A 57,671-nucleotide genomic window follows, 5' to 3' on the forward strand; every position below is an offset into this window, starting at 1 on the left:
GGCATTTTACCTTCAACCAGCCACAACCAGCCCAGCGACGCGGCGATATAAATCCCGCCATAGGCCGCATAGGCCCGACCGGCAAAATCGCTTTCAACCCTGGTCAAAAGCCACGCGAACACAATCAGCGACAAAATACCCGGCACGATCCAAAATGCGGATTTGCCAAGCCGAAGCCACGCCCAGAACGCAAAGCATCCGGCGATTTCGGCAATTGCTGCACCGGCATAGGCCGCAATGCTGTGCATCTTTCCCCCAAATCAGAATGCGGGGCGCAAATCCCCGGCATATTTGCCCGCCCAGTTGGTCAGAACCGGCGTCAGATACTTTTTAAGTGTCTCGGCACGGGCATCGTCAATCACGCCATGCTGGCGCAATATCGACCCCATCGCGACCTCGGCCCCGCGCTGGGTGCCATCATCGATCTTAAGAGCAACGCCAAGACCCTGTTTGGGGAATGCTGCGCAATAAACGCCTTCCGCCCCAACCTTGACCAGCGCATCCTCTCCGCACACCTCCATGATTCCGGTGCAGAAACGCCCGGTGCCCGCCACCATGAACGGGGCGGCCGCACATCCCTCTCGGATGCGTTTGATCGCCTCGATACGCTTCGGTGCCAATCCGCTTGGATCAGCCATGCGCGCCATGGCAAGGCCAAGGTCACGCAACCGCATCCCGATCACCGGAATGCCGCATCCATCAATGCCGCGTGGCGTGGACGACAGATCGCAATCGCCCATTTCTTCCAGAATTCTGATCAGGCGCTGCTGAACCGGGTGGGCTTCCTCGATATAACCTTCGGGATCATCACCCAGATGCTGTGCGGTTGTCAGGAACCCGCAATGCTTGCCCGAACAATTGTTATGCGCCTTGGAAAGTTTCACATGATCCGACGCCTGCTTGATCGCCGCATTCAGGCTCAATGAATAATGCGGCGCACAGGCCAGCGTATCGACGGACAACCCGATTTTCTCAAGCCATGCGGCAACGGTCTTGGCATGTTCTTCCTCGCCATTATGGGACGAACAGGCCAGCGCGATATGTTTGTCCTCAAGCCCGAAGGCATCCGCCGCCCCGCTTTCAAGCAGCGGGATCGCCAGCAACGGCTTGATCGCGGATCGCGGATACATCAACGCGTCAATATCGCCCCCTTCGGCAACCACAGTGCCATCGGCCTTCATCACGACATACCGCCCGCGATGGAAACTTTCGACCATCCCGCCACGCGTGGCTTCGACAAGGATCGGATTGGCAGCAATCTGGTTGGCAGAATTGGCAGACATCTTGGGGCTCTCCATGACTGGGCGCATTCAGAACAGGATCAAACCTATGCCCGAAGTCGCCCCAAAAAAGCAAGCATCACCCGTGATGCGGTGCAGCGCGATCACAACCCACAAAGCGTAACGTCAACTTTGGGCTTCCTTCCTTTCGAATACGATCAACGAAACAAGGACCCCAAAGATGAAACGGACTTATCTCTCGATTGTCGGTCTGATGCTGCCTTTTATCGCGACCGGACCCGCTCTTGCCGATTGGCAGGATCAGCAAGACGCAATCCATCAATTGTGGGATGCCCGGGCACCGGTTGGACACACCCAGAATTTCCCCGCCAATCAATGTGATAACTGGGCTGCATTACCGCAAAATGTGCAGGCTGTCTCGACCCAGACCGGATCTGGACTGGTCGTCCCCTCAGTCAGCGCCGCAAATAACGCCCTGACCGATGGCCTGCGGCAGATGGCTCAATCTCTGCACGCGTACAACACCGCTCTCACCAATGTGGGAACTTTCTATCCCGCCGAAGTCGATGGCCCGTTTTTAATGAATGCGGCCTATTGGCAGGGGGCCGGTCGCTCGCCGCATGGCAATGCTCTTGACCATCTGCCTCAAATCAATCTGGCAGGACTGGACAACAATACGTGCCCTGCGGGTTTGGCAAACATGAACCGGCAACAGGTCATGGATGCGCTCAACCAAACCAGCAACATCTCCAACAGTCAGCGCTGGCATTGCTATTCAAACCGGTTTTCAACCGTCGGGCAGGATCATATCCCCCTCACCGGCTATGTTGAATTCACCCAGCAGGAATATAACGGATACGCCTATGCGGCAGCAGATGGCCGGATTGTCTACGACTACGTAAACAACCTCGTCTATTTCACCCCGGCCCATTATCGCCAATGGAAAAAGGCCGATTTTGCGCAGGACATGACCGGCAATTATGGATGCACCCCGGGTGGCACCTGCTGCGATCCATTCTTCAAGATTGTGCCGTGATTTTGCGCAGCAGTCCCGAGGAACTTCTCGGTAATTGCAATCACGCTTCAGGACGCTGTCGGCCAGGTGGAAAGCGCCTGGTCGATAACGCGTTCCAGCCTTTCACGGCTGAAACCGGCCTTGGCCTGTACGGCCATGCCATGCAGGATCGCCAGAACGAATAACGCAAGCCCTTCGGGGTCGGCTGTTTCGGGTAAATCGCCCTCGGCCTTTGCTCTTTCAAACCGCTGGCGAAGCTGCGCCTCGCCCGCCGCACGGGCATCAATCAATGCCTGTCGCACCGGTTCCGCATCATCCGATCCGGCCAGAACTCCGTGAATGCCAAGGCAGCCGGTATGATCAGGGTACCGCGTATTCAGATCCGCCGCCTGATACAGGATATGTGCTGCAACTTCGCGGGCCGTCGGCAGGTCGAGTGCCACCGGAATATAATCAAGATAATGCGTGTAATAACGGTCCAGCGCCTTGCGAAACAGGGCTTCCTTGTTGCCAAACGCGGAATAAAGGGCGGGCCGTTCGACACCGGTTGCTTCTGTCAGATCGGCATAGGACGCGCCTTCGTATCCCTTGCGCCAGAAAACACAAAGTGCCGCGTCGAGTGCCTTTTCCACATCAAATTCGCGATGACGTCCCATCAGTCCAATCCTGCCTTTTCATAATGACCGTTACTAAACCACTTGACAGCACATGTCCAGTTTTCATAATGATCGTTATAGTAACAATCGTTATGAAATGTGCTGCCGCCATCTTGGCCGACCAGCACGGATCACACACAGAAAGGATTAATCATGACCGCAACTCTTAGCAGCAAAGTCGCCCTCATCACGGGCGGGTCGCGTGGCCTTGGGGCTGTCACTGCCGAAAAGCTTGCCGATCTTGGCGCAAACATCGCCATCAGCTACGCCTCTTCTGCTGACAAGGCACATGCCGTCGTCGAAAAACTCAAATCCAAGGGTGTTCGTGCTATTGCAATCAAAAGCGATCAGTCGGATCTGGCCTCTGCCAAACCATTGATCGATGCGGTGATTGCCGAATTCGGCAGGCTCGACATTCTTGTGAATAATGCCGGAATCGCCATTCAGGGGCAGCTGGTGGATGATCCCGAACTTGATGGCGAAAGATATAATAGCCAATGGCAGGTCAATGTCATGGGCACGATCGCCAATACCCGTGCGGCTGCACCCAAACTTTCTGACGGTGGCCGGATCATCTTTATCGGCTCCCTGCTTGGCAGCTACGTTCCCTTCGCCGGTGCCGCCGACTATGCCGGGACCAAAGCCGCTCTTGTCGGCTATGCCAAGGGCGTTGCCCGTGATCTTGGCGGTCGCAACATCACGGTCAATGTCATTCAGCCCGGCGTGATGCCAACCGACATGGCCACCGAAGTCCTTGGCGACAGCGTGCCCGATGCGCTTCTTGACATGCACCCGATCCGCCGGATCGCGACACTCGACGAAGTCGCCGAAACCATCGCCTTCTTTGCCGGACCGCATGCCGGTTACATCACCGGCGAAACCATCAATGTCGCCGGTGGCATCGGAACCTGACGATCACCCGATGCGGGCGGGCAAATGCCCCCCCAGCAGCCGCTATCCATCGCCTGCCCGCATCACCTTTAAGTCAAATTCAAAGATAAATCTCCATGACAACCATCGGCATCATTGGCGCTGGCGAAGTCGGCAGCCATATCGCACGCGCCGCCATTGCAAACGGCTATGACGTCGTGATTGCCAATTCACGTGGTCCGGAAACATTAAACGATCTCGTGGCGGAACTCGGCCCCTCGGCACGTGCGGCAACCGCCGCCGATGCGGCCAGGGCCGGGGATTTCGTTGTCATTGCCGTGCCACTGAAACCCGTCAATGACATGCCGGTTAACGAACTTGCCGGGAAGGTCGTGATCGACACGAACAATTACATGATCTGGCGTGACGGCAACTTCCCGGTCGTTGATCGGGGTGAAAAAACCGTTCATGAACTTCGGCAGGAACATCTGCCCACCTCGAAGGTGGTCAAGGCTTTTACCCATATTCAGGCCCCCCGGATTCTATCCTTTGCCAGACCGGCCGGGGCGCCTGACAGAATTGGCCTGTCGGCTTCAAGCAACTATCCCGAAGCCGTTGAAATCGTCACCCGGCTTTATGATCAGTTCGGCTTCGATACCGTTAATAACAGCCCGCTTTGCGAATCATGGCGCACCGCCCCCGGTCAACCGGCATGGAAAAACAGTGATTATCAGACCCGCGACGAACTGATCGCCAACCTTGCCCGGGCAAAACGCATTACGCCGCAATAAACCCGCCGCAACGCAAGGAAATCCGCCTAGCTACTTGCGCCCTTAAACCGACGCCAATATCGGAATGGCCGTCTGGTTCTTGTATTCCTTAAGCACAAGGCTTGACTGCACATCACGCACATTGGGCATGGATAACAGCTTGTGCGTGACGAAATCCCCAAAACTTTCAATATCGCGTGCCAGCGCCACCAGAAGGAAATCCTGCCGCCCGGTCATCGCCCAGCAGGACATGATCTGCGGCAGGTCGTTCATCGCCTTGGCGAAATCCTCTGCCCCTTCTTCGGTGTGGCGTTGCAGTCGGACCTGAATGGTTGCCAGCACGCCAAGCCCTGCCTTCTTGCGATCCAGCAACGCCACCGTCTGGCGGATGATGCCCGATGCCTCAAGCTGCTTGACCCGGCGCAGGCAGGGCGATGGCGACATGCCAACCTTTTCGGCCAGTTGCACATTGCTGATCGATGCGTCGCGCTGAAGGATTTGCAGGATTTTGATGTCGGTCGGGCTTAGCAGCAGATCGGTCATTTTTCGCCCCAAAACTGGTTTATACGGTCACATCTGATCAACCATAACGCATTTTTACCGCGACATCGCGCGAAAATGACATTTGAATTGATGTAAAATGGCGCATGCAGAAAGTCTCATCAGGGAGCAAACGAGGACCGTCATGGACCAGAACAAAAATCTGCGCGGCGATTACAGCCACATCAATGATGACTACACCGTGGCCCAGGACTGGGCATCCTATTCCGGGGCAGAACACGACCTCTGGCGCAAACTTTACGCCCGCCAGAAGGCGATCCTGCCGGGTTATGCCGCCCCCGATTACATCCGCAATCTTGAAAAACTTGATGCTGCCGATGGCATTCCGCATTTCGGCCGGGTCAGTGAGAAACTGCATGCTGCCACCGGCTGGCACCTTGTTGCCGTGCCGGGGCTGGTGCCCGATGATGTGTTTTTCGATCATCTCGCCAACCGGCGCTTTCCGGTGACCGTCTGGCTGCGCAAGCCCGAAGAAATCGACTATCTGGTCGAGCCCGACATCTTCCATGACTTCTTTGGTCATGTGCCGATGCTTTATGATCCGGTCTTTGCCGATTATCTGGCGGCTTATGGTGCCAAGGGGCCTGAAGCCATTGCCAAAGGCGGGCTCAAGAAACTCGCACGGATGTATTGGTACATGGTCGAGTTCGGCCTGATCATGACCGACCATGGATTGCGCGCCTATGGGGCGGGCATGCTGTCATCGCAAACGGAAACCATCTATTCCGTGTCTGATCCAACCCCCAACCGGGTGGCATTTGACCTCGAACGGGTGATGGCAACCGACTATGCGATTGATGATTTCCAGAAAACCTATTTCGTGCTGACCGACTATCAGCAGCTTTTCGATGCGATGGATGCGGATTTTTCGGAAATCTATGACCGCCTCGCCCAGCGTCCGACCATCGATCCGTCGACCACGCTTGCCAGTGATCGGCTTTATCATGTCCACGGGGACGAGGATCACACGATCGCCATGCCATCGGGTGATCCGGCGCAACGTCGTCACGCCTGAGAAGGCGTTTGATATTATGATATGAGCAATATGAAAAATCGGGTCCAACGGCATTTTTTGCCAAAAGACCCGATTTTTTGATTATTCACTAAAAATGAAAAATGCAGGCGATTGCCAAAAATAGCTCAGCAATGGCTCATGGATTTATCGAGCGCCCGGTTAAGCTGCTCGATCACCACCATCGGGCTTGCATCCTTGCTGATAAAATCTGCCGCGCCAAGGGCATCGGCCTGGGCCCGCGTATCGGCATCATAATGGGCCGAGAAGAACAGAACCGGCACCTCGACCGCGTTCGGGAAGCGGCGACGAATCTCGCAAAAGGCTTCAAACCCGCTCATGCCGGGCATTTCAAGATCCAGAATAATCGCGCGCGGATAAAGACCGTCCAGCTGGTCGATCAGATCGTCGGCACAGTCAAACCCTGCCACGTCATACCCGGCACGGCGCAAAACGGTTTCAAGGGCCGCTTTGGCGCTGGGGCTGTCGTCGGCAAACGCAACCAGACCGTCATGTATCGGTCGGGGCGGCACGGCGCTGAGCGCATTCATGGATGGCAATACTCCGAGATTTGGGACAGCCCCAATCTGGCAGATGAAAATGTCAAATTGGTTAAACCCCGCATTTTTTCCCAGAAACCATCACAATCCGGCCAAAGTATAATGGCAGCGACACGCCATAATTATCCGTCCAGCAATCCCACCCTTGGCAGAAAATAACCATTTTTCAGGACGATAACCTTACGGAATACTGATCGATGGTCGGAATATTGACCTAAATAGGTATTTCCATGCCTATTTACGTAATTATGGGCGGGTGCTATAAACACCGCCATGTCGCAGATGCGATATGGAAACATTCTTTCGGGAATTCGGTACGATCCGGCGTAAGCCCACGATCAAGGCCGAAGCTGCCCTCGCAACTGTAAATGCGCCGTTTTGGCGGTGCACAAGCCAGATACCGAAAGATGGCTCTGTTTCTGCCGGACCGGGCGGGGTGTACCGGGCGGAGGGAATCCGTTGTAAAATAGAATCGGCCCAGATCCGAAAAGATCGGACCGCGACCGGGAGAGAGCATGACAGACCCGTTAAAGCTGGCCTCAGAGTTTCCAGCCGCAGATTATGCGAGCTGGCGTCAACTGGCGGAAGCCGGGCTGAAAGGCGCATCCTTTGACAGGAAACTGGTCACAAGGATGCTTGACGGCTTCAACATCCAGCCGCTTTACACCAACGATGATCAGGATGATGCCACCCGCCTGATCCATCAGGTGCTGTGTGCCACGGTCGATGCCGAAGACGCCGCCAGCGGCTGGGATATTCGACAGCTTCATGCCCATCCCGATCCCAAGTCGGTCAATACAGCGATTCTCGACGATCTGGAAAATGGCGCAACGTCGGTTCTGTTGCGTCTGGATGCCGCCGCGCGCGCAGGCGCGGATGTCACATCCGGCGACGCTGGCATTGATGGCATTGCCATTCACTGCCTTGCCGATCTCGATGCCACACTTGACGATGTCTATACCAACCTTGCCACCGTCGCACTTGATGCCGGTGCCACCGCCATCCCGGCCGCCGCCATTCTGGCCGCGCGCCTTGAAAAGGATGCGGAAAACAGCGCCGACGCGGATGACGATTTTGCAAGCGACGCCGCACCGGCCTTTAACATCGATCCGATTGGCACATTGGCCGCAACAGGCAGCCTTCCGGTTTCCGCCGATGATGCCATCAAACAGGCCGCCGATATTGCCGCCGATCTGATCGACCGTTTCCCGCATGCCACCGCCATCACGGTCAATGGCGCGCCGTTCTATAATGCCGGCGCAACCGACGGGCAGGAACTTGCCTGCCTGCTGGCCGGTGGTGTCACCTATCTGCGCGCCCTGACCGATACCGGCATGGTGATTGACCAGGCCGCGGGCGCGATTGCGTTTAATGTTGCGGTCGGCACCGATTTCTTTGCCGGGATTGCCAAACTGCGCGCGCTTCGCCTGATGTGGAGCCGCGTTCTTTCGGCATCGGGTGTGGATGATGCCACCATCACGATCAATGCGGTATCGGCCGAAATGACCCTGTCGAAGGTTGATCCGTGGGTCAATATGCTGCGCACCACCGTCACCAGCTTGAGCGCCGGTCTGGGCGGTGCTGATAGCGTTATCTGCCTGCCCTATGATCATCTGATTGGCCTGCCCGATGGCTTTGCGCGCCGCATTGCGCGCAATACCCAACTGATCCTGCAGGAAGAAAGCAACGTTCACCGTGTGATCGACCCGGCAGGCGGGTCATGGTTTATCGAAAATCTGACCCGCGAACTGGCATCCAATGCCTGGGGCCGGTTCCAGTCACTTGAAGCCAAGGGCGGCATTATCAAGGCCCTTGCCGACGGGTCCCTGCAAAAGGAGATTTCGGAAATCTGGCAGGCCCGCGAAAGCCGCGTTGCCACTCGTCGCGATCCGCTGACCGGGGTGTCGGAATTCCCCAATATCACCGAGGCCAAAGTCACCTGCGATACGCCGGACCTGTCGACGATCCGCAAGGAAGCCAAAGCCCGCCAGACCGGGTTTAAGGGTGCAATCGGCATCAGCCTTGAGGGTCTGATCACGGCCGCCAAATCGGGGGCGACCATCGCACAGATGTATGAAGCCCTTTATGGCAAGGCAGCAGGCACAACCATCGATCCGCTGCCAACCCATCGTCTTTCGGAAAGCTTCGAAACCCTGCGGGATCGTGCTGATGCCCACAAGGCATCAAAGGGCCACTTCCCGCAAATCTTTCTGGCCAATCTGGGCCCGGTTGCCAAGCACACCGCGCGCGCCATGTTTGCCCGAAACTTTTTCGAAGCTGGCGGGATTGAGGCGATCACCAATAACGGCTTTGCCGATGCCAGTGATGCCGCCAAGGCATTTGGCGAAAGTGGTGCCAGGATCGCGGTGATTTGCGGATCGGACCCGCAATATGCCGACATGGCCGCCGATGTCGCCCAAAGCCTTAAACAGGCCGGAGCAACCCGCATTTACCTTGCCGGGCATCCCGGCGATGCCAGGGCCGATTACGAGGCGGCCGGTATCGATGATTTCATTTTTATCGGGGCGGATGTTCTTGCGATCTGCGAAACAGCCCTTTCACATCTGGGGGTAAAATAACCATGACCCGGATTCCGGACTTTTCCGATCTGCCGCTGTTTGATCGTGCTACTTCCGGCCCGACCAGCCCGGTAAACACCGCCCCCTGGACCACCCCCGAAGGCATCGATGTCAAAGCCGTCTTTGGCGCGGATGATCTGGCGGGACTGGATCATTTAAACACCATGCCGGGCATGCCGCCCTTCCTGCGCGGCCCCTATCCGACCATGTATGTCCAGCAACCCTGGACCATCCGGCAATATGCCGGTTTTTCGACCGCCGAGGAATCCAACGCGTTTTATCGCCGCAACTTGGCGGCCGGGCAAAAGGGCCTGTCGATTGCCTTCGACCTTGCCACCCATCGCGGTTATGACAGCGACCATCCACGCGTAACCGGTGATGTCGGCATGGCCGGTGTGGCAATTGACAGCATCTATGACATGCGGACCCTTTTTGATGGCATTCCGCTCGATCAGATGTCGGTCTCCATGACCATGAATGGCGCGGTTCTGCCGGTGATGGCGCTTTATATCGCAGCTGCCGAAGAACAGGGTGTGAAGCATGAACAGCTTTCAGGCACCATTCAGAATGACATTCTGAAGGAATTCATGGTCCGCAATACCTATATCTATCCGCCGAAACCCTCGATGCGGATCATTTCGGATATCTTTGCCTTTACCTCGCAAAACATGCCGAAATTCAACTCGATCTCGATTTCCGGCTATCACATGCAGGAAGCCGGGGCGACGGCGGATCTTGAACTGGCCTATACCTTGGCCGATGGCATCGAATATGCCCGTGCCGGGCAGGCCGCCGGACTTCCGATTGATAAATTCGCGCCGCGTCTGTCGTTCTTCTGGGCGATTGGCATGAATTTCTTTATGGAAATCGCCAAAATGCGGGCTGCGCGCATGATCTGGGCCAAGCTGATCAAACAGTTCGATCCGCAGAGCCCCAAATCGCTGTCATTGCGGACACACAGCCAGACATCGGGCTGGTCACTGACTGCCCAGGATGTGTTTAACAACGTCATCCGCACCTGTGTCGAGGCGATGGCATCAACACAGGGCCACACCCAGTCGCTTCACACCAACGCCCTTGACGAGGCATTGGCCCTGCCGACCGATTTTTCGGCGCGCATTGCGCGTAACACGCAGCTTTTCCTGCAACAGGAAAGTGGTACGACCAAGGTCATCGATCCGTGGGGCGGGTCCTATTATGTCGAACGCCTGACCCGTGATCTGGCGGAAAAGGCATGGGCCCATATCCTTGAGGTCGAAGAACAGGGCGGCATGGCCAAGGCAATTGAAGCCGGCATTCCGAAAATGCGCATCGAAGAAGCCGCTGCCCGCACACAGGCCCGCATCGATAGCGGCCGACAGACACTGGTGGGCGTGAACAAATACCGTGCGACGGATGATCGCCCGGTCGATGTTTTGCAGGTCGATAACGCCGAGGTCCGCCGTCAGCAGATCGCCAAGCTGGAACGTCTGCGTGCCGAACGCAACAATGCGGATGTTGAAGCCGCCCTTACCGCCCTGACCAATGCCGCCGATCAGGGCAGTGGCAATCTGCTTGAACTTGCCGTGCAGGCCGCCCGGTCGAAATGCACGGTGGGTGAGATTTCCGACGCGCTTGAAAAGGTCTATGGCCGTCATCAGGCGGTGATCCGGTCGATTTCGGGGGTCTATAAAACCGAAGTCGGTGCCGGTAACGAGGCACTGGACAAAGTCGATCGGCTGGTAAACGAGTTCGAACAATCTGAGGGCCGCCGCCCGCGCATCCTGATTGCCAAGATGGGGCAGGACGGGCATGACCGCGGCCAGAAAGTCATTGCGACGGCCTTTGCCGATCTTGGCTTTGACGTCGATATCGGCCCGCTGTTCCAGACACCCGAAGAAGCCGCCCGACAGGCGGTTGAAAACGATGTCCATATCGTCGGTGCCAGTTCGCTTGCGGCCGGTCACCTGACCCTTGTGCCGCAGCTTCGTGCCGAACTGGACAAACTAGGCCGCGAAGACATCATGATCGTCGCCGGTGGTGTTATCCCGCCGCAGGACTTTGACAAACTTTACGAAGCCGGGGCAGAGGCAATTTTCCCGCCCGGAACCGTGATTGCCGAAGCTGCCTGTGACCTGTTAGAAAAGCTGAAGGAATCAACGTCCGAGGAAGCGGCCTGATTGTGAAGGCAAGATCGTGACAGAAACCGCGCCAAAGAGTGCACCCCCAAATGCACCGGAAACACTGCGCACCATATCGGGCGGCCCCAAGGGCCAGCCCCGCAAAACGGTGCGCAGGCGGGTTCTTTCAACCGACCAGATTGTCGATGGCATTCTGGCTGGTGACCGCACCATCCTGTCACGCGCGATCACACTGGTCGAAAGCCGCAATGCCAGACATTTTGATCAGGCGCAGGATGTTCTTTCGCGCCTGATGCCCCATACCGGCGGGTCACAGCGGATCGGCATTACCGGCGTACCCGGTGTCGGAAAATCCACCTTTATCGAGGCTTTTGGAAAAAACCTGACCAAGGCCGGTAAAAAGGTCGCCGTGCTGGCGGTTGACCCGACAAGTGCGCGGTCAGGTGGTTCGATCCTGGGTGACAAGACCCGGATGAACGAACTTTCCATCGATCCCAATGCCTATATCCGCCCATCGCCCAGCAGCGGCTATCTTGGCGGGGTCAATCGCATGACCCGCGAAACCATTTTGCTGTGCGAGGCAGTCGGTTTTGATGTGGTGCTGGTCGAAACCGTCGGGGCCGGTCAAAGCGAAACCATGGTCGCCCAGATGACCGATTTCTTTCTGGTCCTGATGCTGCCCGGTGCCGGGGACGAATTGCAGGGCATCAAGAAAGGCGTCCTTGAAATCGCCGATCTGATCGCGGTCAACAAGGCCGATGCCGACCCGGCCAAGGCCCGCGAAGCCAAACGCGAATATTCATCCGCCCTTCGTATCCTCCAACCCAGCAGCCATCATTGGCGGCCGCAATCGATCATGGTTTCGGCCCTGATCAATGATGGGCTTGATCAGGTCTGGGATCTGATCAACCAGCACCGCACCATCATGGAAAACGAAGGCGAGTTCACTGCCAAACGGGCGCGTCAGCAACGCGACTGGATGTGGACCATGTTGCGTGACCGGTTGCTTGAAACATTTACCGCCCGCCAAGATGTTGCCGGACGCCTCAAAGCCCTTGAAGCCGATGTGCTGGCCGGTTCAACCAACCCGACCGCCGCGGTCGAGGAAATGCTTGGGCTGATCAAATCCCCGCAAAAATAAAGGCCGCACAGAAGTGCGACCTTTGATCGGATAGCTCATCGCAGCAGGTCTTATTTCTTTTCGCCAGCCGCTTCGAGTTTTGCCTTGAGAACCTTAAGCTTTTCGACAGCTTCGTTGATTTCAGTATCAAGATGCGCAAGGTCTTCACGTTTGTCACGCGGCATGGCTTCGATCTCGTTCAAAGCTTTTTCGATGATATAAAGCAAATTCTGTCCTCCGTTATTGGCTGCCGGTTATATGACAGCTCGAAATTTCTTTGTCTTAAGCAGGCCGTAATTCGGCCTGTCATAATCGCCGCTGTCATAGCCCGGTTTGCAATCAGTCCCCATGATCCTGATCAACAATCCGGTCAAGCCGGGTCAACGGCTTATTGGTGGCGCACCCGTTTTAGTGCGCACCAATGAGCCGCCCGGATCGTATGCCGGACCCGCACGTTATTCTACCCAAAACAGGGGTAAAGAAACAGGGATACAAGACAATGTCTGGTGAAAAAAGACCGGCAGGCTTAACCGTTGGTGGCAGGCTGTTCGAGTTTGTCTTTGAGGATTTTCAGATTTTGCGCCGTTGATTTCATCACGGTTTCAAGACGTGACAGTTTTTCACGGGCATCGCGCGATACGGCTTCGACTTCGTCCAGCGCACTTTCGATGACATACAGCATTTCCACACTCTCCTGCCCGAACCATTCGTTCGGGTCGTTTTATTGTGATTGGACCTTATGAAGGTGGGCGGGAAATTCGCTGAAACATTGTCGGAATTAAGCCAAATTGGCCTTAATTCGCCGATCCTGCTGTTGGCAGGGCAAACCTGATCTGTGATTTTTGACCGGCATGATGTTGCGGTTTGTGTTAAAAGCCGCGCACTTGATTTCATGAAACGGGATAATCGGCAAATGACGCATCTGGTGCTTGCACCAATGGAAGGACTGGTCGACTGGCGCGTTCGGCAATTGCTGAGTGCGACAGGCGGGTTTGACCTATGCGTGACCGAGTTTATCCGTGTGTCGCAAAACCTGTTTCCGGCCCATGTGTTTTACCGTTATTGCCCCGAATTGCTTCAGGGCGGCAAAACCGCATCGGGCACGCCGGTTCTGGTGCAGTTGATGGGACATGATCCCGAATTGATGGGCGAAAATGCCGCCTTTGCCGCGTCCCTTGGCGCACCGGGGATCGATATCAATTTCGGCTGCCCGTCAAAGACCGTGAATAAACGCGAAGCCGGTGCATCGCTTTTGAAATGCCCAGACAATCTTTTTAACATTGTTTCGGCCGTTCGCCGTGCGGTTCCCGACCATATTCCGGTCAGTGCGAAAATCCGTCTTGGTTATGCCGACAAGGAACTGTTTCTGGACAATTCGCGCGCGGTCGAGGCCGCCGGTGCCCAGCACCTGACCGTGCATGCGCGCACCAAACTGGAAGGATACAAACCGCCCGCACATTGGGAATATCTGGCGCGCATCCGCGACGCCATTTCAATCCCGATGACAGCCAATGGTGAAATCTGGACGGTCGCGGATTACGCGAAATGCCGGGATATTTCCGGTTGCACGTCCTTCATGCTGGGCCGCGGCGCCATTGCCGCCCCCGACATCGCCAATCGCATCAAGGCGTTTGAAGCCGGTGAGATCCTTGAAAAGCAAAGCTGGTCCGATGTCCTGACGATGCTTTTGACCTATATCGATCTGATGAATGCCGATGACACCACCGAAAACCATCAGGCCGGGCGCATCAAGCAATGGGTGGCGATGATCCGCAAGGGGCATGAACAGGCCGCCGACTGCTTTGACGAGGTCAAACGCATTCGCGACATTCACGAGCTTCGCGCCAAACTGACCGCTGATCGCGACAACCCGGAAAATCAGCGGCCAAATGTTCCAATTGCCGCCGAATAGCCGGCAAAGACAGACAATCAAAAGAAAAGGCAGCCAAACGGGCTGCCTTTGTCATTTCTGGGTCAGGTGATCCAGACGATCTGCTATCAGGTGCCAAACCCGAAATCATCGGCATCAAGATCATCGGTATCATGGACGCCCATCAGGGTGACAGATGCATCATTGCCAAGTTCAATCACGACATTGCCATCGGTATCAAGATGCATGTCGTTCTTGATCTGGTTGAAGTTGCTGTAATTCCATTCCGACAGATTGATGATGTCCTCGCCCGGGGTGAAGTCGGTGATGATGTCGTGACCGTTGGTTTTGCCGATCTCGAATTCATCCCAGCCCGAACCACCGGTCAGGGTGTCGTCACCGGCACTGCCATACAGGCGATCATTGCCCGCCCCGCCCAGAAGCACATCGTCGCCCGAATTGCTCCAGAGGATGTCATTGCCGTTGCCACCATCAAGCGTGACATTGCCATAGGTTTCATAGGAGCTGGTCAGATCGATGATGTCATCGCCATCACCGGCTTCGATCACTTCGATATTGCGGATGCGCGGAGAAATGCCCGGGTCACTGACCGTATCGGCAAGGAATAGCGCGTCATTACCGCTGGTCAGTTTCAGGGTATCGGTGCCATCGCCACCTTCGAAGATGTCATTCGACTGGTTATAGCCGTTCAGATTGACATATTCGCCAGTCCCGGAATCGCCAGTGTAATCATGGCCCCAACCGTTACCGTGATGGCCGGTATGGCCCCAGCCGGTATTGTTATCGTGGCCATCTTCACCCGGCGCGCCATCATTAAGCGCATGCCAGTTCGAGCTCCAGGTGTCGTCGGCATTGTATTGCAGGACGTCATCACCGGCACCACCATTCAGGATGTCGATCCCAGCACCACCGGCAAGAGTATCATTGCCCGCACCACCCCAAAGCGTGTCGTTGCCTTCGCCACCATCAAGGACGTCGTCACCAGCGTTGCTCCAGATGATGTCGTTGCCGGTTCCACCAAGAACTGTCACATCGCCATAAGACTGGGTTTCGCTGGTCAGGTCGACAATATCGTCGCCATTACCGGCATCGATGACTTCGATATTCGAAATGCGCGGCGAAACGCCCGGATCGGTGATCTTGTCGTCAAGGAACAGGGCATCATTGCCGCTGGTCAGGGACAGGGTATCGGTACCATCGCCACCGTCGAAGATATCCTGCGAACGGGTATAACCTTGCAGATTGACCTGTTCGTTGGTGCCGTCCATGTCCGGATCGCCGACATTCTTCGCGGCATAGCTGCCCGACCAGGTCGCGTCTTTCTGATATTCGATGATGTCGTCACCGGCACCGGCATCAATCAGATCGCTGCCCGATCCGCCATTGATGACGTCATTGCCATCGCCCCCCCAGATGGTGTCATTACCGCCATCGCCGCCCAGAACGTCATCGCCCGACAGGCCCGACAGCAGGTTCGCACCATCGTCGCCAAACAGGTAATCATTGAAGTTCGACCCGATCAGATCTTCGATCGAAGACAGGACGTCATATCCGTCACCGCCAACGGCGGTACCGTTTTTCAGGCTGACACCAACCGCGGATGTTGCATTGGCATAGCTTGCGGTATCGCGGCCCGATCCACCCGAAAGGGTATCATTGCCCTGACCACCCATCAGGGTGTCATTACCGCCATCACCATAAAGCTTGTCATCGCCCGATCCGCCAAACAGGGTATCGTTGCCATCGCCGCCCCAAAGACGGTCGTTGTTTTCACCGCCATCCAGAACGTCGTTGCCGTCACCGCCAAGGATCGAATCATCGCCGGTGCCGCCATTGATCACGTCATTGCCGGCTTCGCCATAAAGCTTGTCCTGACCCTGACCACCCAGCAGCGTATCGGCCCCGTTTCCACCCCAGACGCGGTCATCGCCCGACCCGCCATCCAGCGTATCGTCACCTTCGCCGCCGATGATGCTGTCCTGCCCGCTGCCGCCGTCGATAAGGTCATTACCGCCGTCACCATACAGCTTGTCGTCGCCATCACCGCCATAAAGGCTGTCATTGCCATCCATGCCCGACAGCGTGTCCTGACCATTCAGGCCAAAGACGGTATCGTCACCCGCAAGGGCGGCAATCGTGTCATTGTTGCTGATGCCATACAGGACATCGTCATAAGGCGTCGGCCCGGTCGAGGCTTCGACACCGACAAACATGTTTGCATTAAGATCGCTAATCGCGACACCCAGCAGGGTAAGCGTACCCTGACCATTCAGGTTGATAACGGTGTTGCCATTGACCTCGGACATCAAGCTGCGCAACTCGGCCCAGTTATCAACATCAAGGGCAGACAGATTGATCTGGTCACTTGCCCGATTGAAATCGGTGACAACCTTGTCGCCGGAATTATCCGATACGATGATCTGATCCGAACCGGCACCACCGGTATAGGTATCGTTGCCAGCCCCGCCATCAAGCGTATCGTTGCCGTCACCACCCAGCAGCGTGTCATTCCCGGCATCACCCGACAGGGTGTCGCTACCAATACCGCCTTCGAGCAGGTCATTGTCATTGCCGCCCGACAGGACATCATTGCCGCTACCACCCGAAAGGGTGTCATTGCCCGCATCGCCCGAAAGCAAGTCATTACCAAGACCGCCATTGATGGTATCGGCACCATCGCCGCCAGAAATGACATCATCACCCGCTTCGCCCGAAAGCTGGTCATCTCCGGCCGCGCCATAGATCGTATCGGTATCATCACCGCCGGTGACAACATCGTCGCCATCCATCGCATCGATGAAGTCAGAACCGCCACCGCCGGAAATCACATCGTTGCCCGATCCACCGATCAGGGTGTCATTGCCCGCACCACCCGCGATCACGTCATGGCCGTCATTGCCATTAAGGCTGTCGTCGCCGTCGCCACCGTCAATCACGTCATTGCCGTTGCCGCCCGAAATCGTATCGTTCCCGGCACCGCCCGACAGGTTATCGTCGCCGTCATTGCCAAGGATGGTGTCATTGCCATCCCCGCCATCGACCACATCATTCCCGGCCAGCGCATCGATGTAATCATCTTCGCTGGTGCCCAGCAGGACATCATCAAACGGCGTCGCGCCAACCGGACCTTCGATCCCGACAAACATATCGGAAGTGACTTCGTTCAGGCGCACACCCAGCAGCGTCACCGAGCCATCCGGCCCCAGATCGATAACGGTATTGCCATTGACCTCGCTCAGACGCGGGGCGAGCTCCGACCATTCGGAAATGCCAAGGGCATCAAGGGAAATCTGATCAACGCTTGTGTTGAAATCGGTAACGACCTTGTCGCCGACAAGGCTTGTGACCTTGACCAGATCGGCACCCGACCCGGTCGAGATCCGGTCATTCCCCGATCCGCCATCCAGCGTATCGTTGCCATCACCACCCACAAGGCTGTCATTACCAGCCCCACCGTCAAGCGTGTCGTCGCCTTTTTCACCGTTCAGATAGTCGTTGCCATTGCCACCGATCAGGGTATCGGCGCCATCGCCGGTCCAGATCGTGTCATTGCCCTCGCCACCATCAATCGTATCGGCACTGACATCGGCTTCGACATTGTCAAACGTATCGTTGCCATCACCCAGATCGACAACATTGTTCTGGCTGTTGCCATAGACATAGTCATCATGGGCCGACGCAATGACGCGTTCGAAATTGGCAAGAATATCGCCTGCGGCATCACCACCAAATGCACGGCCGCCTTCGCCCGGTGTTCTGGCATTGGCATCGGTATCGCCAAGATAAATCTCGACCCCGGCGCTTGAACCCTCATAGCTGATGGTATCGATGCCCTCGCCACCATCAAGCGTATCGGCACCCGCACCGCCTTCGATGGTGTCATCCCCGGCACCGCCCGAAAGGACGTTATCGCCATCCGATCCGGTAATGTCGTCATTGCCCGCCGACCCGATGACATTTTCAAATCCGGAAATAGTGTCATTGCCGGTTTCGGCACTGCTTGCGGTACCGGCCGACAGATCGACCGTGGCACCACTTGCCGCCTGGCTCAGATCAAGGGTATCGGTGCCCGCACCACCCGAAAGCGTATCATTCCCGGCACCGGCGATAATGGTGTCGTTACCGGCCCCGCCATAAACGGAGTCATCACCCGCACCACCGTCCAGAACGTCATCACCATCCGCACCAGACAGGACGTTTGCCCCGCTCGATCCGATAAGCGTATCCGAACCCGCCGTGCCCAGAACATTCTCGAAGCCGGAAATGGTGTCTGTACCGGTGGCATCGCTGCTTGCAGTGCCAGTCGACAGATTAACCGTCACACCATTGGCAGCAGCGAAATCAAGGGTGTCACTGCCATCACCACCGGCAAGGATATCGTTGCCCGCACCGGCAACAACCGTGTCATCGCCCGTACCCGCATCAACCGTATCGGCACCTGCACCCGCGGTGATAACATCATTACCATCGCCCGCCAGAATAACGTCGTCACCCGCCCCAGCATCAAGGGTATCGTTACCGGCACCCCCATCAAGCGTATCATTGCCTGCCCCGCCATAAAGACGATCAGCACCGTCGTCGCCAGTCAGGGTGTCGTCACCATCCCCACCGTCGAGTATGTCGTTGCCATAACCACCATCAAGATAATCGTCACCCGCGCCGCCATAAAGATTGTCGTCGCCAAGTTCGCCATTGATGCGGTCATTGCCTTCGTTGGCCCAAAGCGTATCGTTGCCGCCGCCACCATTGATGGTGACATCGCCATAGGCAATCGTATCGCTGGTCAGATCGACAACGTCGTTGCCTTCGCCCGCGTTGATAACCTCGACCCCGTCAAGGCGCGCGCCATCGGTAACGGTTTCTTCAACCACCGCATCAAAGGTGATGGAACGTACGAAATAGTCGCTGCTGTCACCGCCCGATGAACCATCGGCGTAAGGTTCGCTTTCAAAGGCGAGGTAACGGAATTCAACCGGATTGCCGAGACTGTCGGTGACACTGATCGTTGCCGTACCGACACCGCCACTGGTGTAATTGATCGTGCTTTCGTCAAGCACACCCGATGCCACCAAATTGCCATCGGCATCAAAGGCCTGCCACGAACCGACTTCACCGCCATGTTCGGCCGCAATCAGGTTGGAAACCTGAACCGTGGCATTCCGCGCATTGGCACCAAGATCGACAACAACGGCTTCGCTTTCGCCGGTATTGCCATTGTGGTTGATCTGGCTTCCGGCCGGTGAACCGCCGTTATTGCCGATACCATTGCCATCAAAGGTCACGGTGTCATCCGCCGCGGCAAGGTTCAGTTTGCCGTCTTCGCCGACATAGGATGTGCCAAAATCAAAGGCGTAAAGATTTGCATCCGACCATGCGGCCTGCACGGCACCCGATGATGCCGAATCCGTCAGGCCGAATGTCCGGGTTTCGATCGTGCTACCCGTCGTCTGGCCATCGCCCAGTTTGCTGCCATCAAGGATCAGCGCATCACTGCCACCGGTCAGGTTCAGGGTATCGGTACCGTCACCACCGATAAAGGTATCGTCCGAGATATTCTTGCCACCGATATTGGCAAGCTCACCGGTGCCATCGACGCCCGGGCTGCCGGTATTTTCGGTGGTGTCACCGCTTGCGGCCGTGCCATCGGCGTCGAAATTCAGGACATCGTCGCCGGATCCGCCATCAAGGGTATCGTCACCCGCACCGCCCGAAAGCGTGTCGGCACCATCGCCGCCACTGAGTTCATCATTGCCGGTGCCGCCGCCAAGCGTATCCGAACCGGCTCCACCATCGACCGTGTCATCGCCCGAACCACCCATCAGGGTATCGTTGCCCGCACCGCCATCAATTGTATCGTTACCGGCACCACCATCGACAATATCGTCACCGGCAAGCGCATCAATGACATCATCGCCATCGCCACCGGTCAGGCTGTCGTCATAAGGCGTCCCGCCATCGGTCACACCGGTGAAATCATCGGCTGAAAGATCAAGCGGATTGACACCCTGCAGCGTTATCGTGCCGCCGGACGGCAGATTGATTACGGCATCACCAAGCGAATTGCCGGTGATCAGATCACGAAGCTGGGTCCAGGTTTCAATGCCCGTGCCATCAAGGGTCAGTTTGTCGGTCCCGACTTCGAAGTCGGTGACAACATCATCATCGGTGCCGTCGGCAAAGATAAAGCTGTCATTGCCAGCCCCGCCCGAAAGCGTATCGTCGCCAGCCCCGCCATCAAGGGTGTCGTTACCCGCCCCTGCGGCCATGACGTTATTGGCATCCGATCCGGTCAGTTCATCATCGCCCGAACCGGTTGTGACATTTTCAAAGTTCGAAATGCTGTCCGAACCGGTTTCTGCCGATTGCGCCGAACCTGCCGCCAGATTGACCGTGGCTCCACTGGTTGCGTTGCGCATATCAATGGTGTCATTGCCCTGGCCACCATCAAGACTGTCATCACCGGCACCCGCGATAACCGTGTCATCGCCGGTACCGGCATCGACATGGTCACTGCCCGCACCATCGGATACGACGTCATTACCATCACCGGCCACGATCCGGTCATTGCCATCGGCACCGTCAATCGTGTCATTCCCTGCGCCGGACGATATTGTGTCATCGGCGGAACTTCCGGAAATCGTATCGTCACCAGCCCCTGTAACGACCTGTTCGAAGCCCGAAATGGTGTCAGACCCGGTTTCCGTGCTGCTTGCCGTGCCATTTTCAAGATCAATGACGGCCCCGCCATCGGCATTGGTCAGATCAAGCGTATCGGTGCCATCGCCACCGGCAAGGGTATCGTTACCGGCATCACCGATAATTGTATCGTCACCCGCCCCGGCATCCACCGTATCATTGCCGTCACCTGATGAAATCACATCATCGCCGGAACCCGCCGCGATATCGTCATCACCCGCCCCGGCATCAATCACGTCACTGCCGGCACCCGTATTGATATGGTCATTGCCATCACCGGCAAGGACGCTGTCATCCCCGGCACTGGTCCAGATGGTATCGTTGCCAGCCCCGCCATCAACCGTGACATCGCCATAGGAATGAACCTGGCTGGTCAGATCGACAACGTCATCACCGTCGCCGGTTTCAATGATTTCAACGCCACTGATTGACGGATTGGCAGAACCATTTTCATGATCGCGATCCAGAATGATCGCATCACCACCCGACGTGCCCACCAGCGTATCGATGCCGTCGCCGCCATCATACTGATCATCACTGATACCAAGACCGTCAAGATCGGCAATTTCGCCAGTGCCATCGACACCCGGGCTACCCGCATGATCGGTGGCATCCCCCGATTGACCGGTGCGATCCGCGCCAAATTCCAGAACGTCATCACCCGCACCACCGTCAAGCGTATCCGTGCCCGGGCCGCCGATCAGGGTGTCGTTGCCATCACCACCGTCAAGCGTGTCATCACCTTCGCCGCCATCAACCGTATCGTCGCCGGCACCACCACCAACAGTGTCGTTACCCGCACCGCCACCGACGGAATCATTACCATCACCACCGTCGACCGTGTCATCACCTTCGCCGCCATCAACCGTATCGTCGCCGGCACCACCACCAACAGTGTCGTTACCCGCACCGCCACCGACGGAATCATTACCATCACCACCGTCGACCGTGTCATCACCTTCGCCGCCATCAACCGTATCGTCGCCGGCACCACCACCAACAGTGTCGTTACCCGCACCGCCACCGACGGAATCATTACCATCACCACCGTCGACCGTGTCATCACCTTCGCCGCCATCAACCGTATCGTCGCCGGCACCACCACCAACAGTGTCGTTACCCGCACCGCCACCGACGGAATCATTACCATCACCACCGTCGACCGTGTCATCACCTTCGCCGCCATCAACCGTATCGTCGCCGGCACCACCACCAACAGTGTCGTTACCCGCACCGCCACCGACGGAATCATTACCATCACCACCGTCGACCGTGTCATCGCCATCGCCGCCGTCGACCGTGTCATCACCATCGCCACCGTCGACCGTGTCGTTGCCATCACCGGCGCCAACCGTATCGTCACCGCTGCCACCGCCAAGTGTATCATCACCCGGCGTTCCGACATTTTCGATCCCGGCAAAGTGATCCGGTGTCAGGTCGCCAACAGCAACGCCCGAAAGCGTTACCGTGCCGCCGGACGGCAACGTGATCACCGCACCATCCGGTCCATCGGACAGTAGCGGCTGCAATTCGGTCCAGCTTGAAACACCGATATCGGGCAGGGAAATCACGTCGCTGGCGATGTCAAAGTCGCTGACCAGATCGGCGTCGCTGCCATCTTCAAAAACAAAGACATCCGCGCCATCGCCACCGGTCAGGGTGTCGTTGCCGTCGCCCGCGGCCAGTGTGTCATTCCCTGCACCACCCGAAAGGACGTCGTCGCCAGCCCCGCCATCAATCACGTCATCACCGGCACCGCCGTCAATCGTGTTGGCCGCATCACTGCCGGTAATGGTATCGGCGTCTGCCGAACCCGTGACATTTTCGAAATTGGCAATCGTATCGGAACCGATCTGTGCGCCGTTCGCGGTTCCGGTGGCAAGATCAACCGTTACCCCGCCGCTGGTGCCCGACAGGTCAAGCGTATCAATGCCGTCGCCGCCATCAAGGTGGTCGTTACCGGCATCAATCGAAACCGTATCGTTGCCCGCACCGGCATCAATCACATTGTTCGCAGCATTACCGATGATGATGTCATCACCATCCGTCGCGATCACATTTTCAAAGCCGGAAATGCTGTCCGAACCGGTGGCATCGCTGCTTGCCGTGCCATTGGCCAGATCAATTTCCGCGCCATTGGCCGCAGACATATCAAGCGTATCGAAACCGTCCCCACCCGAAAGCGTGTCATCACCGAGACCGGCCATGATGGTATCGTCGCCAGCACCGCCCGCGATGATGTCATTGCCGGTTCCGCCATCAAGGATGTCGTTATCCGCACCCCCATTGATATTATCGGCACCCGCACCGCCAAGAATATTGTCAGAACCGGCACCCCCAAGGATGACGTCATCACCATCATTGGCCCACAGGGTATCGTCACCGGCACCGCCATCAATCGTGACGTCGCCATAGGAATGCGTTTCACTGGTCAGGTCGACAACATCGTTACCCGCCCCGGCATTGATGTTTTCAATATCCACAATTGACGGGTTGGCGGCACCGCCACCGGCGTGATCGCGATCGAGGATGATGGCATCATCACCGTCGCCTGCCTGCAGGGTATCGTTGCCTTCGCCACCGACGAAACTGTCATCAGAAAGGTTTTTGCCACTGATATCGGCAACGTCACCAGTGCCATCCGTCGTCGGGCTGCCGACATGATCGGTGGTTTCACCCGACGCCGCGACATGGTCCCCTTCGAAGGCCAGGACATCATCACCAGCCCCACCATCAAGCAGATCGGCCCCGGCACCACCGGCAAGGGTGTCGTTCCCTGCACCGCCCGAAAGGGTGTCATCACCGGCACCACCCGAAAGGATGTTATCGCCATCCGCCCCCAGAAGGGTATCGTTGCCCGAACCACCGGTCGCCCCTTCGATATCGATCAGCGTATCGTTGCCGTCGGCGGTCGTGCCGGTACCCGCGGCCAGATCGACCACAACCGGATCGGTCCGATCCGAATAATCGGCGATATCGGTGCCATCGCCACCGACAAGGGTATCACTGCCGGTGCCCGCCTGCAGGGTATCGTTACCCGCCCCGCCCAGAATGGTGTCATCGCCACCACCACCGGCCAGCACATCGTCACCCGCACCGCCTTCGATCACGTTGCTGGCATCATCGCCCGAAATGGTATCGGCATGGTCGGAACCGATCACGGTTTCAAAACCGTCAATCACATCATTTCCGGCACCACCGGTTGCGGTACCATTGGCAAGGTCGACGGAAACGCCGTCTTCGGCCCCTTCGTAGGACAGCGTATCATCGCCTTCGCCACCAATCAGGGTATCGTCGCCGCCATTGCCATAAACGGTATCATTGCCTGCGCCGCCATCCAGGATATTGGCGTTTTCATCGCCGATCAGGATATCGTCGCCATCCCCGCCGGTAACATTTTCGATGCTATCAAGGGTATCGTTTCCGGCATCCCCGGTTGCCGTACCTTCACCAAGGTCAACGGTAACACCTTCGGATGTGTCGGAATAATCGGCGGTATCGTTACCGTCACCACCATTGAGTTCGTCATCACCGGCACCACCGATCAGGGTATCGTTGCCTGCATCGCCATTGATGACATCATCACCGGCACCACCATCAACAATATCGTCACCGTCCAGCGCATTGATTTCATCGCCAAGCTGGCTGCCCTGCAGGACATCGTCAAATTCGGTGCCGTTGATCGCGACATAACCAAAGAAGTTTTCAGGACCAAGGTCCTCGACCGAAATACCTTCAAGCGTGATGGTTTCACCGGGTGCCAGATTTATAACGGCATTCCCATCAGTATCATTAAACATGCGATCTTCAAGATCGCTGTAGGTTTCGATACCATATGCAGACAGATCGACAACGTCTTTGGACGGATCAAAATCGGTAACGGTGTCACTGCCCCCCCCCGGAGCAACAACAACCACATCCTCGCCTGCACCCGTGATGACGATGTCATCGCCCGCACCGCCGGACAATGTATCGTTACCCGAACCGCCATCAAGCGTATTGACGCCATCCGAGCCAATCAGCGTATCGGCAAAGTCAGTTCCGACAACATCTTCGATGTTCAAGATGACATCGTTGCCCGCCGCACCGCTGGCATATTTATTCATCAGATCGACGACAACCGGACCATTCACATTCGAATAATCAACCGTGTCGTGATAACCGCTTTCGCCATCGATGATATCGTCCCCGGAATCCCCCATGATCCGGTCGTCGCCAGTACCGCCAAGAAGAATATCATCACCATCACCACCAGATAGCGTGTCATCATCAGCACCAGCGACGATGACGTCGCCACCGTCTCCACCTGACAGCGTATCCTGCCCCGTGCCACCATCAATCTTATCGTTACCAGCACCACCTTCGACAACGTCATTACCATCGCCGGCAACAATGGTGTCATCCCCGCCACCGGCGATGATGGTGTTTGCGTCTGCATTGCCAACGATATTGTCGGAGAAATCCGTCCCGACGACGTTTTCGATACTTTCAAGAAAATCATTGCCCGCGCCTGAACCGGAACGGTTTGCCAGATTGACATCAACACCCTGATTTGTGGCGCTGTAATCTATCGTATCGCTGCCTGCACCACCGACGATGTGGTCATCACCCAGTCCGGCAAAAATGGTATCATCCCCGTCAAGCCCGAGAATGGTATTGTTTCCGGCATCATCGTAGAACACATCGTCAAACAGCGTGCCGGTAACATTCTCGATGCTTTCAAGTCTATCATTGCCATCCGCACCGGCAACGCTACCCGCACCGATATCGGCAACAATTGCCCCACTACTTGTGGAGTAGTCAGCCGTATCCGACCCGTCACCGCCGACAAGCGTATCGTCGCCCGCTTCGCCAGCCAGAACATCGTCACCGGTATCGCCATAAAGCGTATCGTTACCATCACCACCGATAAGACGATCATCGCCGTCACCGCCATGGACAACATCATCGCCGCCAAGCGCATTGATAACATCGTCGTTCTCGGAGCCCGACATATCATCATTTTCGCCCGTACCAAGACGAACGTCGACACCGCTGAAATTACCACTTGCCAGCATTTCAGGACGAACATCATTCAATGTGATGCTGTCGCCGGTGTCGAAACGAATGACGACATCACCCACGTCGTTGATATCAAACAACAGCTTCAGGGCATCAAACCCGGCAATGTTGAAGCCGGTTAGATCCAGAACATCGGTAACCGGATCAAAATCCGTGACAACATCATCGCCGCTACCAGGGCCAAAAACGATCTGGTCATTACCCTTCCCAGTCGAAAGGGTATCGTCGCCTTCGCCCCCGCGGAACGTATCGTTGCCTTGACCGCCAAGGAAAATATCGTTGCCTTCGCCACCGACGAAGGTGTCATTGAAATCAGAACCCTCGACGATTTCAATACCGTCAAGGCTATCTGTCCCCTCGTTCGCAGATGCGACGGTTCCCGCACTCATATCCACAATGACCGCGCCGGTTGCATCGGCGTAGGATGCCGTATCCTGACCAGATCCGCCTATCAGGACATCATTACCCGCACCGCCGACAAGCGTATCATTGCCAGCACCGCCATCAAGCGTATCGTCGCCGTCACCACCAAAGACGGTATCATCCCCCGCACCGGAATTGACCGTATCATTCCCCGCGCCGGTTTTGATCACATTGTCATTTTCATCACCGGTAACGCTGTCTTTACCGGCACCGGTCAGGATGTTTTCAATATTTGTGAAACTATCGATTTCATTGCCGCTGGTGACCTGCCCCGCCACCATATCGACGACGCTGTCATCCGTCAGATCAGACAGATCAAAAGTATCATTCCCGTCGCCACCGTCGATAACATCCTTGCCCTGACCACCGCGGAGCGTATCGTTACCCTCGCCCCCCGAAAGGACGTCATCACCGGACCGTCCATCGACGAAATCGTTACCCGCACCCGCTGCAATCGTATTTGCGCCAGCATCGCCCAAAAGCTCATCAGAAGCGGTCGAGCCGACAATGTTGTCGAAATTCCGGATGACGTCATTGTCCGAACCACTTGTTTGTCCGGATTGAAGATCAACACTCACGCCACCTGTTGACGACGCATAAGAAATGGTATCTTCGCCGCTGCCGCCATCAAGCGTGTCACGACCTGCTCCACCTTCTATGGTGTCATTGCCAGCCCCGCCTATCAGATGATCGTTGCCAGCCCCACCGGTCAAAATATCATTCCCGGCGGCGCCATCCACACTTACAGCATTGTTTCCGGCGGCAAATACATCGTCAAAATCGGATGCAATGATACTTTCAAAACCACTGATCATGTCGGTTCCGATATCGGCACCACTTGCCGTACCGACATCAAGATCAATGTTCAGACCAGACCCGGAACCACTATAATCAAGGGTATCTTTTCCACGTCCGCCATCAAGGACATCATTTCCGGCATCGCCATAAACGGTATCATCACCATCACCTGCCGCAATGGTGTTGTCATCCGTATCGCCCCTCAGTTCATCCGAATGCGATGAGCCAATAATATTTTCGATATTCGCAAGGGTGTCATTACCGTCTGCCCCCGTCGCGGTTTCCGCACCAAGATCAACGGAAACGGATCCATCTGCCTGAGCATAGCTTACGGTGTCGCCCCCGGCACCACCGTCCAGAACGTCATCGCCACGGCCACCCATCAAGGTGTTTTCGCCGTCATCCCCGATCAGGGTATCGTCAAAATCACTGCCGATTACATTTTCGATATTTGCAAGTGTGTCGTTACCGCTCGCGCCAGTCGCCGTTCCCGCCCCAATGTCAACGAACACCGCACCGTCAGCATCGCTATAGGTTGCGACGTCACGCCCCTCGCCGCCATCTAGAATGTCGTTTCCTGTGCCGCCAAGAAGCGTATCGTCCCCTGATCCGCCTTCCAGGGTATCATCGCCAGCACCACCATCAAGATGATCGTCATCCATCCCGCCCAGAAGATGATCGTTCCCGCCCAGACCGCGCAAAGTATCGTCCCCGGCCTCGCCGGATAAGATATTGTCACCCTCATCACCGGAAATGCGGTCCTGCCCCTTGGCGCCAATAACGTTTTCAATGTCGATCAGAACATCATTGCCAACCGAAGAATCCGCTGTTCCCGTAGCCAGATCGACGGTTACGGATAAACTTTGACTATAGTCGGCAGTATCATTGCCCGCGCCACCATCAAGCGTATTTTGGCCACTGCCACTTGACAATGTGTCATCCCCGGCACCGCCATAGATGATATCGTCACCTCCGGCCCCGTCGATCGTATCATTGCCATCAAGCCCGTCGATTATTTCGCCAAATCCACTGCCGACAATTGTGTCATCAGCTTCGGTCGCCCCGATGAATTTGATGTCGACAAAATGATCCGGGGTCAGGTCTTCGGGCGCAATACCACTTAATGTGATCTTGCTTTGTCCAAGGTCGATAACCGTCCCACCGTTGCCATCTGAGACAATCATCTTCCGTAAGGCTTCCCAGGTCGGAACACCAAAGGCCGAAACATTCAGACGATCTGCAGAAAGATCAAAATCAGCAATGGTATCGACACCGGACCCGGGCGCGAACACAAAGGTATCAGCTCCTTCACCGCCAACCAGAAGATCGTTTCCGCCGCCGCCAATGATAAGATCATCGCCCGCACCACCTTCGAGCGTATTGGAAATCAAAGATCCGATGATCGTGTCATTGCCGTCAGAACCGATAACGTTTTCGATACCGTTCAGATGACTGGTTCCGCTCTCGGTCGTCGCAGAACCCTCGCCAAGATCGACGGAAACCCCGCCATCGATACCATCATATGTAAGGGTATCTTTGCCTGCACCGCCCAGAAGGCTGTCATTTCCAGCCCCTGCAATCAGGGTGTCATCGCCAGCACCACCATCCAGAAGATCATCCCCCGCGCCCCCTGAAAGGGTGTCGGCACCCTCTCCGCCCAGAAGAATGTTGTTTGCATCAGTCCCGGAAATCACATCATCAAAGTCAGATCCGGTAACATTATCGATGTTGGCAAGTGTATCGTTGCCCGCGCCGCCCGATGCGTTACCTGCTGCCAGATCGACCTGCACCCCCGCAACGGCATCGTCATAAGCAACGGTATCATTACCATTACCACCGTCGATTACGTCATTCCCCTGGCCACCAGAAAGCGTGTCATCGCCTTCCCGGCCAAACAATGTGTCGTCGCCATCCATGCCAAGAATGGTGTCATTCCCGGCCAAACCATCGATGACATCACCAAGCGACGTACCGATCAAAACATCGGCATTTTCCGTACCCTCAAGTGACCGAATGCCAACGAAATTCGAATATTTTAGCATATCTGGCGATATGCCGAGCAACGTCATGGTTGCATCGCCAAGCGAAATCGTCGTATTGCCTGCTTCATCAACACCAACCAACCCGGCGATGTCGGATAGCAAACCAACGCCATCGATCCCCTGAACATCAATCATGTCCAGTTCCGGATCGAAATCAGTCACGGTGATCTGACCGTCGCTTGCGGAAATCACAAAGGTATCGCCGCCTGCGCCGCCGGTCAGCGTATCGTTACCGCCCCCACCGGAAAGCGTGTCGTCACCGGCATCGCCAAGCAGGGTGTCGTCACCGGCACCGCCAAGCATAACGTCGTTACCAGCGCTGCCCTTGATCGTTTCGAAACCGTCAATCGTGTCAACAAAGGTGGAACTGGTAACGGTGCCTGCATCCAGATCAAAGGTAAGCCCGGTATTGCTCTGGCCCGAACCGTTCACTGACTCATAACTCAGAACATCGTTACCATCGCCACCCGATAGCGTGTCCGACCCAAAGCCGCCCAGAACAGTGTCATCACCCGCCCCCGCAGCAATGATATTGTCAGACGACGTACCTGAAATCACATCATTGCCAGCACCGGTAACGGCATTTTCAAATCCCGTAAATTCATCCGTCCCCATGCCGGATGCCGTTCCCGCGGCAAGATCAACCGTCATATCAACGGAAAATTCGCTGTAGTCGACGGTGTCGGTTCCCTCTCCACCGATGAAGGTATCGTCCCCCCCGCTGCCGAGAACCGTATCGTCAGCACTTCCGGCATCTATGATATTTTTGCCACTGTCGCCGCGAATGATATCGGCTTGGCCCGAACCGGTCACATTTTCGATATTTTCCAGCGAAACAGTGCCGGACGCATTTTTTGCGTATCCTGCGGAAAGATCAATCTCGACCCCACCCTGACCGTTGAAAAGGGCAGTATCGATACCGTCGCCACCATCAAGCGTATCATCGCCACCACCCCCGGCAAGCGTGTCATCGCCTGCACCGGTGGAAATATGGTTGTCATCGGCATTGCCGATCACCGTATCGTTGCCCGAACCGGTGACAATGTTTTCAATTCCGGTCAGACGATCCGTTTCACCGTCTGCGGTATCATTGGCAACACCGCTTTCCAGATTGACGAATTGGTCGTTGATCTCTGCGCTGTAATCAACGGTGTCGATCCCGCTACCGCCGTTATAACTGTCGTTCCCCGCCTCGGCAAAGAACATGTCGTTGCCAGCACCACCCGATAGAACATCATCGCCGTCACGCCCCACAATCGTGTCATCACCGGCACCGCCAGACAGGGTGTTTGTTCCGGCATCCCCCATAAGGGTGTCGTCGTATTCAGAACCGATGGCGTTTTCGATACGATCCAAAATGTCATTGCCATCGACACTGCTGGCCGTTCCGGCATCAAGATCCAGCGTCACACTACCTGTAGCGCGGGAATAATCGACGGTATCTTTACCCTCCTGCCCGCGAAGCGTATCGTTCCCGGCCCCGGCAATCAGCGTGTCATCACCAAAACCACCAGACAGAACATCGTTCCCGGCACCACCCGCAAGGATATCGTCACCATCATATCCGTATATGGCGTCATCGCCATCGGTTCCCTGCTGATCATCATTGTCATCAGACGCAAGGATTCGGCCAAAACCGCGGAAATTATCATGCGACAACTGGTCAACAGAAACGTTTTCAAGCGTCAGGACACCGTCATCACCAAAATCGATAACAGTGTTGCCGTTACCATCATCCGACATCATCGACTGCAAAGTCACAAAATCCGGGATACCGAGCCGCGCCAGATCGACCGTATCTTCTGCAACATCAAAGTCGGTAACGGTGTCGTTGCCAAATCCGACAGTCAGTTCAAAGTCGTCTTCACCCGTCCCCCCGGTCAGGACATCGTCACCCGCCCCCCCGGTCAGCGTATCAACACCCGCCCCCCCGATCAGGACGTTGTCTCCGGCATCACCTGTCAGGTGATCGTCGAAATCGGACCCGACAAGATTTTCAAACATCTGGACGACGTCATTACCCGCCGCACCGGTTGCGATGCCTTTCGACAAATCAACAAACACGGCACCGGTTGCATCGGCATAGCTGGCTGTATCTATGCCATCGCCACCCTGCATGTGATCATCGCCAGCCCCGCCTTGCAGGAAGTCATTTCCATCCCCGCCTTGCAGAACATCATTGCCCGCTGCGCCATAAAGGGTGTCGTCCCCCTTGCCACCTTGCAGGACGTCGGCCCCTTCACCTCCATAAAGAGTGTCGTTGCCGTCACCGCCCTGTAAAATGTCGTCGCCCGCATTGCCAAGCAGGGTGTCATCCCCTGCCCCACCCTGAAGGGTATCCAGATCAGAAGACCCTTCCAGAACGTCATTACCCGTCGTGCCTTCAACGATGATACCGTCATCGACGGGCTCCTGGTCGGGCGGCGTGCTGCCCCCCATATCATCTTCTTCGGGAGGTTCCGAGGTATCTGGATTCCCTGCATTATCATTGTCACCAGAAGACTGTTCTTCACCCGTCGTGCCGGATGGGTCCGAAATATCCTGGTCAATGTCTGTTTGATCTTCTCCGCCGCCACCGGTTTCTTGCGAATTGTCTGCACCGGCTTGCGCACTGTTATTATTGTTGTCCTGATTACTCTGCGATGGCTGTTCTTCACCGTCCGTGCTGTCTTCACCCTCACCCGATGCAGGCGTATCTTCGTTCAGAACATCTTCACCCGCACCATCCGAACCGCCGAGGCTGTCGTCTTCGGCACCGTCACCCGCGTTCGTTTCATCGCCTTCTGCGTCCGAACCGGTTTCAGCAGGGGGTGTTTCCTGATCGGGCGTGGTTTCTCCGTCGGTGGCCTCGTTCGATGCATCACCGGAAGTCTCACCGTCGGTTTCGGTCGAAGAGCCTTCTTCGGTTCCGGATGTTTCCGAACCGTTTTCTACCGGGGTCTCTTCGCCTTCCGTTACGGGATCGGTCGAACCTTCATCGCTGGTGTCCACGGGATCGGCGCCATCTGCGCCATTTGACGTGTCTTCGCCAGATGCACCGGTTTCACCCGAACCATCACCCGATGCCGTATCATTTGGCTCGTTCGGGGATGCGTTATCGGATGCGTCATCCTGCGCGCCGGTTTGCGTATCGCCCGTCTGCGTCTGATCACCGTCGGTGGTCGATCCGGTTTCGGTTTCCTGCGACGCACCACCGGTATTGCCAGTCCCATCCGTCTCGTCACTGCCGGTTTCCGGTCCCGTGTTCGTATCGGCGCCAGCATCAGAGCCCGCTTCGGCTCCATTCTGATCGGTCGGGGTTGTTTCATCGAGACCGGTGTTCGGATCGGTTTCTTCATCCGTTCCGGCGTCACCGGTGGTTTCATCACCTTCGCCCGAACCGGTGTCGGTTTCGGTGTCGGTTCCCGTGTCGGTTTCTGCGTCGCCGGTTTCTTCGGCAATGGTGTCATCACCCGATCCGCCAGATGCAGGATCATCGCCAACCCCGCCACCAGTTTCTGGCTGGGAGGTTTCCCCACCGCTACCGGAAGAAGCCTGATCACCTGTTTCGCTATCGGTCGTATCACCACCGGACGTATCAGTTTCGCCCGTCACCGACCCCTCCGACGGGTCCGATGCCTCGTCGGTCGTATCACCGCTCGTTTCACCAGAAGTTTCGTCATTGGTATCTGCACCGGTGTCGGTGTCAGTTGCCGTATCACCGCCGGATGCATCGTCACTTGCCGTGCCGGAATCCGTGTTGCTGCCGGTTTCAGATGCGGCACCATCGTCCGTTTCGGCCTCGGTCCGGCTTTCGGTCGCACCATTTTTCAGATCGACCGTCACACCCTGTTCTGACGTGCTGTAATCAAGGGTATTGCTGCCCGCACCACCATCAATCGAGTCATTGCCGGCACTGGCGCCAAAGGTATCGTCGCCTGCACCGCCCCAAAGCGTATTGTTTCCGGTGTCCCCGCGCAGGACATCATTGCCCGATGTCCCGGTCAGATTTTCGATATTGCTAAACGAAACGATATTGTTGCCTGTTGCACTGCCTGCCGTACCGGTCGAAAGATCGGCGGTTACGGCATCATCGGACCCGTCAAATGACAGCGTATCATTGCCAGAACCGCCATCAACCGTATCACTGCCGCCATTGCCCGAAATCACATCGTCGCCAGACGTGCCTTGGATCACGTCATCACCCGACGTTCCGTCAATGACGGTTGCATCACCCGACGACGGATCGCCGGAGCTGTCCAGCGCGACATCCGTCAGTTTCGGGGCATCAACAAGGGTGATTTCGGAAAGCTGGGCAATCGTAATGCCCTTAAGCGTAAGCTGATCGCCAGTCGCAAAGGTAATGACGACATTGCCCTGACCGTCATCCGAAGCACGCGAAACCAGATCGGCCGCACTTTCAACACCAAGATCATCAAGCGCCAGATAATCTTCGCCAAGGGTGAAATCGGTAATGGTCGCCTGACCAAATCCGGCCTGCAAAACAAAGGTATCGCGGCCTTCGCCACCAGCAACTTCATCCTGACCCTCGCCCGGTACCAGGATATCGTTGCCCGCGCCACCAACCAGCGTGTTGTCGCCCGCATCCCCGATCAGGATGTCGTTATACGACGTGCCGATGATGTTTTGGATATTGGTGAAGGCCTGCGTTGCAGGGGATTGTGAACCTGTCTCGCCCGACGAACCGGAATCGGATTTACCCGCAGCAGAGCTATCCTCTGCGCGGTCATCCAGCACCTGTTCGATATCAGCATCCGTCAAACCGGTGCCATCGTCTTGATTGGCGGGCGAGGCCAAGATTCTGCTCCCTACTTGGGATTAATTTTTAAATCCATTCACATAGAAGGTAAAACGGCCTTCTATATACAGTAGTATAGACTCCGATCAAGAGCCCATCAACGACGGATACGCGCCTGAATCGCTAAATTATGTTTTTTTCATATTTTCCGGGGATTTGGAAGGCAAAACTCGCCTCTGACAGAATCTGTCAGGTTGTATAGGATAGGTAGAGATATACCGAATCGAGCTTGACGACTTACTGTTCGCGGAATGCGCGATCAAAACTGTCGGTGATCGGGGCAAACAGATAGGCGAGAATCGTTCTGGCACCGGTGACGATTTCAAGCTGTGCGGCCATTCCCGGCGATAAAATCATGCCTTCATGCTCGGCAAGACTTTCCGAATCGATTTCAATCATTGCCTGAAAATACGGGCGACCTTCCGGGTCGGTCAGACGATCCGGCGACACATCGGAAACTATACCCTTTACCGGCGCAAACCAGCGCTGGCTGAATGCCGTCACCCGGATGTTCACACCAAGCCCCTCGTGAACGACATCGATATCGTTCGGCGATACGCGCGCCTCGATCACAAGCTTGTCATCTTGCGGCACGATTTCAAGCACTTGCGCACCGGGCGGGATCACCCCGCCGACGGTGGAAAACTGCAAATTGGTGACCGTCCCGGCACGCGGGGCCTTGATGTCGGACCGCACCAGAATATCCTCGGCCGATCGGAGCCGTTCATTCAGATCGGAAATCTCGCCCTGGATATCGCGAAGCTCGGTATTGATGGTTTGCAGATTATCACGCGTCAGCTGCGCCTGACTGGATTTGACCTGCTGGATCTGCTGCTCAATACGTGCGATATCGGCTGAAAACCGCCCGATATTGCCCAGAACCTCGACCAACCGGCTTTCAAGCTGCAGCAACCGGGTCCGTCTGGCATAGCCAAGATCGACCATGGGTTTGACCATGGCCAGCTCTTCCTTGACGATGCCGACCTGCTGTTCGGCGGCGGTTTTCTGTTCGCGCGTGCCAATAATCTCGCGGCGCAGTTCCTTGATCCGTTCGTCATAAAGTTCAAGTTCACCGCGAAACGCATTCATCCGGCTTTGAAACAGGGTTTCCTGCGAGTCAACAATCCCGGCATATTTCGGATCATAAAGCGGGGACGGGAACTGCACCCGATCCTTGCCACCACGTTCCGCAAGCAGGCGCGCCTGTGTCGCCAGCGCATTGAGGTATCGGTTGTTCAGCAGGTCAAAGCTGGCCCGCGCACGCGTATCGTCAAGCCGGATCAGGACATCGCCACCCTGCACGCGCGCACCATTGCGCACCAGAATGTCGCGAATGATCCCGCCTTCAAGATGCTGAACACTTTGCCTGCCCGAAAACGGCGCGACCACACCACTTGCCGTCGCGGCCGAATTGATGCGCGCCGTTGCCGCCCACAAGAACACCGACCCGACACCCAGGATCAGGATCAGAAGACCGATCCGCACCAGCGGCCTGACATCGGTTTCAAGTTCACGCGCTGTCGGAAGCTGCACCCCTGCCATCAGGCACCACCCCGTCTGCGACCAGCCGATCCTTCAACTACCCGAAGCTGCGGCGGATCACTGCGTTTCGGGCGCGGGGCGACGGCCGGCTGTTGTGCTGGGCTGCGCTCGCTGGTACGGCGTGCCTTGCGCGCCTCTTCACGGGCAGCGGCCTTTTTCGCCAGAACCTGCGCACGCGCTTCCTTGCGGCTGGCTTCAAGGGCGGCTTCCCGGGCGGTTTTACGCGCGCTCAGTCTTTGCTGTTCCTGTTTTTCACGTGCGACGCGCTGCCGTTCCGCACGTTCACCCGCTGTTGCCGCAGCTTCTTTACGGGTCGCCGGGCGCATGGTCATCATGGTGCCGCCCGGGGTCGGTTGCGGCACCATTTCGGTGCGTTCGATCCCGGCCGTTGCCTTGGCCTGCGCGGCACGGCTGGCCTGTGCGCGGGTCGGCGTCGGCATGATACCAGCCGGCAGGGGCGGCTGTTCTGGCGTTTGATTCTGCGACGAATTCTTTTCAATGATCGGGCGTGGTGCATCCGGGTTGGGCACCGCAATCCGTTTGGGGGTGATCCGCATTTGTCCGTCACGCGCCGGTTCGGCAGCAGGCGATGCCATGGGTGCAGGTGGTGGCGCGATCATCTGATCGGCCTTGCCCCGCACCGGCACGACCTGAATCTGCCCGTTGGCAAGGGCAAGGATCGCATCGGCACGCACCAGAATTTCGCGTTCGTGACTGACGATAAAGGTCGTGATCCCGGCACGACGCACGATATCAATCAGCGCACTGATATGACCAACACCATTGTCATCAAGGGCGGTTGTCGGTTCATCAAGCAACAACAGGCGCGGCCGGCCGAACAGCGCCGCGGCAAGGGCAATAAGCTGTCGCTGCCCGCCCGAAAGGTTGCGCCCACCCCGTTCAACCCGGGTTTCATAGCCATCGGGAAGATCAAGGATGAATTTGTGCGCCCCGGCCAGTTCGGCCGCCTGAATGATGTCGCGCATTTCCGCATTGCCAAGACGCGCGATATTTTCGGCGATCGTTCCGGGAAACAGGAACGGATTCTGCGACAGATAGCCGACCTGCGGGCCAAGTTCACCGCGATCAATCCGCGATGCTTCGATCTCGTCAAGTTTCACCGATCCCGATCCGGGCACCCAGATGCCCATGATCAGCTTCAAAAGGGCGGTTTTACCAACCCCGTTGAACCCGGCGATGGAAATCACCTGCCCCGGCCCGGTCTTGAAGGAAAATCCCTTGAACAGAACATTACGGCTGCCCGGCGGCGCAAAGACCAGCCGATCCACGGAAACGGACATACCGCGCCCGCGCGGCAACGGGGCCGTATTCGTCTGACGTTTGTCCAGCAGGATCTTGTTCAGCCGTTCGAACGAATTGCGCGCCGAATTCCAGCTACGCCATGCCGAAACCGCGCCATCAAAGGGTGCCAGCCCGCGCATCCCCATGATCATGGAGGCCACCATGATCCCGATCGTGATGCTTTCCGACAGCACCAGATAGGCACCAACCCCGATAAAGCAGACCTGCATGGCCAGACGGATGAAATGCGACAGCGTTGTGGATGTTCCAACCCGTCGGCTGGCCTGGCCTTCCCAATACAGCGCATCGGACTGATCAGCCTGCCAGCGCTGGCGCGCGGACGGGGTCATGCCCATGGCTTCCATCGCCTCGGCATTGCGGACATAGGTTTCTTCCTGCGCAATACCGCGGTTCTGGCTTTCTTCGGACCGATCAACCGAAATCTTTGCCGCCGCCTCGTTGGCAATCGCAATCAGGATCAGGATCGTCGCCCCGGCACAGGCGACAAGCCCGAGACGGGTATCAAAGATGAAAACCACACCGATATAGACCGGCGCCCACATGAAATCGATCAGGGTAAAGGGGCCCGATCCGGTCAGAAACCCGCGCAGACCATAAAGATCACGCAAGGGTCGCTGGCGCATATTGTTGCCGCGTGCGGCCTGTTGTACGACATGGGCAAACAGATCGCCGCCAAGCCGAAGATCAAGTGCGGTGCCAACCCGGATCAGCAGCCGGGATCGCAATTGTTCCATCGATGCAATGAACAGCAGCACCAGCCCGATACCAAGTGTCAGAAGCAAAAGCGTATCAACGCTGCGGCTGGAAAGAACCCGATCAAACACCTGCATCGAATAGATCGGGATGACCATGTTCAGCATATTGATGACCATGCTGAATCCGCCGACAAGAGCAATCGACCGCCAGAACATACGTTCCAGCGGGGTGCGATCCCCTTCCCGTGTCGCGCCCGCCTTGCGGACCGACTGGATTTTGTCCAGCAGGGTCATTGTGTTCCTTCCCGAAACCCCGTTCGCAGCAAGTCTTGTATCACATCAAATATGGCGCACGCGCCAAGCGACCCGCGACAAACCTGTTACGAGCCACCTATCCGATTGCATAAGCACTATTCTAGGGCAACATATAAGGATGTGTTAACAAATTAAGGAACTTCAACGATTTGCGGGCAATAATACGCTGGTTCCGGCATTGCGTAATGCTGCGTTTTGCCGCGAATCCGAAAAAACACGCCCGCAGGCGGACATGCCGGAATTACCGACAACCTGTTGGAAATCTTCCTTTTTCTGATTTGAATTGCGCCAACTCAAATCAGGCGGCGTGCGTTTGGCTTACTCTCGGCTCAATCGCAAGGCATGGGCAGGTTACCCTTGCCCTTAACATCTAAAAACATACCTTTTAAGTCAGGGAAAAAGAATCGGGACACCCCATGGAAAACGAACCCTCAAGCCTGCCTGTCTTCCTGCAACGCTTTCTTGCCATCAGTCCGGGCGGCAATTCGCACACCTTCCCGTTAATGGCCTGTATGGCCGGGGTTCTGGCGACCTGCGCATGGATGCTCGGTGGATTATCCATGGCAATTTCGGCCGCGATTGCCGTTGCGCTGATGCTTGTGCTTGCCCCGATGATATCCCCCGAAATCCTGATGAAATTGTTGCGCGCCCGTCCGCTTGATACCGCTTCCTTCCCTGCCATTCACGAAATGGCGGCGATGCTGGCGCGCCGTGCGGGGCTTGATTACCTGCCAAAGCTTTTCCTGCTGCCGGGCAAGGGGGTGAATGCAATCACCACCGGCACCGCCGAAGAAACAACCATCGCGATTTCAAATGATGCCCTTCATACGCTTTCCCCGCGCCAGATGCGCGCCCTGCTGGCCCATGAAATTGCCCACGCATGGCACGGCGATACGCGCATCCTTCTGATGACCGACGTGCTGTATCGGGCCACATGGACCATTGCCCTGTTCGGATTGATGGTTTTCATTTTTGGCGATTTTGATCCGCCGGCCTGGATGGTCATTGTCTTTGGCGTGGTCCCGACCGTAAGCTTCCTGTTGCAGCGCGCCGTGATCCGGGATCGTGAATTCATTGCCGATCACGGCGCCAGCGACCTTCTGAACGGCCCCGAAGACATGATTGACGCGCTTTTGCATATCGATCAGATCAATCGCCGCCGTTTGCGCCTGATCCCTTATCGCAGCACGCAACCGCCATCCCTGCTTGATACCCATCCCTCGGTCAACGCCCGCATCCGGGCATTGCGCGACCTTAAACCCGGCACATGGCAGAAATTCTTTGAAAACCGGCGACCTCCCGGCACAAAATAGCCAAACCTGACAATAACGACGTGCTTCTTTCATGCCCCTATCGCCCACGCCAGATTAGGAACTTGGTCTCTGCCCGATTTGCGGGCGGATCATGATCGCTGGCGACAGTGTCGACCGGCATCACTGGACGCCAAAATCAAAGGGCGGCACGGATACCGAATGGCTCCACCGGGTCTGTCATCGCATGATCCATCGGCTGTTTGATGAAGCGACGCTGGCACGCGATCTCAATACACCCGAAAAAATCATCCCCCATCCCGATATGCAGACATTCATCCGATGGATACGCAAAAAGCCCGTTGATTACGTCGACTGGCCGGAAAATGCCGGACGGTATGGGCGAAATCGTCGCCGCAGCCGTTAAAATCACGAAAATCGACAACAGCCGATTGCATTTTGCAGCCGACATAAAGGTTTACCTTGCGCGATCAGGCCGATATACGGCCCCAGTTTTGCGGCGACAAATCTGGTCGCAATTGGCACTATGACAAACGATCAGCTTTAGGGTCCTGACCCTACGAACGGACAAAGGAAACCAGATGCCAAGCCTAGACATGCTGAGCGAACTGATCCCGGCCTTTGTCACGTTATTTGTGATCATCGATCCGATCGGGCTGGTGCCGGTCTTTATCGTTCTGACACAGGGGACCGATACCAGACATCGCCGCCGCATGGCGATCCGGGCCTGTATCGCAAGCTTCCTGATCCTTGCGGCCTTTGCCGTGGTGGGCGAAAGCGTGCTTGGCATCTTTGGCATTCACATGCCGGCCTTCCGGATTGCCGGCGGAACGCTTCTGTTCCTGATCGCGCTTGAAATGCTGTTTGAACGCCGCAGCCAGAAACGCAACCAGCGCGCCGAACAGGTTCATCAGGAACTTGAAGAAGAACACGAACTTGATCAGCAGATCACCGACGCCAAACCGGCACAGGCCGAAGACGAGCCCGACGACATTTCGATCTTCCCGATGTCGATCCCGTTCCTCGCCGGTCCCGGTTCCATCGCGACCGTGATGCTGCTGATGGGCAAATATGAAAACAGCGTGGTAATGCAGGTCAGCGTCGTCGCGGTTGTCGGCCTTGTCATGCTCTGCGCGCTGACCATGTTCCTTCTGGCCAATCTGGTTGCCAAACGCCTGAGCCCGACGGTCGCGACCGTGATCTCCCGCCTGCTCGGCATGATCCTGGCCGCCCTTGCCATCCAGTTCATCATCGACGGCATCAAGCAGGCGTTTTTCTGATCAGCACCAGAACGTTGCCTAACCCTTCAACCCCGCATGAGCCAATGCGGCGATAAGGTCGGTTCGGGTGACAATGCCGATGATCCGGTTATCTTCGACCACCGGAACCGCATCACAGGCCCCATTCGCCATCAATGGCAGCAAGGCGGCAATCGGGGTATTCGCCGTTGCCCGCGGCTCTGTCACCGACATGATTTCGATGGCCCGGATCGGAACATTGCGACGGCGATCAATCAGGCGCGCCATCGACGCCAGCAAACCGCGATCCAGACGAAGGGCGTCTTCGGTTGCACGCCGGATCAGATGGATCTGGAAAATCACCCCAATAAAACGTCCGTCATCCTGAATGACCGGCAGTGACGTAAATCCGTGACGGCGGAACAGGTCGGCGACCTCGTTAAGCGGGGTTTGGGCATTCACCGTCACCAGATCGCGCGACATGATCTGACCTGCCGTAATCGGCCCGGCGCGATGGGCCGCGACCTGAAATTCAGCCGCCCCGATCAGGCGCGCAAGGTCTTCGACGCCAAGGTTCAGCGACTGGCGATATTGCTGCAAAATGGTATTCAGTTCCCCCTCGTCCAGACCAAGCCGTTCAATCGGGGAACGGTCCGCTGTCTGATACGGCCCCTTGTCATCGAAGTGACGCAGCGGATATTTCCGCCCCGTTGCCCGGGCATAAAGTACTGCCGTCAGAACAAGAATGGCCGTAATCGCCGCAACCGGTGTCAGGGCAAACCGAAAGCCAAGCTCGGTCGCGATATCCGGGTTCATCGCAACAACCATCGCAACCGCCCCGCCCGGCGGATGAACCGCCCGCGCAACGATCATCACGGTAATGGCAAGCCCGACCGCCACCGCCACCCGCAAAACCGGATCAGGGATCACATAACAAACCGCAACCCCGGCAAGGGCAGCAACAGAGTTGCCAACAATCGCCGACCACGGCTGCGCCAGCGGACTGTTTGGCACGGCAAACAGCAACACCGATGACGCCCCAAACGGCGCAATCAGATAAAGCCCGGCAGCATGCAGATCAAGGAACGACAGAACAAAACCGGCAATCCCCAGCCCGATCAGTGCCCCGAACCCGGCACGGATGGCTTCCTTATGCGTGCTGGCCGGTATCGCCGGATAAAGCGCGCGAAAATTGCGAAGTTTCATAGGATTGGTTCATTTCCGGCCCGTTATTGAACATTTCATTCTCGTTCAATTTTTTATAAATGCGATTTTTTCTAGTATTTGTAATTCGCATTCCCGTCAATATCGGCAGCCGATAAATCCCCCAACAAAAAGGAGGGCACGCGGCCCTCCTTTCGAACTTTTCCCAATAAGACCCCTGATCGCAATGCCCCGCAAAAGCCCGGATCGCGCCCGTGCTGGCTGGCAATATTTTACTGCGCTGCCAGAACATATCCGGCGTAGGCGACAAGCATCACCATCCCGATCCCCCGCCCGATAGTTTGACGGCGCAGCAGCAAAGTCAGGACCAGCGATACCGCGATCATGATCGGCAGATCAAAGGTCAGGAAACGGCTGGCAACCGGGATCGGGGTAATGATCGCGGTCAGGCCAAGAATACCCAGAATATTGAAAATGTTCGATCCGACGATATTGCCGATGGCAATTTCCGACTGCTTTCGCAACGCCGCGATTAACGAGGTCGCCAGTTCCGGCAAGGATGTGCCCACCGCAACGACCGTAAGCCCGATAAACGCCTCGGACACGCCAAAGGTCCGGGCAATCGTTACCGCCCCATCGACCATGAAGCGCGCGCCAAACATCAACGCCACCAGCCCGCCAATCACCCAGATCAGCGACAGCCACAAGCCACGTGCGGGAACCGGCAGATCACCCTCATCGGCAAGTGGCGCATTGGGCGCATTGCGCGACTGGCGATAGGCAAACACAAGATAGGCAACAAGCGATACAAACAGGATGCCACCGGCAACGCGCCCCATCATCCCGAAGGCAAAGATCGGCACAAGGATAATGGCCGCCGCCATCATCACCGCCGTATCACGTTTCAGGGTATCGCCAGAAACCCGGATCGGCCAGACAAGGGCCGACACACCAACGATCAGCAGAATATTGGCAATATTCGATCCCACAACATTGCCAAGCGCAATATCAGAAACCCCGCGCAACGCGGCATCAACCGAAACCAGCAATTCCGGGGTCGATGTGCCAAAGCCAACCACGGTCAAACCGACCAGAAGCGGCGGCATCGCCAGACGCTGCGCAATCCCGACACTGCCACGCACCAGCGCCTCGCCCCCGAAAAACAGACCGGCAAGGCCCGCCAGCAACATCAGATATTCCATAACCAAAGCCCCCAAAACGCCAATGATCAATATTGTCACAGCATATAGCGCGCAGATGTGTGTGCGCCCCGGGGCCAGCGCAAGGGCCTACGCAAGTGACCCCGATTACATTTCCGTCCGCAAAGCAAAACGGCCGGGAATTTCCCGGCCGTTAACGCAGATTTCCAGATGGATATCAATCCCAGCGCTTGGTCGCGCGGATGATCGCATCGGTATCGATCTGGTAATATTTATAAAGATCAATGCTGTCGCCGCACTGGCCAAACGCATTGACGCCAAGCGGGGCGACGGCGTGACCGCGGACAGAACCAAGCCACGCCAATGCCGCCGGATGACCATCAATCACGGTAACAAGACGCGCATCCGATGCCAGCGGTTTCAGAAGGTTTTCGATATGGGCCATGCGGCCATCCGATTTGCCTTCAAGGCGCGCCCGTTCCAGATCCTGCCATTCGTTATAAAGCCGGTCGGTCGAGGTGACGGCAAGCAAGCCAATCCCCGGATGATCGGCTTCAAGTTTTTCCCACGCAGCAATCGCTTCGGGGGCCATCGCGCCGCAATAGGCAATCGCCATTTTGCAATTCTCGCCCGGTTCACGCAGCCAGTAACCACCCGATACGATTTCGGATTTGGTGGCATCGGAAAGATCACGTTCCGGCTGTGCCAGCGGTTTGGTCGACAGGCGCAGATAAACCGATCCACCATCGGGATTTTGCAGATGATCAAATGACCAGCCCATGATGGTCGCAAGTTCGTCGCCAAAGCTTGGCTCGAAACTGGTCAGGCCCGGCTGCCCCATGCCGATCATCGGGGTTGAGATCGACTGATGCGCCCCCCCTTCCGGCGCCAGCGTGATGCCGCTTGGTGTTGCGACAACCATGAAACGCGCATCCTGATAACAGGCATAATTCAGCGCATCGAGGCCGCGTGCAATGAACGGATCATAAAGCGTTCCAATCGGGAACAGGCGTTGGCCAAACAGGCTGTGCGACAGGCCAAGGGCGGCCAGGTTCAAAAACAGGTTGTTTTCGGCAATGCCAAGTTCGACATGCTGACCTTCGGGCGATCTGATCCATTTCTGGGCCGAGGGCACCTTGCGTTCACGGAATTCATCGGCAAGATTTTCGCGCGCAAACAACCCGCGCTGGTTCACAAACCCGCCAAGGTTGGTCGATACCGTCACATCGGGCGATGTGGTGACGATCCGGTCCGCCAGATCGCTATCCTTCAGTTTCGCAAGCTCGTTCAGGATTTTGCCAAAAACTTCCTGCGTGCTTGATGTCTCAACCCGCGCATAGGGCATTTCGGGAATATCGATGACGGTTGCCAGCTTCTTGCGCGATTTGCCGTCATTAAACGGTGCTGCATCGATATAGGCACGCACCTTGTCCTCGGCCACGTCAAGACCGGCAGCATAATCCCATTCCTGCCCGTCCTGGACATTGTTCTGTTTTTTGAACGCATCCATCTGCGGCACATTCATAAGGCCCGCATGGTTGTCCTTGTGCCCCTGAAGCGGGGTGGCATAACCCTTGACCGTATAGGCGATAAAGATTGTCGGCTTGTCATTGGGAACGGAATCAAACGCATTCAAAACCGCTTCCATGCAATGCCCGCCCAGATTGGTCATCAGGTCATGCAGGGCATCATCATCATAATCACCAAGCAGACTTGCCAGCGCATTGTCGCCCGGCATATCGCCAAGGATCTGTTTGCGCCATGCCGCCCCCCCCTGGAAGGTCAGGGCGGAATAGACATCATTCGGTGCCTCGTTCAGCCATTTTTTCAATGACCTGCCACCCGGCTTGGCAAAGGCATCATGCAGCTTGCGGCCATATTTGATGGTGATCACGTTCCAGCCAACGGCGCGGAAAAACCGGCCGATCACGCGGAACAGATGCGCATCAATCATACCGTCAAGGCTTTGACGGTTGTAATCGATCACCCACCAGACATTGCGAATATCATGCTTCCAGGTATCAAGAAGCGCCTCATAGATATTGCCTTCATCAAGCTCCGCATCACCGACAAGGGCAACCATGCGACCGGGCTGCTCGCCACGCGGCAGCATATCCTTGTAACGCAGGTAATCCTGCGTAAGCGCCGCAAAATTGGTCACCGCCGCGCCAAGCCCGACCGACCCGGTCGAAAAATCGACAACATCGCCATCCTTGGTCCGCGACGGATAGGATTGCGCACCGCCAAAGCCGCGGAAGTTTTCAAGCTTTTCCCTGGTCTGGCGACCAAACAGATAATTGATCGCATGGAAAACCGGCGATGCGTGCGGTTTGACCGCAACCCGGTCCTGCGGGCGCAGGACATTGAAATAAAGCGCCGTCATCAATGTGGTCATCGATGCACAGCTTGCCTGATGGCCGCCGACCTTGATGCCATCGCGCTTCGGGCGGATATGGTTGGCATTATGAATGGTCCAGCTTGATAGCCAGCGCACCTTTTTCTCAATCTGGCCCAGCATCTCAAGATCCTTGGCCGCCACGCGCCCGGTCGAGGTTGCTTCGATCATTTCGCCAATTTCAGGTGTGCTGTTTTGTGCTGACATCTTTATCTCGCCTCTCGCTGGCGTTTCGGCCCGGTTGCACCGGTATTGCCGCACGCCTTATTTCGGTATGGATTTGCGTATTTTTGCTGCTACGAAGCGCCAATCAAGCGAAAGCAACAAAAATCGCAGGATTGACGAAACTTTCAAAAAACCCTCGTTCAGCCCACGCAAGTTTTTTGAAATTCGTCGAATGTGGCACACAGGCCCGGAAAGGGTTTTTGGCTGTTTGCAGCCCCGATTCGGGATGCCTTGGAGCCTTTTCCGTTTAGATTGAACCGTTTTGCCGGAGGCATTCTTCTGTCCTGCAAGGAAAGGATCGCAGAGCGTAGCGGGGCTACGGTCAAGATCCTTGACGCTGCGGGGCAGAAGAATGTCCCGGCCCGAAGGGTTCGGGTTTGGCGACGTTTCGCTACGTTACACCGCTTGAACGATGCCCCGCATCGCCCTTGCGCGCTGTGCCTTGCAAAACCTTTCGCCAAACGCGAACAAAATCGCTTCAATCTAAACGGAAAAGGCTCTAACCCCGCCAAGGCGGTTGGCGCATGGCGTGGAACGGCACCCACGCCATGCGCAACCTTATACGGACCGCAAATCGTTCGGGGGGTGCGGTCCGCCTCCCTTGTTCGGGAAATGCCTGAAAATGCCGGGCTATTATTCGGCGGCAATCGCCATCTGATCCCCATCAAGCGCCTGTTCAAGATCGGCAAGAATATCGTCGATGCTTTCAAGACCCGCCGACAGACGGATCAGGCCATCGGTGATCTGATACTCGGCGCGTTCTTCGGGCGTATAGGTCGAATGGGTCATCGATGCCGGGTGCTGGATCAGGGTTTCGGCATCGCCAAGGCTGACCGCGCGCGTGATCATGTTAAGACCGTTCATCAGCTTGCGGCCCTCTTCGATCCCGCCTTTAAGTTCAAACGCGATCATGCCGCCAAAGCGGGCCATCTGCTTTTTCGCCAGTTCATATTGCGCAAAGCTTTCAAGACCGGGATAGAAAACCTTTTCGACCTTCGGATGGTTTTCAAGGAAGGCCGCGATTTTTTCCGCATTATCGCAATGGCGTTCCATACGAAGTTCAAGCGTCTTGAGCCCCCGCATCACCAGATTGGCATCCTGCGGCGACAGGACCGCACCGGTCATGTCTTTCAGGCCGACAAGACGGACCTGTTCAAGGTCTTCCGCACGGCCAATCACCGCACCGGCCATCAGATCCCCATGACCGCCCAGATATTTGGTCGCCGAATGCACGACAATATCGGCACCCAGTTCAATCGGGCGCTGCAGATACGGCGTGCAATAGGTGTTATCCACCACGACCTTCGCACCATGCTTATGCGCGATGTCGGAAATGGCTTCGATATCGACCAGACGCATGTTCGGGTTGGCCGGGGTTTCGAAATAAACGATCTTGGTTTTGTCCGAGATCGCCTTTTCAAGTTCCTTCGGATCGGTCAGGTCAACATGGGTATGCTTGATCCCGAATTTTTCCAGCCCGTGACGGAAATAGGCGAATGTGCAGCCATAAAGCGTGCGATCCACAATGATCTCGTCACCCGGCGCAATGAATGTCCAGAAGACCGACGTAATCGCCCCCATGCCCGATGCGGTTGCAAGGGCGGCTTCACCACCCTCAAGCACCGCCAGACGGCTTTCAAGAAGGGCCAGCGTCGGGTTGGCAATACGCGAATAGATAAAGCCCTGCTCTTCACCGGCAAACATCCGCCCGCCCTGCTCTGCGGTTTCAAATGCAAAGGTGGAGCTCATGTAAACCGGCGGGTTCAGCGCGCCATTATGGCTTTGCGGATCATAACCATGATGGATGGCGCGGGTGGCAAAACCGGATTTGGTGTGACGCGGATCAGACATGAAAGGCTCCCGTTATCTAAAGTGTTCTGCCGTCATCTCCGCAAGGCCCATGCCAGAATTGAAAACCCCTGTATTTCAATTACTTAGCGCCACAGCCCTTAGATCAGCTGTAAACTTAAGTTTACAAACACCTTCACCAACCGCGACATTCCACCAAAACCACTGGAAAACAGCCCCTTACGACTGTATAGTTTTCGTTACAGTGTAAACATTTCGGTACAGCCATGCGTTTTGAAATCACCGGGGAAAACAGGGTCGGCATCACGCGGGACGTCGTCAATGTGCTGGCGGATTTCAAACTCGATATCCGCGCCTTTGAGGTCACGACCCACCATATCTTTGCCGATATCCCGGCAATCCGGCCGGAACGTTTTCCGTTGCTGGCTCATCGTTTGATGCAGCTACCCGGCATTGAGGACGTCAAACCGATTGACCGTCTGCCAACCGAACGCCGGCGCGCCCAATTGCACGCAACCCTTGCCGCCCTTGGCGATCCGGTGATCGCGGTGGATGCCAACGGCCTGATCGCACAGGCCAATCCCGCCGCCCAGAACATCGCAGGCTCCCCCGATGCCCCGCTGCGTGATCGGCCCCTGGCCGATTTCCTGACCGACCCGGATATTGATGACCTGCGCCAAAGCCATTTCCGCCTGCCGGAACGCGAAGTCACACTGGGCGGGCAAACCTATCTGCTACAGGTCGAACCGATCGGCCATGTCGATGACGGCACCGATGCCGCCGATGATGAACCGTGGGGCGGGGTCATGGTGTTTCACCGCGCCGCACGCCTTGGCCGCGTCATGACCGCCCTTCAGGACCGCAGCCACACCGGATTTGACGACATCATCGGCCAAAGCAAGGTACTGGCACGGGTAAAGGCACAGGCAAAACGCCTGGCATCGGTCGACGCCCCGCTTCTGATCCTGGGCGAAACCGGCACGGGGAAGGAACTTTTTGCCCGCGCCTGCCACCGTGCGAGCAACCGCGCCGATCAGCCGTTTCTCGCACTTAACTGTGCCGCCATGCCCGAAGGACTGGCCGAAAGCGAACTGTTTGGCTATGCCGCCGGGGCCTTCACCAGTGCGCGTCGCGGTGGCAAGCCGGGGCTTCTGGAACTGGCCGATGGCGGCACATTGTTTCTCGATGAAATCGGCGAACTGACACCGTATTTACAGGCCAAGCTTCTGCGCGTGTTGCAGGATGGCCGGTTCCGGCGCGTCGGTGGCACGGATGAAATTGCGGTTGATGTCCGCATCATCAGTGCGACCAACCGCGACCTTGAAACCATGTCGCATGACGGCACATTCCGCGAAGACCTTTATTTCCGCCTCAACGTCCTTGGCATCACCCTGCCACCCTTGCGCGACCGGCGCGAAGATATTGCCGAACTGGCGCTTTATTTCGTCACCCGCACCGCCCAGCAAACCGAACGCCCCACACCCCATATCGCAAGGGACGCCCTGTCCTGGCTTGCCAGCCACGATTGGCCCGGCAATGTGCGCGAACTGGAAAACACCCTTTTCCGGGCGGTCGCCCTGCTGGATGGCGATATCCTGACCGCACGCGACCTGACCACCACCGCAAGCAACCCGCCCGCCACGGCCACCGATGAAACCGCAACATCCCGCGATCCCGCAACCACTGCCCTCGCAACCGACCCGATCAATGCCGCCATCGCCCAAGGAAGCCTTGCCGAGGGGATGGACATGCTCGAACGTGAAATGCTGATGCGCCTTTACCCGGATTATCCAAGCTCGCGGAAGCTTGCCGAACGGCTTGGAATCTCGCACACTGCGATTGCCCGCAAGCTTCGCAAATATGGCATTTCCGGTTGATCTTGCCTCCCATGTTGCATTGCGGCATGATCCACCTAACTTAACAAGAGGAACAACTCCTCACCCACAGGGAGAAACATCATGCTGACAGGCAAATGCGCACTTGTTACCGGATCCACCAGCGGCATCGGTCTTGCGATGGCCAAGGCCCTTGCAGGGGCCGGGGCGGATGTCATGCTCAACGGCTTTGGCGACAAGGACGAAATCGAGGCCACCCGCAAATCGCTTGAAACCGAGTTTGGCGTGACCGCGCATTACAACGGCGCGGACCTCTCCAAACCCGACCAGATCGAAGCGATGATGAAAGATGCCGCCGCAAAATTCGGTGGCGGTGCCGATATCCTGATCAACAATGCCGGCATCCAATACACCGCCCTGATCGAAGATTTCCCGCCGGAAAAATGGGATGCGATCATCGCGATCAACCTGACCTCGGCCTTTCACACGACGCGCTTTGCCCTGCCGAACATGAAAAAGAAAAACTGGGGCCGGATCATCAATACCGCCTCCGCGCACGGTCTGGTCGCATCGGTCCAGAAGGCCGCCTATGTCGCGGCCAAGCACGGCATCATGGGCCTGACCAAGGTCACAGCCCTTGAAACCGCCGAAAGCGGCATCACCGCCAATTCAATCTGTCCGGGCTGGGTCCGCACCGAACTGGTCGAACGCCAGATCGAAGCCAAGGCCAAGGAAGGCGGCATTTCCGTCGAGCAGGCCGCAACCAATCTGGTCTCGGACAAACACCCGTCCAAACAGTTCGTCACCCCCGAACAGATCGGCCAGACCGCCCTGTTCCTGTGCTCGGACGCCGCATCACAGATGACCGGTACGCATATGTCGGTTGATGGTGGCTGGACGGCGCAGTAAGCCACCCTTCAACCTGCCCAAAGCGACGTAAAACAAAAAGGTGCAGGTCAAATGCCTGCACCTTTTCTTTTCGAATAACTAAAACCTTATTTGGCAACGGCACGATCATTCATAGGCCGAGACCACAGCCGAAATCACCTTTTTCAGGTCGCTCGAACCCGGCAGGACATCTGTGCCAAGCAACGAGGCAAAGCTTTTGCAGGTGGTTACACTTGCCCCTTCCGCAGCCGCCTCCACAAACGCATTTGATCCCGCCATTTCAGAAACAAGGAACCGATTGATCCGGTTACTTTTCTCGATTGTCAGGGCGTAGTTCGCAGGCCCGCTGCTCGCGTAATTGCGATTGTCCACCCAGTTGTGGAAGGCCAGATTACGATCCGGGACATAACTTGAATGTGTCGCCATAACCTTGCCATCAACCAGATATTGAACAGCGTCTTCGCGCCATTCGATGGTGTAATCATGCCAGTCATAGATGCTTGCGACTTCTGGCTCCAGAGCCGTGACGCAGAACCCCGCCGCATCTGAATCCCCACCCTTGACCGTCATCATCCAGACGGTGTTGTCAAATTCCGGATCGCTGCTGGCGTCGGGGTTTTTCAAGGTGGTGATTTCCATGAACCAGGCAAATTGCATGACAAGCGGGTTCATGGTGGTGTTCCAATAACCCCAGCCGCGGCTGCCGCCATCAGTGCCGGTGACCTTGATGCGCATGTCAAGGCGGCTTGCTGTCTGTTCATTGGCGACATAGGGGTTATTGAACCCGACATCGCGATACCATTTCCAATCCGCTTCCTTATCGGCAATCAGGGCAAGATAGTTATGGGCAATGTCGGCTGTTGTCGTTGTATTCCAGCCATCCTTCGCGTAGGGGGCCGGATAAGCGGTGCTGGAACCCTCCCGATATGGATAGGGCATATGGCAATATTTCGTGATTCCCGCATGCAATTCCGTCGGCGACACAAAGGAAATCGACTGCAGCAATGGGTTTACCGGATCCAGCAACCGATCATAGGGCTGCTTTGCAGGATGCCCCGGCCCCTGACGCACACATGAATTGTTATACATTTCCGCATTGATATAGGGCGCATTCTGCCCGGCTGGTGGGGCATAAATAGGTGCGGTCAACTTGACACAGGGCGCGTCCGCCGTGCAGCCATCTACCGGGGCGTTGACATCAACATGGTTAAACGCATGAACGCCCACCGCGTCCTCCCGCCAGAACCACGTATTGAATTTTTCATTGAGCGGCGATGTCGTGGGATAACTGTAATCATCAACGTAAACTTGCTGCCAAGTCTGACAGCCCGAAAGAAATCCAAGGGCCAATAATACCCCGGCAACACTTATCTTCGCACAACTTCCCATTAAAACATCCCCCAAGACCGATTTTGGTGAAGCAAACCATCACCTTGATCGCGCCAGAGTTGCATCTTTTAAATATTAGGTAAATGTATTTATTCTCGCAAAACGCGAAACAACAATGCCCTAGCTTAAATACCGCCCCAAATGCTCCACCAGCATCCGTATCTTGGGGCTAAGGTGCCGGTTGGTCGGGTAAAGCGCCCAGATGCCTTCATCCGTCGGCTGGAATTTCGACAGGACCGGGATCAGATCACCGCTGGCGATCCACGGATCGACGTAATAATCCGGCAACTGGACAATGCCGATGCCCTTTAGCGCGGCATCCAAAAGCGCCTGCCCGCTATTGGCGTGGATCGAGCCATGAATGCGGATGGTGCGTTCCCGGCCATCTTCTTCAAACCGCCAGTAATCCAGCGTCCCGACAAGGCAGTTATGGCGCGCAAGCTCCGAAAGAGAATGCGGCTCGCCACGTTTGGAAAGATAGGCTGGCGACGCACAGGCATAAAGGCGTCGGGTTGAAAGCTGCTGGCTCATCAGACTGCCGGTCGTGCCATCAAGCCGCCCAAGCCGGATCGCCATGTCATAACCTTCCAGCACCAGATCAAGTTTCTGGTTGGTAAAGCGGCACTGGACTTCAAGCTCCGGATAGCGCGCGACGAAATCATTGACCAGCGGCGCAATCACGGTTTCGCCGTAGGTTGTCGGCGCGGTCAGTTTAAGCTTGCCGCGCGGCACCTGTGTCAGGGTACCGATTGCGCGTTCCGCATCCTGCAAGCCATCCAGCAACTGTCGGCAATGCTGGTAATAAACCTGCCCGGCTTCGGTCGCGCTGACCTTGCGCGTGGTGCGGTAAAACAACTGCACGCCAAGCTTTTCTTCCAACGCGGTGATCTGGCGGCTGACCTGGGCCACGGAAATGCCAAGCTGCTTGGCCGCCGCCGTAAAGCTTTTGCGTTCCGTCACGGCAACGAATTCGCTGATCCCGTCCCACGCATTCATTATTACACCACCGTAAAAGTCATTTACCGAAATACCGGATTATCAGATCAGGGGAAATAAATACACTGTTGGCAGTAAATCATTCAAGCCGGAGGAGCGACATGAGCGCCCAAACCATTACCTGCAAAGCCGCCATTGCCTGGGAAGCGGGCAAGCCGCTATCGATTGAAGAAGTTCAGGTCGCCCCGCCCAAGGCCGGCGAAGTCCGTGTGCGCATCGTTGCCACCGGCGTTTGCCATACCGATGCCTTTACCCTGTCGGGCGACGATCCCGAGGGCATTTTCCCCGCCATCCTTGGCCATGAAGGCGGCGGGATTGTTGAATCAATCGGCGAAGGTGTCACCAGCGTTGCGGTCGGCGATCATGTGATCCCGCTTTACACCCCGGAATGCGGCGAATGCAAATTCTGCAAATCGGGCAAAACCAACCTGTGCCAGAAAATCCGCGCCACCCAGGGCAAGGGACTTATGCCCGATGGCACCACGCGCTTCTCGCAGAATGGCAAGCCGATCTATCACTATATGGGCTGCTCGACCTTCTCGGAATATACGGTTCTGCCGGAAATCTCGATTGCCAAGGTCAACAAAACCGCCCCGCTTGAAGAAGTCTGCCTGCTGGGTTGCGGTGTCACCACCGGCATGGGGGCCGCCACCAACGCGGCCAAGGTCAAACCGGGCGATAGCGTTGCGATTTTCGGTCTCGGCGGCATCGGCCTTTCGGCCATCATCGGCTGCAAAATGGCGGGTGCCAGCCGCATCATCGCCATTGATATCAACGAAAAGAAATTCGAACTCGCCAAACAGCTTGGCGCGACCGACACCATCAACCCGCAAAAATTCGACAAACCGATCCAGGACGTCATCGTTGAGATGACCGATGGCGGCGTTGAATACAGCTTTGAATGCATCGGCAATGTCAATGTGATGCGTTCCGCCCTTGAATGCTGCCACAAGGGTTGGGGGGAGTCGGTGATCATCGGTGTCGCCGGTGCCGGTCAGGAAATTTCGACCCGTCCGTTCCAGCTTGTCACCGGTCGCGTCTGGCGCGGCACCGCCTTTGGCGGGGTCAAGGGCCGGTCGCAACTGCCCGATTATGTCGAACGCTACCTCAAGGGCGAATTCAAACTGTCCGATTTCATCACCCACACCATGAAGCTTGAAGACATCAACGAAGCTTTCGACCTGATGCATGAAGGCGAAAGCATCCGTTCGGTCATTCATTACTAAGACTATCTGGCTTCATACGAAAATCCCGTCTTGCCGGTAAAATTCCGGCAAGGCGGGCGAACGGGAGAATAAAATGGGCATTGAAAATTCGTCCAGCAACAAGGTGTTTGGCGGTTGGCACAAACAATATACCCATCGGTCCGATGTGCTGGGCTGTGATATGCGGTTTGCCATCTTCCTGCCGCGTCAGGCGGGCAAGGGCAACCGTGTGCCGGTGATGTACTGGCTATCGGGACTGACCTGCACGGATGAAAACTTCATGCAGAAGGCCGGCGCGTTTCGCATCGCAAGCGAACTTGGCATTGCCATCGTCGCCCCCGACACCAGCCCGCGCGGCGACCATGTGCCCGATGACGAAGAAGAAGCCTATGATTTCGGCAAGGGGGCCGGTTTTTACGTCAACGCGACGCAGGAACCGTGGGCACGCAATTACCGCATGTATGATTACGTGACCAAAGAACTTCCGGCCCTTGTCCGCGATCATTTCCCGATTTCCGATGATGCGGTGATTTCCGGCCATTCGATGGGCGGGCACGGTGCGCTGATGATTGCGCTTAAAAATCCGGGCATGTTCAAATCCGTGACGGCCTTTTCCCCGATTTCAAACCCGATCAATTGCCCGTGGGGCCAGAAGGCGCTTGGCAATTATCTCGGTGATGACAAATCCGTCTGGAAACAGTGGGACAGCTCGGAACTGATGAAGGCCGCCACCGCCAGGGATATGCAAACCCCCGCCCTTGTCGATCAGGGCGATGCCGATGGCTTCCTTGCCGAACAGCTTAAACCCGATACGCTTTTTGCCGCGGCAAGCCACGCCGGTTATCCGCTGAACCTGCGCATGCAGGAAGGCTACGACCACAGCTATTACTTCATCGCGAGCTTTATCGAAGACCATCTGCGTTTCCACGCATGGCATCTTGGTATCGCCTGAGATCAGCTAACCGCATCAGAACCCGCACCCAAGCGGTTTTCACCCGGCACGCGCCTCGTCCCTGTAGGCGTGCCGGGTCTTTTTTTGAAGATACGGGATTGGATCAATCCGGGTCAAAGCTGCGCGCATCAATGGCATCGGCCACGTCATCCGCCGTTTTAAGCGTGCGAATGATCAACGGCACCACAAGCGCCAGCACCGATTTATCAAGCCCGCGCGCGCGTTGCGCATCGCGGATTTCATGACCGATTTGCGCAATCACCGGGATAAAGCGCAGCACCATCGAAAAGGCCAGACTGACCTTTTCCGGGTTAACCCCAAACCGCGCCAGCGGCTTCATCGCTCGCTCCAGCGCGGCCAGCATGTCGGATGTTCTGGTCGTCAGGGTCACAAGCCCGGCGAAGCTAACAATCGCGGCCAGCCGGAAAATCACCACAAGCCCCGCCTGCCAGTCATTGAGCCAAAGCTGCACGGCAAAGAACAGCGCCAGCAGCCACAATATCGGCCTGATCTGCGCCCAAAGGATGCGGGGGCCAAAACCCGAAGCCGGATACAGGATAAAAACCGTCACCAGCAGCACCGCCAGAACCGGCCAGTCAGGGATCAGAAAAACACCGGTCCCCAGCAGCACAAGGGCCAGCACCTTTAACCCGGCTGCCGCCCGGTGCAGGGCGGAATTGCCATCGATGTAAAGTCCGGCAATCACGCCATCATCTCCCGATAGCGGGGAATGGCGATCGCCGGGACATCGTCACAGGCGATGCGGCCATTTTCAAACACCAGCACCCGGTCATAACCGGCAATCAGATCAAGATCATGGGAAACGGTGATGACGGTCTGATCCAGCTCGGCAATCGCGCGTTCAACCCGGTTGCGATTGCGCAGGTCAAGCAAGGTGGTCGGCTCATCAAAGATGACGTAACGCGGCGCCATCACCAGCACACCGGAAATCGCCAGAAGCTGTTTCTGGCCCCCGCTTAACAAATGACTGGGATGATTGCGAAATTCCGACAGGCCATATCGCGCAAGAACCTCGTCAATACGACGGTCAATCTCGTCCTTTGGCAGCTTAAGCGCCTTCAGGCCAAAGGCGATGTCTTCCTCGACCACCGGATAGACGATCTGGTTATCCGGGTTCTGAAAAACAAAACCGACATGACGGCGCAGTTTGCGCCCGTCCTTGGCGGCATCGAAATCATCGACACGCACAGTCCCCGACGATGCCACCTGAAGCCCGTTCAGAAGCCGGACAAACGTGCTTTTGCCCGATCCGTTGGCCCCGACGATCCCGATCCGCTTTTCGGAAAGTGACAGTGAAATATCGTCAAGCACGCGACGCTGATCAAATTCCACGGTGACATTTTCAAGCGTGATCATCGGCACCCGGCGCAAAATTTCAGACAGGGAACAACAGCAAAAGGCGCGATCTGATGACCGCGCCTCATCAAAACCTAGCGTGCCCTGGAAATCAAGGGATAGGCACGGCGCACGGCAAGGCAGGCCGCCGTCGCAATCGCAACCTTGATCACATCGCCAATCAGGAACGGTGCGGCCCCGACGGTCGCCTGCCAGTAACTGACATCAACAACGATGCTGACCCAAAGATTGCCAATCGCATACAGAACAACAATCCCGCCAACCGCAATCGACAATGCCGCGTTAAAGATATGCAGGCTGTCCCAGAATTTTTCAATCAGCAGGCCGATCACAAAGGCCGAAATCACCCAGCCAACGATAAAGCCGCCCGTCGCCCCCAGAAAAACGCCAAAACCACCGCGACCACCCGACAAAAGCGGCAGGCCAAGCGCAACCAGCACAACAAACAGCAGGATCGAAAGCCCGCCACGACGCGCCCCCAAAATCGCCCCGGCCAGCATCGGCCCCAATGATTGCGCGGTCACCGGCACGCCGGTAATCGGCAGGGTGATGGGTGGAAACAGCCCAAACACAGCGGTCACAGCCGCGAATAGCGCGATATAGACGATATCTTTGGTGTTCATGATTTTACGATCCTTCCTTCCCGTTCTCCCCGGCGAAGGGATAGCGCCAAAACCGCAGACCGCCAAGCAAAATGACGCTTCATTCCCATCAGGACAGGATCAGCATCGCCTGATAGGTTTTCGGTTTCAGAAACTTGTCGCGGATTAATCGCTGCTTTGTTCGGCAAAGGATTTAAGCCGCATCAGCGCAGAATCCCAGCGCCCCGCAACATGGTCAAGCCACGCACGTGCAAGGGCCAACCGATCCGGGCAAAAAGCATATCGGCTTTCGCGGCCGATCCGATGACTTTCAACCAGCCCCGCCATCTCAAGCACGCGCAAATGTTTCGTCACCGCCTGCCGGGTCATGTCCGCATCATTGGAAAGCGATGCGATTGACCGTGCCTGCCCATCCGATAGCCGATCAAAAATCGCCAGTCGGGTCGGATCGCCCAAAGCGGCAAAGATTTCGGCAAAACCCGGATCACCACCAGATCCCGGCATGTGATTTTCAGTTTTCGACATATTTCCTGATATTTTCCAACTGGAACGCCCAGCCATTTGTGTTGGCCTGCAAGGCAGCCGAAAGACGATGTGCAGGCAGTTTGTCAAAGCCGGTTTCACGCACGGTCACCCGTGTCACACCCGCCTTTTCTTCCAGCCAGAATTCGACAAGTGTTTCCGGCTCCCTGCTGTAATCCACATCCGGCTCAATCGCATAGGGATGCCACGTATAGGCAAAATAGGCTGGTTCCTCCATCGCCTTGATGGTCGATTGCCATTTCACATGCGTGAAACCTTCAATCGTGATCTGGCCATTTGAAACCTGCCCGACGACAAAGGCATCTTTGATATTCACACCAAACCATGTTCCGAATTGCCTGTGATCCGTCAAGGCCGTCCAGACACGCTGGCGCGGTGCGTTGATCTCGATTTTCTTTTCAATGCTATTGGTCATTAAGCAACCTCCCGGTTGCATTTAATATGGCACCCAGCATCTTGATATGCAACTAAAAAGTTGCGCAATAATTTCTACCCTAAAGCAACAACTTAATGCATCCTCTTGGCCATAGTTTT

General features: G+C 56.5%; 36 protein-coding genes and 1 riboswitch (1 of these 37 cut by a window edge). Of the genes, 15 read left to right on the forward strand and 21 right to left on the reverse strand.

Features of this window, described 5'->3' with window-relative positions:
- Together TH468_RS15710 and TH468_RS15715 are read right to left on the reverse strand one after the other, a co-directional pair.
- Window positions 1–248: the 5' portion of a YnfA family protein gene (locus tag TH468_RS15710; protein ID WP_085645558.1), read on the reverse strand. The gene continues 73 nt to the left of window position 1, outside the view; 248 of the gene's 321 nt are visible here — the first part of the coding sequence; the start codon lies at window positions 246–248; its stop codon lies beyond the left edge, outside the window.
- A 12-nt stretch (window positions 249–260) separates the two neighbouring features.
- A complete protein-coding gene (locus TH468_RS15715; protein WP_085645559.1) occupies window positions 261–1,283 on the reverse strand; it encodes an asparaginase in 1,023 nt (340 codons plus the stop codon).
- Window positions 1,284–1,461: 178 nt separating this feature from the next.
- On the opposite strand from TH468_RS15715, the gene TH468_RS15720 reads away from it, so the two are divergent.
- On the forward strand, window positions 1,462–2,277 hold the full coding sequence (locus tag TH468_RS15720) for a hypothetical protein (protein WP_085645560.1): 816 nt from the start codon (window positions 1,462–1,464) through the stop codon (window positions 2,275–2,277).
- Window positions 2,278–2,324: 47 nt separating this feature from the next.
- Here TH468_RS15720 and TH468_RS15725 read toward each other — a convergent pair whose 3' ends face one another.
- Window positions 2,325–2,912: a TetR/AcrR family transcriptional regulator gene (locus tag TH468_RS15725; protein WP_085645561.1), complete on the reverse strand. Its 588-nt coding sequence runs from the start codon at window positions 2,910–2,912 to the stop codon at window positions 2,325–2,327.
- A 153-nt stretch (window positions 2,913–3,065) separates the two neighbouring features.
- Here TH468_RS15725 and TH468_RS15730 point away from each other — a divergent pair, with 153 nt between their 5' ends.
- Window positions 3,066–3,824 carry an SDR family NAD(P)-dependent oxidoreductase gene (locus TH468_RS15730; RefSeq protein WP_085645562.1) on the forward strand — a complete coding sequence of 253 codons (759 nt, stop codon included), beginning with the start codon at window positions 3,066–3,068 and terminating at the stop codon, window positions 3,822–3,824.
- Window positions 3,825–3,919: 95 nt separating this feature from the next.
- Window positions 3,920–4,573: an NADPH-dependent F420 reductase gene (locus TH468_RS15735; RefSeq protein WP_085645563.1), complete on the forward strand. Its 654-nt coding sequence runs from the start codon at window positions 3,920–3,922 to the stop codon at window positions 4,571–4,573.
- A 42-nt stretch (window positions 4,574–4,615) separates the two neighbouring features.
- Here the strand turns inward: TH468_RS15735 and TH468_RS15740 are convergent, their stop codons facing one another.
- Complete coding sequence (locus tag TH468_RS15740; RefSeq protein ID WP_085645564.1) at window positions 4,616–5,095, reverse strand: Lrp/AsnC family transcriptional regulator; 480 nt, start codon at window positions 5,093–5,095, stop codon at window positions 4,616–4,618.
- Window positions 5,096–5,237: 142 nt separating this feature from the next.
- On the opposite strand from TH468_RS15740, the gene phhA reads away from it, so the two are divergent.
- Complete coding sequence (gene phhA / locus TH468_RS15745) at window positions 5,238–6,128, forward strand: phenylalanine 4-monooxygenase (RefSeq protein ID WP_085645565.1); 891 nt, start codon at window positions 5,238–5,240, stop codon at window positions 6,126–6,128.
- A 125-nt stretch (window positions 6,129–6,253) separates the two neighbouring features.
- Here phhA and TH468_RS15750 read toward each other — a convergent pair whose 3' ends face one another.
- Window positions 6,254–6,676, reverse strand: coding sequence for a response regulator (locus TH468_RS15750; protein WP_037986992.1), 423 nt, complete (start codon window positions 6,674–6,676; stop codon window positions 6,254–6,256).
- 313 nt (window positions 6,677–6,989) lie between these two features.
- A riboswitch (cobalamin riboswitch) is annotated at window positions 6,990–7,088 on the forward strand.
- 112 nt (window positions 7,089–7,200) lie between these two features.
- Here TH468_RS15750 and TH468_RS15755 point away from each other — a divergent pair.
- Genes TH468_RS15755 through meaB form a run of 3 tightly spaced genes read left to right on the forward strand, consistent with a single transcriptional unit; the run spans window position 7,201 to window position 12,525 of the window.
- The gene (locus tag TH468_RS15755; protein WP_085645566.1) at window positions 7,201–9,264 is read left to right on the forward strand and encodes a methylmalonyl-CoA mutase family protein; all 2,064 of its coding nucleotides are present in this window, start codon (window positions 7,201–7,203) and stop codon (window positions 9,262–9,264) included.
- A gap of 2 nt (window positions 9,265–9,266) precedes the next feature.
- Window positions 9,267–11,423, forward strand: coding sequence for a methylmalonyl-CoA mutase (gene scpA, locus TH468_RS15760; RefSeq protein WP_085645567.1), 2,157 nt, complete (start codon window positions 9,267–9,269; stop codon window positions 11,421–11,423).
- Between the two features lie 16 nt (window positions 11,424–11,439).
- Window positions 11,440–12,525 carry a methylmalonyl Co-A mutase-associated GTPase MeaB gene (gene meaB, locus TH468_RS15765; RefSeq protein ID WP_139834734.1) on the forward strand — a complete coding sequence of 362 codons (1,086 nt, stop codon included), beginning with the start codon at window positions 11,440–11,442 and terminating at the stop codon, window positions 12,523–12,525.
- Window positions 12,526–12,575: 50 nt separating this feature from the next.
- Here the strand turns inward: meaB and TH468_RS21645 are convergent, their stop codons facing one another.
- Both TH468_RS21645 and TH468_RS21650 read right to left on the reverse strand, forming a co-directional pair.
- Complete coding sequence (locus TH468_RS21645; RefSeq protein ID WP_156484587.1) at window positions 12,576–12,731, reverse strand: hypothetical protein; 156 nt, start codon at window positions 12,729–12,731, stop codon at window positions 12,576–12,578.
- 299 nt (window positions 12,732–13,030) lie between these two features.
- Window positions 13,031–13,186 (reverse strand): hypothetical protein, encoded by a 156-nt coding sequence (locus TH468_RS21650; protein ID WP_156487991.1) that lies wholly within the window; start codon window positions 13,184–13,186, stop codon window positions 13,031–13,033.
- A 231-nt stretch (window positions 13,187–13,417) separates the two neighbouring features.
- Between TH468_RS21650 and TH468_RS15770 the strand changes: the two genes are divergently transcribed.
- Window positions 13,418–14,416 carry a tRNA-dihydrouridine synthase gene (locus TH468_RS15770; RefSeq protein ID WP_168177159.1) on the forward strand — a complete coding sequence of 333 codons (999 nt, stop codon included), beginning with the start codon at window positions 13,418–13,420 and terminating at the stop codon, window positions 14,414–14,416.
- A gap of 86 nt (window positions 14,417–14,502) precedes the next feature.
- On the opposite strand, the gene TH468_RS21860 is transcribed toward TH468_RS15770, so the two are convergent.
- The 3 genes from TH468_RS21860 to TH468_RS15785 form a co-directional block, all read right to left on the reverse strand.
- Complete coding sequence (locus TH468_RS21860; RefSeq protein ID WP_085645568.1) at window positions 14,503–34,212, reverse strand: S-layer family protein; 19,710 nt, start codon at window positions 34,210–34,212, stop codon at window positions 14,503–14,505.
- Between the two features lie 238 nt (window positions 34,213–34,450).
- A complete protein-coding gene (locus tag TH468_RS15780) occupies window positions 34,451–35,755 on the reverse strand; it encodes an HlyD family type I secretion periplasmic adaptor subunit (protein ID WP_085645569.1) in 1,305 nt (434 codons plus the stop codon).
- Entirely contained in the window at window positions 35,755–38,067 is a 2,313-nt protein-coding gene (locus TH468_RS15785; protein ID WP_085645570.1) for a type I secretion system permease/ATPase, read from the reverse strand. Before TH468_RS15785 ends, TH468_RS15780 begins: the two co-directional genes overlap by 1 nt.
- A 437-nt stretch (window positions 38,068–38,504) precedes the next feature.
- Here TH468_RS15785 and TH468_RS15790 point away from each other — a divergent pair, with 437 nt between their 5' ends.
- The 3 genes from TH468_RS15790 (at window position 38,505) to TH468_RS15800 (ending at window position 40,639) form a co-directional block, all read left to right on the forward strand.
- Window positions 38,505–39,401, forward strand: a complete 897-nt coding sequence (locus TH468_RS15790; RefSeq protein WP_085645571.1) for a M48 family metalloprotease — start codon at window positions 38,505–38,507, stop codon at window positions 39,399–39,401.
- A 91-nt stretch (window positions 39,402–39,492) separates the two neighbouring features.
- Window positions 39,493–39,765 (forward strand): HNH endonuclease, encoded by a 273-nt coding sequence (locus TH468_RS15795; protein WP_085645572.1) that lies wholly within the window; start codon window positions 39,493–39,495, stop codon window positions 39,763–39,765.
- Between the two features lie 175 nt (window positions 39,766–39,940).
- Window positions 39,941–40,639, forward strand: coding sequence for a MarC family protein (locus TH468_RS15800; protein WP_246832359.1), 699 nt, complete (start codon window positions 39,941–39,943; stop codon window positions 40,637–40,639).
- 18 nt (window positions 40,640–40,657) lie between these two features.
- On the opposite strand, the gene TH468_RS15805 is transcribed toward TH468_RS15800, so the two are convergent.
- From TH468_RS15805 to TH468_RS15820, 4 genes are all read right to left on the reverse strand, one after another.
- On the reverse strand, window positions 40,658–41,803 hold the full coding sequence (locus tag TH468_RS15805; protein ID WP_085645574.1) for an HPP family protein: 1,146 nt from the start codon (window positions 41,801–41,803) through the stop codon (window positions 40,658–40,660).
- Window positions 41,804–42,033: 230 nt separating this feature from the next.
- Window positions 42,034–42,963, reverse strand: coding sequence for a calcium/sodium antiporter (locus TH468_RS15810; RefSeq protein ID WP_085645575.1), 930 nt, complete (start codon window positions 42,961–42,963; stop codon window positions 42,034–42,036).
- Between the two features lie 175 nt (window positions 42,964–43,138).
- The gene (locus tag TH468_RS15815; protein WP_085645576.1) at window positions 43,139–45,523 is read right to left on the reverse strand and encodes a transketolase; all 2,385 of its coding nucleotides are present in this window, start codon (window positions 45,521–45,523) and stop codon (window positions 43,139–43,141) included.
- Between the two features lie 651 nt (window positions 45,524–46,174).
- The gene (locus TH468_RS15820; RefSeq protein WP_062951202.1) at window positions 46,175–47,392 is read right to left on the reverse strand and encodes a methionine gamma-lyase; all 1,218 of its coding nucleotides are present in this window, start codon (window positions 47,390–47,392) and stop codon (window positions 46,175–46,177) included.
- 224 nt (window positions 47,393–47,616) lie between these two features.
- Between TH468_RS15820 and TH468_RS15825 the strand changes: the two genes are divergently transcribed.
- Window positions 47,617–49,227: a sigma-54-dependent transcriptional regulator gene (locus TH468_RS15825; protein ID WP_085645577.1), complete on the forward strand. Its 1,611-nt coding sequence runs from the start codon at window positions 47,617–47,619 to the stop codon at window positions 49,225–49,227.
- 81 nt (window positions 49,228–49,308) lie between these two features.
- Window positions 49,309–50,094 (forward strand): 3-hydroxybutyrate dehydrogenase, encoded by a 786-nt coding sequence (locus TH468_RS15830; protein ID WP_085645578.1) that lies wholly within the window; start codon window positions 49,309–49,311, stop codon window positions 50,092–50,094.
- 105 nt (window positions 50,095–50,199) lie between these two features.
- On the opposite strand, the gene TH468_RS15835 is transcribed toward TH468_RS15830, so the two are convergent.
- Window positions 50,200–51,462, reverse strand: a complete 1,263-nt coding sequence (locus tag TH468_RS15835; RefSeq protein WP_085645579.1) for a family 16 glycosylhydrolase — start codon at window positions 51,460–51,462, stop codon at window positions 50,200–50,202.
- 120 nt (window positions 51,463–51,582) lie between these two features.
- Window positions 51,583–52,458, reverse strand: a complete 876-nt coding sequence (locus TH468_RS15840) for a LysR substrate-binding domain-containing protein (protein WP_085645580.1) — start codon at window positions 52,456–52,458, stop codon at window positions 51,583–51,585.
- Window positions 52,459–52,559: 101 nt separating this feature from the next.
- Here TH468_RS15840 and TH468_RS15845 point away from each other — a divergent pair, with 101 nt between their 5' ends.
- Both TH468_RS15845 and fghA read left to right on the forward strand, forming a co-directional pair.
- Complete coding sequence (locus tag TH468_RS15845; RefSeq protein WP_085645581.1) at window positions 52,560–53,684, forward strand: S-(hydroxymethyl)glutathione dehydrogenase/class III alcohol dehydrogenase; 1,125 nt, start codon at window positions 52,560–52,562, stop codon at window positions 53,682–53,684.
- A 73-nt stretch (window positions 53,685–53,757) separates the two neighbouring features.
- Complete coding sequence (gene fghA, locus TH468_RS15850) at window positions 53,758–54,615, forward strand: S-formylglutathione hydrolase (RefSeq protein ID WP_085645582.1); 858 nt, start codon at window positions 53,758–53,760, stop codon at window positions 54,613–54,615.
- Window positions 54,616–54,718: 103 nt separating this feature from the next.
- Here fghA and TH468_RS15855 read toward each other — a convergent pair whose 3' ends face one another.
- The 5 genes from TH468_RS15855 to TH468_RS15875 form a co-directional block, all read right to left on the reverse strand.
- Window positions 54,719–55,321 carry an energy-coupling factor transporter transmembrane protein EcfT gene (locus TH468_RS15855; protein ID WP_085645583.1) on the reverse strand — a complete coding sequence of 201 codons (603 nt, stop codon included), beginning with the start codon at window positions 55,319–55,321 and terminating at the stop codon, window positions 54,719–54,721.
- A complete protein-coding gene (locus TH468_RS15860) occupies window positions 55,318–55,992 on the reverse strand; it encodes an energy-coupling factor ABC transporter ATP-binding protein (RefSeq protein WP_085645584.1) in 675 nt (224 codons plus the stop codon). Before TH468_RS15860 ends, TH468_RS15855 begins: the two co-directional genes overlap by 4 nt.
- Before the next feature lie 74 nt (window positions 55,993–56,066).
- Complete coding sequence (locus TH468_RS15865) at window positions 56,067–56,615, reverse strand: biotin transporter BioY (protein ID WP_085645585.1); 549 nt, start codon at window positions 56,613–56,615, stop codon at window positions 56,067–56,069.
- A gap of 144 nt (window positions 56,616–56,759) precedes the next feature.
- Window positions 56,760–57,119, reverse strand: a complete 360-nt coding sequence (locus TH468_RS15870) for a helix-turn-helix transcriptional regulator (protein WP_007088870.1) — start codon at window positions 57,117–57,119, stop codon at window positions 56,760–56,762.
- Window positions 57,106–57,552: an SRPBCC family protein gene (locus TH468_RS15875; RefSeq protein WP_085645586.1), complete on the reverse strand. Its 447-nt coding sequence runs from the start codon at window positions 57,550–57,552 to the stop codon at window positions 57,106–57,108. Before TH468_RS15875 ends, TH468_RS15870 begins: the two co-directional genes overlap by 14 nt.
- Window positions 57,553–57,671 lie beyond the last annotated feature (119 nt).

It is taken from the genome of Thalassospira sp. MCCC 1A03138 (assembly GCF_002115785.1).
Taxonomy (GTDB): domain Bacteria; phylum Pseudomonadota; class Alphaproteobacteria; order Rhodospirillales; family Thalassospiraceae; genus Thalassospira.

Bases quoted from the DNA above. Each gene is read 5' to 3' on its own strand.
- TH468_RS15715 (WP_085645559.1), bottom strand. From the start codon at position 1,283: ATGTCTGCCAATTCTGCCAACCAGATTGCTGCCAATCCGATCCTTGTC.
- TH468_RS15720 (WP_085645560.1), top strand. From the start codon at position 1,462: ATGAAACGGACTTATCTCTCGATTGTCGGTCTGATGCTGCCTTTTATC.
- TH468_RS15725 (WP_085645561.1), bottom strand. From the start codon at position 2,912: ATGGGACGTCATCGCGAATTTGATGTGGAAAAGGCACTCGACGCGGCA.
- TH468_RS15730 (WP_085645562.1), top strand. From the start codon at position 3,066: ATGACCGCAACTCTTAGCAGCAAAGTCGCCCTCATCACGGGCGGGTCG.
- TH468_RS15735 (WP_085645563.1), top strand. From the start codon at position 3,920: ATGACAACCATCGGCATCATTGGCGCTGGCGAAGTCGGCAGCCATATC.
- TH468_RS15740 (WP_085645564.1), bottom strand. From the start codon at position 5,095: ATGACCGATCTGCTGCTAAGCCCGACCGACATCAAAATCCTGCAAATC.
- phhA (WP_085645565.1), top strand. From the start codon at position 5,238: ATGGACCAGAACAAAAATCTGCGCGGCGATTACAGCCACATCAATGAT.
- TH468_RS15750 (WP_037986992.1), bottom strand. From the start codon at position 6,676: ATGAATGCGCTCAGCGCCGTGCCGCCCCGACCGATACATGACGGTCTG.
- TH468_RS15755 (WP_085645566.1), top strand. From the start codon at position 7,201: ATGACAGACCCGTTAAAGCTGGCCTCAGAGTTTCCAGCCGCAGATTAT.
- scpA (WP_085645567.1), top strand. From the start codon at position 9,267: ATGACCCGGATTCCGGACTTTTCCGATCTGCCGCTGTTTGATCGTGCT.
- TH468_RS21650 (WP_156487991.1), bottom strand. From the start codon at position 13,186: ATGCTGTATGTCATCGAAAGTGCGCTGGACGAAGTCGAAGCCGTATCG.
- TH468_RS15770 (WP_168177159.1), top strand. From the start codon at position 13,418: ATGACGCATCTGGTGCTTGCACCAATGGAAGGACTGGTCGACTGGCGC.
- TH468_RS15780 (WP_085645569.1), bottom strand. From the start codon at position 35,755: ATGGCAGGGGTGCAGCTTCCGACAGCGCGTGAACTTGAAACCGATGTC.
- TH468_RS15785 (WP_085645570.1), bottom strand. From the start codon at position 38,067: ATGACCCTGCTGGACAAAATCCAGTCGGTCCGCAAGGCGGGCGCGACA.
- TH468_RS15790 (WP_085645571.1), top strand. From the start codon at position 38,505: ATGGAAAACGAACCCTCAAGCCTGCCTGTCTTCCTGCAACGCTTTCTT.
- TH468_RS15795 (WP_085645572.1), top strand. From the start codon at position 39,493: ATGATCGCTGGCGACAGTGTCGACCGGCATCACTGGACGCCAAAATCA.
- TH468_RS15800 (WP_246832359.1), top strand. From the start codon at position 39,941: ATGCCAAGCCTAGACATGCTGAGCGAACTGATCCCGGCCTTTGTCACG.
- TH468_RS15805 (WP_085645574.1), bottom strand. From the start codon at position 41,803: ATGAAACTTCGCAATTTTCGCGCGCTTTATCCGGCGATACCGGCCAGC.
- TH468_RS15810 (WP_085645575.1), bottom strand. From the start codon at position 42,963: ATGGAATATCTGATGTTGCTGGCGGGCCTTGCCGGTCTGTTTTTCGGG.
- TH468_RS15815 (WP_085645576.1), bottom strand. From the start codon at position 45,523: ATGTCAGCACAAAACAGCACACCTGAAATTGGCGAAATGATCGAAGCA.
- TH468_RS15820 (WP_062951202.1), bottom strand. From the start codon at position 47,392: ATGTCTGATCCGCGTCACACCAAATCCGGTTTTGCCACCCGCGCCATC.
- TH468_RS15825 (WP_085645577.1), top strand. From the start codon at position 47,617: ATGCGTTTTGAAATCACCGGGGAAAACAGGGTCGGCATCACGCGGGAC.
- TH468_RS15830 (WP_085645578.1), top strand. From the start codon at position 49,309: ATGCTGACAGGCAAATGCGCACTTGTTACCGGATCCACCAGCGGCATC.
- TH468_RS15835 (WP_085645579.1), bottom strand. From the start codon at position 51,462: ATGGGAAGTTGTGCGAAGATAAGTGTTGCCGGGGTATTATTGGCCCTT.
- TH468_RS15840 (WP_085645580.1), bottom strand. From the start codon at position 52,458: ATGAATGCGTGGGACGGGATCAGCGAATTCGTTGCCGTGACGGAACGC.
- TH468_RS15845 (WP_085645581.1), top strand. From the start codon at position 52,560: ATGAGCGCCCAAACCATTACCTGCAAAGCCGCCATTGCCTGGGAAGCG.
- fghA (WP_085645582.1), top strand. From the start codon at position 53,758: ATGGGCATTGAAAATTCGTCCAGCAACAAGGTGTTTGGCGGTTGGCAC.
- TH468_RS15860 (WP_085645584.1), bottom strand. From the start codon at position 55,992: ATGATCACGCTTGAAAATGTCACCGTGGAATTTGATCAGCGTCGCGTG.
- TH468_RS15865 (WP_085645585.1), bottom strand. From the start codon at position 56,615: ATGAACACCAAAGATATCGTCTATATCGCGCTATTCGCGGCTGTGACC.
- TH468_RS15870 (WP_007088870.1), bottom strand. From the start codon at position 57,119: ATGTCGAAAACTGAAAATCACATGCCGGGATCTGGTGGTGATCCGGGT.
- TH468_RS15875 (WP_085645586.1), bottom strand. From the start codon at position 57,552: ATGACCAATAGCATTGAAAAGAAAATCGAGATCAACGCACCGCGCCAG.